General features: G+C 68.9%; 53 protein-coding genes. 31 read left to right on the forward strand and 22 right to left on the reverse strand.

The window, feature by feature from the left end:
- The first annotated feature begins 81 nt into the window (after positions 1 to 81).
- Positions 82 to 399, forward strand: a complete 318-nt coding sequence (locus BN948_RS16715) for a cache domain-containing protein (RefSeq protein WP_035622669.1) — start codon at positions 82 to 84, stop codon at positions 397 to 399.
- 15 nt (positions 400 to 414) lie between these two features.
- On the opposite strand, the gene rsxB is transcribed toward BN948_RS16715, so the two are convergent.
- Positions 415 to 1,074 (reverse strand): electron transport complex subunit RsxB, encoded by a 660-nt coding sequence (rsxB, locus tag BN948_RS16720; RefSeq protein ID WP_009515737.1) that lies wholly within the window; start codon positions 1,072 to 1,074, stop codon positions 415 to 417.
- Complete coding sequence (locus tag BN948_RS16725; RefSeq protein WP_009515736.1) at positions 1,071 to 2,393, reverse strand: polyhydroxyalkanoate depolymerase; 1,323 nt, start codon at positions 2,391 to 2,393, stop codon at positions 1,071 to 1,073. The genes rsxB and BN948_RS16725 overlap by 4 nt, the downstream gene beginning before the upstream one ends.
- A gap of 126 nt (positions 2,394 to 2,519) precedes the next feature.
- On the opposite strand from BN948_RS16725, the gene ygiD reads away from it, so the two are divergent.
- Entirely contained in the window at positions 2,520 to 3,332 is an 813-nt protein-coding gene (gene ygiD, locus BN948_RS16730) for a 4,5-DOPA-extradiol-dioxygenase (protein ID WP_009515735.1), read from the forward strand.
- A 42-nt stretch (positions 3,333 to 3,374) separates the two neighbouring features.
- Here the strand turns inward: ygiD and BN948_RS16735 are convergent, their stop codons facing one another.
- On the reverse strand, positions 3,375 to 4,571 hold the full coding sequence (locus BN948_RS16735) for an amino acid aminotransferase (protein WP_009515734.1): 1,197 nt from the start codon (positions 4,569 to 4,571) through the stop codon (positions 3,375 to 3,377).
- A gap of 261 nt (positions 4,572 to 4,832) precedes the next feature.
- Here BN948_RS16735 and BN948_RS16740 point away from each other — a divergent pair, with 261 nt between their 5' ends.
- From BN948_RS16740 to BN948_RS16815, 16 genes are all read left to right on the forward strand, one after another.
- Positions 4,833 to 5,456, forward strand: a complete 624-nt coding sequence (locus BN948_RS16740; RefSeq protein ID WP_009515733.1) for an XrtA/PEP-CTERM system exopolysaccharide export protein — start codon at positions 4,833 to 4,835, stop codon at positions 5,454 to 5,456.
- 70 nt (positions 5,457 to 5,526) lie between these two features.
- The gene (locus BN948_RS16745) at positions 5,527 to 7,095 is read left to right on the forward strand and encodes an XrtA system polysaccharide chain length determinant (RefSeq protein ID WP_009515732.1); all 1,569 of its coding nucleotides are present in this window, start codon (positions 5,527 to 5,529) and stop codon (positions 7,093 to 7,095) included.
- A gap of 15 nt (positions 7,096 to 7,110) precedes the next feature.
- Entirely contained in the window at positions 7,111 to 8,028 is a 918-nt protein-coding gene (locus tag BN948_RS16750; protein WP_009515731.1) for an XrtA-associated tyrosine autokinase, read from the forward strand.
- An 18-nt stretch (positions 8,029 to 8,046) separates the two neighbouring features.
- Complete coding sequence (locus BN948_RS16755; RefSeq protein WP_009515730.1) at positions 8,047 to 9,633, forward strand: TIGR03016 family PEP-CTERM system-associated outer membrane protein; 1,587 nt, start codon at positions 8,047 to 8,049, stop codon at positions 9,631 to 9,633.
- Positions 9,634 to 9,636: 3 nt separating this feature from the next.
- Positions 9,637 to 10,782 carry an XrtA/PEP-CTERM system-associated ATPase gene (locus tag BN948_RS16760; protein ID WP_009515729.1) on the forward strand — a complete coding sequence of 382 codons (1,146 nt, stop codon included), beginning with the start codon at positions 9,637 to 9,639 and terminating at the stop codon, positions 10,780 to 10,782.
- A gap of 22 nt (positions 10,783 to 10,804) precedes the next feature.
- The gene (locus tag BN948_RS16765) at positions 10,805 to 11,671 is read left to right on the forward strand and encodes an XrtA system polysaccharide deacetylase (RefSeq protein WP_009515728.1); all 867 of its coding nucleotides are present in this window, start codon (positions 10,805 to 10,807) and stop codon (positions 11,669 to 11,671) included.
- Entirely contained in the window at positions 11,664 to 12,719 is a 1,056-nt protein-coding gene (locus BN948_RS16770) for a FemAB family XrtA/PEP-CTERM system-associated protein (protein ID WP_009515727.1), read from the forward strand. Before BN948_RS16765 ends, BN948_RS16770 begins: the two co-directional genes overlap by 8 nt.
- A 10-nt stretch (positions 12,720 to 12,729) precedes the next feature.
- The gene (locus BN948_RS16775; protein WP_009515726.1) at positions 12,730 to 13,938 is read left to right on the forward strand and encodes a TIGR03087 family PEP-CTERM/XrtA system glycosyltransferase; all 1,209 of its coding nucleotides are present in this window, start codon (positions 12,730 to 12,732) and stop codon (positions 13,936 to 13,938) included.
- A 3-nt stretch (positions 13,939 to 13,941) separates the two neighbouring features.
- Positions 13,942 to 15,843, forward strand: coding sequence for an XrtA/PEP-CTERM system amidotransferase (locus BN948_RS16780; protein WP_009515725.1), 1,902 nt, complete (start codon positions 13,942 to 13,944; stop codon positions 15,841 to 15,843).
- Positions 15,840 to 16,985: a TIGR03088 family PEP-CTERM/XrtA system glycosyltransferase gene (locus tag BN948_RS16785; protein ID WP_009515724.1), complete on the forward strand. Its 1,146-nt coding sequence runs from the start codon at positions 15,840 to 15,842 to the stop codon at positions 16,983 to 16,985. Before BN948_RS16780 ends, BN948_RS16785 begins: the two co-directional genes overlap by 4 nt.
- Positions 16,986 to 16,999: 14 nt before the next feature.
- Positions 17,000 to 18,178: a glycosyltransferase family 4 protein gene (locus BN948_RS16790; protein ID WP_009515723.1), complete on the forward strand. Its 1,179-nt coding sequence runs from the start codon at positions 17,000 to 17,002 to the stop codon at positions 18,176 to 18,178.
- On the forward strand, positions 18,175 to 19,398 hold the full coding sequence (locus tag BN948_RS16795) for a glycosyltransferase family 4 protein (RefSeq protein ID WP_009515722.1): 1,224 nt from the start codon (positions 18,175 to 18,177) through the stop codon (positions 19,396 to 19,398). The genes BN948_RS16790 and BN948_RS16795 overlap by 4 nt, the downstream gene beginning before the upstream one ends.
- Entirely contained in the window at positions 19,385 to 20,980 is a 1,596-nt protein-coding gene (locus BN948_RS16800; RefSeq protein WP_009515721.1) for an ArnT family glycosyltransferase, read from the forward strand. The genes BN948_RS16795 and BN948_RS16800 overlap by 14 nt, the downstream gene beginning before the upstream one ends.
- 11 nt (positions 20,981 to 20,991) lie before the next feature.
- Positions 20,992 to 21,198 carry a hypothetical protein gene (locus BN948_RS16805; RefSeq protein ID WP_009515720.1) on the forward strand — a complete coding sequence of 69 codons (207 nt, stop codon included), beginning with the start codon at positions 20,992 to 20,994 and terminating at the stop codon, positions 21,196 to 21,198.
- Positions 21,191 to 22,537 carry a putative O-glycosylation ligase, exosortase A system-associated gene (locus BN948_RS16810; protein ID WP_009515719.1) on the forward strand — a complete coding sequence of 449 codons (1,347 nt, stop codon included), beginning with the start codon at positions 21,191 to 21,193 and terminating at the stop codon, positions 22,535 to 22,537. Before BN948_RS16805 ends, BN948_RS16810 begins: the two co-directional genes overlap by 8 nt.
- Positions 22,534 to 23,508, forward strand: a complete 975-nt coding sequence (locus BN948_RS16815; RefSeq protein WP_009515718.1) for a glycosyltransferase family 2 protein — start codon at positions 22,534 to 22,536, stop codon at positions 23,506 to 23,508. The genes BN948_RS16810 and BN948_RS16815 overlap by 4 nt, the downstream gene beginning before the upstream one ends.
- An 11-nt stretch (positions 23,509 to 23,519) precedes the next feature.
- Here the strand turns inward: BN948_RS16815 and BN948_RS16820 are convergent, their stop codons facing one another.
- Positions 23,520 to 24,959, reverse strand: a complete 1,440-nt coding sequence (locus BN948_RS16820; protein ID WP_035622674.1) for an oligosaccharide flippase family protein — start codon at positions 24,957 to 24,959, stop codon at positions 23,520 to 23,522.
- 176 nt (positions 24,960 to 25,135) lie between these two features.
- Here BN948_RS16820 and BN948_RS16825 point away from each other — a divergent pair, with 176 nt between their 5' ends.
- From BN948_RS16825 to uvrC, 3 genes are read left to right on the forward strand one after another with little or no spacing between them, the layout of a single operon-like run.
- Entirely contained in the window at positions 25,136 to 25,999 is an 864-nt protein-coding gene (locus BN948_RS16825) for a cupin-like domain-containing protein (protein WP_009515716.1), read from the forward strand.
- Between the two features lie 4 nt (positions 26,000 to 26,003).
- Positions 26,004 to 27,164: an acyltransferase family protein gene (locus BN948_RS16830; RefSeq protein ID WP_009515715.1), complete on the forward strand. Its 1,161-nt coding sequence runs from the start codon at positions 26,004 to 26,006 to the stop codon at positions 27,162 to 27,164.
- A 37-nt stretch (positions 27,165 to 27,201) separates the two neighbouring features.
- Positions 27,202 to 29,331 carry an excinuclease ABC subunit UvrC gene (gene uvrC / locus BN948_RS16835; RefSeq protein WP_009515714.1) on the forward strand — a complete coding sequence of 710 codons (2,130 nt, stop codon included), beginning with the start codon at positions 27,202 to 27,204 and terminating at the stop codon, positions 29,329 to 29,331.
- A gap of 21 nt (positions 29,332 to 29,352) precedes the next feature.
- On the opposite strand, the gene BN948_RS16840 is transcribed toward uvrC, so the two are convergent.
- Complete coding sequence (locus BN948_RS16840) at positions 29,353 to 29,952, reverse strand: YqhA family protein (RefSeq protein WP_009515713.1); 600 nt, start codon at positions 29,950 to 29,952, stop codon at positions 29,353 to 29,355.
- A gap of 152 nt (positions 29,953 to 30,104) precedes the next feature.
- On the opposite strand from BN948_RS16840, the gene acs reads away from it, so the two are divergent.
- Positions 30,105 to 32,099 (forward strand): acetate--CoA ligase, encoded by a 1,995-nt coding sequence (gene acs / locus BN948_RS16845; RefSeq protein WP_009515712.1) that lies wholly within the window; start codon positions 30,105 to 30,107, stop codon positions 32,097 to 32,099.
- Positions 32,100 to 32,111: 12 nt separating this feature from the next.
- On the opposite strand, the gene BN948_RS16850 is transcribed toward acs, so the two are convergent.
- The 6 genes from BN948_RS16850 to smpB all read right to left on the reverse strand — a co-directional run bounded on the left by BN948_RS16850 (position 32,112) and on the right by smpB (position 36,186).
- On the reverse strand, positions 32,112 to 32,942 hold the full coding sequence (locus tag BN948_RS16850) for an anti-sigma factor family protein (RefSeq protein WP_009515711.1): 831 nt from the start codon (positions 32,940 to 32,942) through the stop codon (positions 32,112 to 32,114).
- Between the two features lie 15 nt (positions 32,943 to 32,957).
- A complete protein-coding gene (locus BN948_RS16855) occupies positions 32,958 to 33,494 on the reverse strand; it encodes an RNA polymerase sigma factor (RefSeq protein ID WP_009515710.1) in 537 nt (178 codons plus the stop codon).
- A 23-nt stretch (positions 33,495 to 33,517) separates the two neighbouring features.
- Positions 33,518 to 33,898 carry a COG4315 family predicted lipoprotein gene (locus BN948_RS16860; protein WP_009515709.1) on the reverse strand — a complete coding sequence of 127 codons (381 nt, stop codon included), beginning with the start codon at positions 33,896 to 33,898 and terminating at the stop codon, positions 33,518 to 33,520.
- A 102-nt stretch (positions 33,899 to 34,000) separates the two neighbouring features.
- On the reverse strand, positions 34,001 to 34,450 hold the full coding sequence (locus tag BN948_RS16865) for a type III secretion system chaperone (protein ID WP_009515708.1): 450 nt from the start codon (positions 34,448 to 34,450) through the stop codon (positions 34,001 to 34,003).
- A 6-nt stretch (positions 34,451 to 34,456) separates the two neighbouring features.
- Positions 34,457 to 35,425 (reverse strand): hypothetical protein, encoded by a 969-nt coding sequence (locus tag BN948_RS16870; protein ID WP_009515707.1) that lies wholly within the window; start codon positions 35,423 to 35,425, stop codon positions 34,457 to 34,459.
- 278 nt (positions 35,426 to 35,703) lie between these two features.
- Complete coding sequence (gene smpB, locus BN948_RS16875; RefSeq protein WP_035622677.1) at positions 35,704 to 36,186, reverse strand: SsrA-binding protein SmpB; 483 nt, start codon at positions 36,184 to 36,186, stop codon at positions 35,704 to 35,706.
- A gap of 118 nt (positions 36,187 to 36,304) precedes the next feature.
- Between smpB and BN948_RS16880 the strand changes: the two genes are divergently transcribed.
- Together BN948_RS16880 and BN948_RS16885 are read left to right on the forward strand one after the other, a co-directional pair.
- Positions 36,305 to 36,751, forward strand: a complete 447-nt coding sequence (locus tag BN948_RS16880) for a type II toxin-antitoxin system RatA family toxin (RefSeq protein ID WP_009515705.1) — start codon at positions 36,305 to 36,307, stop codon at positions 36,749 to 36,751.
- Between the two features lie 3 nt (positions 36,752 to 36,754).
- Positions 36,755 to 37,090 (forward strand): RnfH family protein, encoded by a 336-nt coding sequence (locus BN948_RS16885; protein ID WP_009515704.1) that lies wholly within the window; start codon positions 36,755 to 36,757, stop codon positions 37,088 to 37,090.
- Positions 37,091 to 37,092: 2 nt separating this feature from the next.
- On the opposite strand, the gene BN948_RS16890 is transcribed toward BN948_RS16885, so the two are convergent.
- The gene (locus BN948_RS16890; RefSeq protein WP_009515703.1) at positions 37,093 to 37,620 is read right to left on the reverse strand and encodes a DUF4124 domain-containing protein; all 528 of its coding nucleotides are present in this window, start codon (positions 37,618 to 37,620) and stop codon (positions 37,093 to 37,095) included.
- A gap of 142 nt (positions 37,621 to 37,762) precedes the next feature.
- Here BN948_RS16890 and guaB point away from each other — a divergent pair, with 142 nt between their 5' ends.
- Positions 37,763 to 39,232 (forward strand): IMP dehydrogenase, encoded by a 1,470-nt coding sequence (guaB, locus tag BN948_RS16895; RefSeq protein ID WP_009515702.1) that lies wholly within the window; start codon positions 37,763 to 37,765, stop codon positions 39,230 to 39,232.
- Positions 39,233 to 39,305: 73 nt separating this feature from the next.
- On the opposite strand, the gene hpxZ is transcribed toward guaB, so the two are convergent.
- The 9 genes from hpxZ to BN948_RS16940 form a co-directional block, all read right to left on the reverse strand.
- Entirely contained in the window at positions 39,306 to 39,692 is a 387-nt protein-coding gene (hpxZ, locus tag BN948_RS16900; protein WP_009515701.1) for an oxalurate catabolism protein HpxZ, read from the reverse strand.
- 20 nt (positions 39,693 to 39,712) lie between these two features.
- Entirely contained in the window at positions 39,713 to 40,477 is a 765-nt protein-coding gene (locus BN948_RS16905) for an ABC transporter permease (protein ID WP_009515700.1), read from the reverse strand.
- Positions 40,474 to 41,295: an ABC transporter ATP-binding protein gene (locus BN948_RS16910; protein WP_035622680.1), complete on the reverse strand. Its 822-nt coding sequence runs from the start codon at positions 41,293 to 41,295 to the stop codon at positions 40,474 to 40,476. The genes BN948_RS16905 and BN948_RS16910 overlap by 4 nt, the downstream gene beginning before the upstream one ends.
- An 11-nt stretch (positions 41,296 to 41,306) precedes the next feature.
- Positions 41,307 to 42,293: an ABC transporter substrate-binding protein gene (locus BN948_RS16915; RefSeq protein WP_009515697.1), complete on the reverse strand. Its 987-nt coding sequence runs from the start codon at positions 42,291 to 42,293 to the stop codon at positions 41,307 to 41,309.
- Positions 42,280 to 42,846 carry a VOC family protein gene (locus BN948_RS16920; protein ID WP_009515695.1) on the reverse strand — a complete coding sequence of 189 codons (567 nt, stop codon included), beginning with the start codon at positions 42,844 to 42,846 and terminating at the stop codon, positions 42,280 to 42,282. The genes BN948_RS16915 and BN948_RS16920 overlap by 14 nt, the downstream gene beginning before the upstream one ends.
- Complete coding sequence (locus BN948_RS16925; RefSeq protein WP_009515693.1) at positions 42,843 to 44,066, reverse strand: Rossmann-fold NAD(P)-binding domain-containing protein; 1,224 nt, start codon at positions 44,064 to 44,066, stop codon at positions 42,843 to 42,845. Before BN948_RS16925 ends, BN948_RS16920 begins: the two co-directional genes overlap by 4 nt.
- Before the next feature lie 35 nt (positions 44,067 to 44,101).
- The gene (locus tag BN948_RS16930) at positions 44,102 to 45,541 is read right to left on the reverse strand and encodes an amidase (protein ID WP_009515692.1); all 1,440 of its coding nucleotides are present in this window, start codon (positions 45,539 to 45,541) and stop codon (positions 44,102 to 44,104) included.
- Positions 45,538 to 46,662, reverse strand: coding sequence for a cyanuric acid amidohydrolase (atzD, locus tag BN948_RS16935; RefSeq protein WP_009515690.1), 1,125 nt, complete (start codon positions 46,660 to 46,662; stop codon positions 45,538 to 45,540). Before atzD ends, BN948_RS16930 begins: the two co-directional genes overlap by 4 nt.
- A gap of 101 nt (positions 46,663 to 46,763) precedes the next feature.
- Positions 46,764 to 47,669: a LysR family transcriptional regulator gene (locus tag BN948_RS16940; protein WP_009515688.1), complete on the reverse strand. Its 906-nt coding sequence runs from the start codon at positions 47,667 to 47,669 to the stop codon at positions 46,764 to 46,766.
- Between the two features lie 148 nt (positions 47,670 to 47,817).
- Here BN948_RS16940 and BN948_RS25755 point away from each other — a divergent pair, with 148 nt between their 5' ends.
- From BN948_RS25755 to BN948_RS16970, 6 genes are all read left to right on the forward strand, one after another.
- Entirely contained in the window at positions 47,818 to 48,042 is a 225-nt protein-coding gene (locus tag BN948_RS25755) for a type II toxin-antitoxin system Phd/YefM family antitoxin (protein ID WP_009515686.1), read from the forward strand.
- The gene (locus tag BN948_RS16950) at positions 48,039 to 48,461 is read left to right on the forward strand and encodes a type II toxin-antitoxin system VapC family toxin (protein ID WP_051756167.1); all 423 of its coding nucleotides are present in this window, start codon (positions 48,039 to 48,041) and stop codon (positions 48,459 to 48,461) included. The genes BN948_RS25755 and BN948_RS16950 overlap by 4 nt, the downstream gene beginning before the upstream one ends.
- Before the next feature lie 286 nt (positions 48,462 to 48,747).
- Positions 48,748 to 50,364, forward strand: a complete 1,617-nt coding sequence (gene guaA, locus BN948_RS16955; RefSeq protein ID WP_009515682.1) for a glutamine-hydrolyzing GMP synthase — start codon at positions 48,748 to 48,750, stop codon at positions 50,362 to 50,364.
- Positions 50,365 to 50,457: 93 nt separating this feature from the next.
- Positions 50,458 to 50,790 carry a helix-turn-helix transcriptional regulator gene (locus BN948_RS16960; protein WP_035622689.1) on the forward strand — a complete coding sequence of 111 codons (333 nt, stop codon included), beginning with the start codon at positions 50,458 to 50,460 and terminating at the stop codon, positions 50,788 to 50,790.
- On the forward strand, positions 50,780 to 52,042 hold the full coding sequence (locus BN948_RS16965) for a type II toxin-antitoxin system HipA family toxin (protein ID WP_009515679.1): 1,263 nt from the start codon (positions 50,780 to 50,782) through the stop codon (positions 52,040 to 52,042). Before BN948_RS16960 ends, BN948_RS16965 begins: the two co-directional genes overlap by 11 nt.
- A gap of 102 nt (positions 52,043 to 52,144) precedes the next feature.
- Entirely contained in the window at positions 52,145 to 52,723 is a 579-nt protein-coding gene (locus tag BN948_RS16970; RefSeq protein WP_009515677.1) for a lipocalin family protein, read from the forward strand.
- A gap of 46 nt (positions 52,724 to 52,769) precedes the next feature.
- Here BN948_RS16970 and BN948_RS16975 read toward each other — a convergent pair whose 3' ends face one another.
- Complete coding sequence (locus BN948_RS16975) at positions 52,770 to 53,339, reverse strand: DUF2878 domain-containing protein (protein ID WP_009515675.1); 570 nt, start codon at positions 53,337 to 53,339, stop codon at positions 52,770 to 52,772.
- Between the last annotated feature and the right edge of the window lie 152 nt (positions 53,340 to 53,491).

The raw sequence follows: 53,491 nt of genomic DNA on the forward strand, positions 1-53,491 counted from the left end.
GATCTACCAACACCACCTCCGCGCCAGTGCTAGCTTTTCGTACCGTCACTTATTGCACTGAAAACGAGGAGACCCCTATTCGTGCGCGACCTGACGGAGCCCGCGCGGGGCTTTCACGACCGCGACATGTACGTCTTCGCGCTCGATGCCGCGGGCGTGTACCGGGCCTTTGGCGGCAAGCCCGAGAAGCTGGGCAGCCGCGTGCACGACATCGCCGGCGTGGACGGCGCGGCGCTGCTCGCTTCCATCGTGAGCCAGGCCGAGCAGGGGCCGGGTTGGGTGGAATACGACATCGTCAACCCCGCCAGCGGCGCGGTGCAGGCGAAGATGTCTTACGTGGTGAAGGTGGACGCGCTGTACCTGGGCTGCGGCGTGTACAAGACGGCGGCGGCGCGCTGAGGCCGCACCGCTGAATCAGGTCCCGGCCTGGCGCTTGGCCCGCGCGCGCGCCAGCGCGGCTTCGATGACGGCGCGTTTGCTGTCCAGCACCTGGGTGTCGGTGATGGACGATGCCGCCGCCAGATCGGCGAGCTTGGCTTCGGCCTTGGCCTCAAGCCGGGCGTCGTGTTCCACCGCTTCGCGCGCCAGGCGCTCGCGCCGCGCCGCATAGCGCGCCTTGCCCAGGGCCGCCTGCGCGGGCGACCAACCGGCCCAGCCCGTGCGCTCGCCGCTCACGTTTTCCAGCGAGATGCAATCGACCGGGCACACGGGGATGCACAGTTCGCAACCCGTGCAGTACGGCTCGATCACGGTGTGCATGCGCTTGTTGGCGCCAGCGATCGCGTCGGTGGGGCAGGCCTTGATGCACAGCGTGCAACCGATGCACCAGTCCTCGTCTATGACGGCCACGGTGACCGGGCCTTCGATGCCGTGCTCGCGGCTCAGCGGCAGGGCGGGGCGACCGGTGATGGCCGCGAGGCGGGCGATGCCTTCGGTGCCACCGGGCGGGCACTGGTGGATGCCGGCCTCGCCTTCGGCCACGGCTTGCGCGTAGCTGGCGCAGTCCGGGTAGCCGCAGCGCTGGCACTGCGTCTGCGGCAGGGCGTCGTCGATGCGGCGGGCGAGTTCGTTCATGCGCTCCTGGCGCGGGCCTTCGCCGCGGGCCGGGCGGAAGCCTTCGCCGCGGGTCGCACCTGGTGCTCCGCGATGAAGGCCTTGACCACCGGGTACACCATCTCGCGCCAGCGCCGGCCGCTGAAGATGCCGTAGTGGCCGGCGCCCTTGGCTTCGTAGTGCAGGCTGTGCGACTTGGGGATGCCGGTGCACAGGTCGTGCGCGGCAGCCGTCTGGCCGGCGCCCGAGATATCGTCCAGCTCGCCCTCGATGGTCAGCAGCCCACAGTCGCGGATGTCTTGCGGGCGCACGCGCTCAAGCTTGCCCTGTTCATTGCGCACGTCCCAGGTGCCCTTGACGAGCTCGAAGTCCTGGAAGACGGTCTTGATGGTGTCGAGGTAATAGTCCGCGTCCATGTCGAGCACCGCGTTGTACTCGTCGTAGAACTTGCGGTGCGCCTCGGCGCTGTCGTTGTCGCCCTTGACCAGGTCCTGGAAGTAGTCGTAGTGGCTGGAGGCGTGGCGGTCCGGGTTCATGGCCACGAAGCCGCTGTGCTGCAGGAAGCCGGGGTACACGCGCCGCCCGGCGCCAGGGAACTTGTCCGGCACGCGGTAGATGACGTTGTTCTCGAACCATTCGTGGCTGCGCTGCATGGCCAGGTTGTTCACCGCTGTGGGCGATTTGCGCGCATCGATCGGGCCGCCCATCATGGTCATGGACAGCGGCACCTTCTCGCCCCGGCTGGCCATCAGCGACACGGCCGCCAGCACTGGCACCGTGGGCTGGCACACGCTCATCACGTGGCAATTGCCGTAGATGCCCTGCACGTGGCCGATGAACTCCTGCACGTAGTTGATGTAGTCGTCAAGGTGGAACTCCCCCTCGGACAGCGGCACCAGGCGAGCGTTCTTCCAGTCGGTGATGTAGACCTTGTGGTCCTTGAGCAGGGTGCGCACCGTGTCGCGCAGCAGCGTGGCGTAGTGGCCTGACAGTGGCGCCACCACCAGCACCACGGGCTGGCCCTTGAGCTTCGTCAAGGTGTTCGGGTCATCGGTGAAGCGCTTGAAGCGGCGCAACTCGCAGAAAGGCTTGTCGATGTCCACCCGCTCGTGGATGGCGACGTTCACGCCGTCCACGTCCACGGTACGGATGCCGAACTCGGGCTTCTCGTAGTCCTTGCCCAGGCGGTGCAGCAGGTCGTAGCCGGCCGAGATGCGCTGCGCCATCGGCAATTGCGCAAAGGGCAACTGGGGGTTGCTGAACATGCGCGAGGCGACTTCGGCCAGGTCGGTGAAGGGCTCCATGAAGGAGCGTTGGGTTTCGTAGATCTGGTACAGCATGGTCACGGTTCCGTGAATGTTGCGGTGCAATGTAGCAGGATGCGGAAGACCCCGATGGGGGGAGAACACGCAGGGAAAGACCCCAGCTGTCGCCTTTGTGAACCGGGCTGACCGACAATTCCAATCATGAATACCCCCCATCGGCTTCCTGTGCTGTTCATCGGCCACGGCAGTCCCATGAACGCGATCGAGGACAACCACTGGCGCCGCACCTGGCAGGCGCTGGGGCCGCAGGTGCGCGAACGCGCGCCCGATGTGCGTCTGATCTTGTGTGTCTCGGCGCACTGGCTCACCCACGGCTGGTGGCTCACCGGCATGGACCGCCCGCGCACCATCCACGATTTCGGTGGCTTCCCGCAGGCGCTGTTCGACCAGCAGTACCCGGCGCCGGGCGCTCCCGGGCTGGCGCGCGAGATCGCGCAGTCGTTGGCATTGCCCGAGGGGCAGGGCGTTGCCGGCATCGACGAAGGCGAATGGGGCCTGGACCACGGGGCCTGGTCGGTGCTCAAGCCCATGTTCCCCGAGGCCGACATCCCCGTGGTGCAGCTCAGCATGGACTATGGGCGCCCGCCCGCCGAGCATCTGGCCCTGGGCCGCCAGCTCAAGGACTGGCGCTCGCGCGGCGTTCTGATCGTGGCCAGCGGCAACATCGTGCACAACCTGCGCGTCATGCGCCGCGACGTGCCCGACAACCAGGCCTATGACTGGGCGGTGGACTTCGACACCCACATCGCGGGGCTCATTCAGGCGGGCGACGCCGACGGCTTGGCGGATTTCCAGGCGCAGGGCGAGATGGCGAAGCTGTCGCAGCCCACCTGGGACCACTACCTGCCGCTGCTGTACGCGGCCGGCGCGACGGACCCGGACGAGCACGTCGAGTTCTTCAACGAGGGCTTCCAGGCCGCTGCGATATCCATGCGCTCAGTGATCTGGGGATGAAAAAAGCCACCCGAGGGTGGCTTTTTTGTGGGCAGTGGCGGCTTAGATCACCGCCGCGATGGACTTGCAGACGTGCCCGATGTTCTTGCCGTTCAGCGCGGCCACGCACATGCGGCCGGTGTCGGTGCCGTACACGCCGAACTCGTTGCGCAGGCGCACCATCTGGTCCTTGGTGAGGCCGGAGTAGCTGAACATGCCGATCTGGTCGGTGATGAAGCCCATGTCCTGCTTCACGCCCGCGGCTTTCAGGCCGTCCACCAGTTGCTGGCGCATGGCCTTGATGCGCACGCGCATCTCGCCCAATTCCTTCTCCCACAGGGCGCGCAGTTCGGGGTTGGTGAGCACGGCGGCCACCACCGCGCCGCCGTGGATGGGCGGGTTGGAGTAGTTGGTGCGGACCATGATCTTGAGTTGCGAGAGCACGCGATCGGCCTCGGCCTTGTCGGCGCACAGCACCGACAGCGCGCCCACGCGCTCGCCGTACAGGCTGAAGCTCTTGGAGAACGAGGTGGAGACGAAGAACACCAGGCCGGCTGCCACGAACTTGGCGATCACCGCGCCGTCCTCGGCGATGCCGTGGCCGAAGCCCTGGTAGGCCATGTCCAGGAAGGGCGTGAGGCGGCCCGCCTTCACGACCTCGATCACGCGGTCCCATTGGGCGGGCGTGATGTCGTAGCCGGTGGGGTTGTGGCAGCAGGCGTGCAGCACGGCGATGGTGCCGGGCGCGGCCGCCTTCAGGCTGGCGAGCATGCCGTCGAAGTCCACGCCGCGCTTGGCGGCGTCGTAGTAGGTGTACGTGCCGACCTCGAAACCGGCTTGCGTGAACAGCGCGCGGTGGTTCTCCCAGCTCGGGTCGCTGATCAGCACCTTCGCGGCCGGGTTCAGGCGTTTGAGGAAGTCGGCGCCAATCTTGAGGCCACCCGTGCCGCCGAGGGCCTGCACCGTGGCCACGCGGCCGCTCTTGACGGGCTCGCTGTCGGCACCGAACACCAGGCCCTTGACCGCGTTGTCGTAGGCGGCGATGCCGTCGATGGGCAGGTACCCGCGCGCGGCGGGCTTGTCCATCATGGCTTTTTCGGCGGCCTGTACGCATTGGAGCAGCGGCAGCTTGCCGTTCTCATCGAAATACACCCCTACCCCCAGGTTCACCTTGGCGGGGTTGCTGTCGGCGGCGAACTGTTCGTTCAAACCCAGGATCGGGTCGCGGGGGGCCATTTCAACGGCGGAGAAGAGGCTCATGAGGCAGTGGAGGGAGGAGGTGGAAGACCCGGAATTCTAGAGCGCGCGCCACCGCACGGCCGGGGGTGGCGGGGCTTCGTCAGGTGTCGACCTTTGACTTGCTTTCGGTCCTCATGATGTACTGCGCGTGCAGTACTGCATGGTGTCCCCCGATTGAATGACTTTCCCGAGGCGTGAAGGTGGTTCGCCATAGGGTGCTGGGGTATATTCGCCGACTGTTTACTTTTATTAACACTTGTCCCTTCTTTGGAGGCCGTGAGCATGCAAAAACATACGTCCATCCGCTTCCGCGTGGCCATGTTGGCGGCAGCGGCCATCCTGGCTGGCTGCGCCAGCGGCGGTTCGTATCCGCCCGCGCCCGCGGTGGCATCGAACGCGGCGGCGTACAACTACCTCATCGGCCCGGGCGACACGCTGTCCATCAGCGTCTGGCGCAACCCGGAGCTGTCGGCCGTGGTGCCGGTGCGCCCGGACGGCAAGGTCTCAGCCCCCTTGGTGGACGAGCTCGTGGCGCAGGGCAAGACCTCGCAGGAAATCGCCCGCGACGTCGAGAAGGCGCTGGGCAAGTACGTGCGCGACCCTGTGGTCACCGTGATCGTCACGAACTTTGTCGGTTCGCACAGCGAGCAGGTCCGTGTGGTGGGCGAGGCCGTCAAGCCCCAGGCCCTGCCGTTCCGTCACAAGATGACCGTGATGGACGTGCTCATCGCCTCCGGTGGCCTGACCGAATACGCCAATGGCAACAAGGCCACCATCGTGCGCGCTGCCGAGGGCAACAAGCGCTACAGCGTCCGCCTGGACGACCTCGTCAAGCGCGGCGACATCTCAGCCAACGTCGAGATGCTGCCGGGCGACGTGTTGATCATTCCCCAAGGCTGGTTCTGATTGAGCCAGCCCGGTTGGTCACCGTCGCCCCGGCGGTGACCGCGCTCGCTTCGATCGTCCCGGAATCCGCATGCACGAACTGATTCACCAACTCGCCAACGCGCTGCGCGGCATGTGGCTGTATCGCCGCACCGGCGTTGCCGTGGCCTGGGCCGTGGCCCTGCTGGGCGCCGCCGCCGTGATGTTCATCCCCGACCGCTTCGAGGCGTCGGCCCGGGTGTACGTCGACACGCAGTCGATCCTGCGCCCCCTCATGGCGGGCCTCACGATCCAGCCCGACGTTGATCAGCAGGTGGCCATGCTGGGCCGCACGCTGATCAGCCGTCCCACCATCGAGAAGCTGGTGCAGACCGAGGACCTCGGCGTGCCCCTGGCCGGCAAGCCCGAGCGCGACGCCATGGTCGGCCGCATCATGAGCAACATCCAGCTGCGCTCGACCGGCCGCGACAACCTCTACACCATCTCCTACCGCGACGAGAACCCGCAGCTCGCGCTGCACGTGGTCGATGCGCTGATGAAGACCTTCATCGCTTCGCGCGCGGGCGCCTACACCGCCGACGCCCAGAACGCGCGCAAGTTCATCGAAGAGCAGATCCGCAACTACGAGGCCAAACTCACCGAGGCCGAGACCCGCCTGAAGGACTTCCGCCTGCGCCACATCGAGATGCAGACCCAGGGTGGCATCGACATGGCTGGGCGCATGGCCGAGATCAGCACCACCCTCAGCCAGGCACGGCTCGAACTTCGCGAGGCCGAGAGTGCGCGCGAGGCGGCCCGTCTTCAACTGGAGCAAGCGCGCTCGGCGGCCCGCAACGCCGCCGCCACGGTACCCGCCCAGACGTTCGCGACTCCCGAGATCGACGCCCGCATCGACGTGCTGCGCCGCAGCCTGGACGGGCTGCTGCAGCGCTTCACCGAGCAACACCCGGACGTACAGAACACGCGCAAGCTGATCGCCGAGCTCGAGCAGCAGAAAGCGCGCGAGATCGAGGTCCTGCGCAAGCGCGCCCAGCAGGCCGAGGCCAGTGGGCGGCCCATGCCTGACATGAACCCGGCGATGCAGGAGATGTCGCGCACCCTCGCAGCCACCGAGGTGCAGGTGGCCTCGCTGCGCGCCCGCGTGGCCGAGTACGAAGGCCGCGCGGCCCGCATCCGCGAGCAGGCCAAGGTGGCACCCCAGGTCGAGGCCGAGCTGGCGCAGCTCAACCGCGACTACGACGTGCACCGCAAGAACTACGAAGACCTGGTGGCACGCCGCGAAACCGTGGCCCTGAGCGATGAACTGCAGAGCGACTCGAACGTGGCGCAGTTCCGTGTGGTGGAGCCGCCGCAGGTGTCGCGTCGCCCGGTGGCGCCCAATCGCGTGGTGTTGCTGCCCGGCGTGCTTCTGCTGGCGCTGGGTGCCGGCGCGGCGGTGGCGCTCATGGTGAGCAATCTGCGGCCGGTGTACTTCGATGCCGCCGGCCTGCGGACCTCGGTCGACCTGCCCTTGCTGGGTGTGGTCACTCAGGTGCGCAACGAGGTGATCCGTCACCGCCAGGGGCGCAGCATGCTGCGGCTGATCGTCTCGATCGTCGCGCTGGTGCTGCTGTTCGGGCTGGGCATGGTGGCCCTGTCCATTCACCAATCGTCCATGTGACCGGGGTGCGAGCAGATGGCAAGTCTGATTGAAAAAGCGGCGCAACGGCTGGAGCAACTGAGGCAGGCAGGCGCCGACGTGCCAGAGGCCGCGCCCCCATCGGCGGCGGGAGCCCTGCACGCGCCGGTGGCGGCACGCCCTCCCGCACCGCCGCAGCGTCTGCAGTCCAGTTCCAAGGTGGTCCAGCTCGACCTGGACGCGCTCACCGAGGCGGGCTTCGTGACGCCCAAGGCCCAGCGCTCGCTCACCGCCGAGCAGTTTCGTGTCATCAAGCGCCCGCTGCTGACCAACGCCATGGGCAAGGGCGCGGCGCCCGTGACCCACGGCAACCGGATCATGGTCACCAGTGCCGTGGCCGGCGAGGGCAAGACCTTCACCGCCATCAACCTGGCGATGAGCATTGCCATGGAGCTCGACCACACGGTGTTGCTGGTCGATGCGGACGTCTCGCGGCCGTCGATCATGAAGACCCTGGGCCTGCCGTCGGGCCCGGGCCTGCTCGACCTGCTGCTGGCCAACCAGACCGAAATGTCCGACGCGCTGCTGCGCACCAACATCGACAAGCTCACGCTGCTGCCCAGCGGCACGCCGCACCAGCGCGCCACCGAACTGCTGGCCAGTGACGCGATGAGCGCGCTGGTGGAAGAGATGGGCCGCCGCTACCCCGAGCGCATCATCATTTTCGATTCGCCACCGCTGCTGATGACCACCGAGTCGCGCGTGCTCGCCACGCACATGGGGCAGATCGTGATGGTGGTGCAGGCCGGCCAGACGCAGCGCGCCCAGGTGCGCCACGCGCTGGAGGCCATCGAGAACTGCCCGATCAAGCTCATGGTGCTCAACCAGGTCCGCGAGGAGGAGCGCAACTCCTACGGTTACGGATACGGCTACGGTTCCGCGGAAGCCGGGGCCGCGGCGGACACCGCCGCCTGACGCGAAACGAGGCAGACCATGCGCCCGACCACGAGCTCCTCGACCCCGCGCCGCCGGCCTCTGCGATTGAGTGCCGTGGCCCTGGCGGCCCTGGCATTGGTGGGCATGGCGCGCGCCCAAGTGCCTGTTGAGGTGCCGGCCGGCGCCGAAGGGCAGGAGTCCATCACGCCGCAAGGCCCGCCGCCGCGCGTGTGGATCGAGCCTCGCGTGTTCGCGCGCCAGTGGTACTCCGACAACTACCTCCTCACGCCCACTGACCGCCAGGCCGAGTGGACCACCGAACTCGGCGCGTCGGTGATGGCGGTGTTCAACCTGCCGCGCCTCACCGGAAGCGTCGATTACTCGCTCAGCGCCCTGTACCAGGCGCGCGGCGTGGGTGACGAAGACCACCTGCAGGGCCTCACCGCCGACCTGCTGCTCGACGCCTGGAACAACACCGCTTTCGTCGAGTTCAACGGCAACATCGGCCGCAGCCGCGTCTCCGCCTTCGACGTGCAGCCGGCCGGCGATTTCGAGCGCCCGAACCTGTCGGAGACCAAGCAGTTCCGCGTCTCGCCCTACCTGCGTGGCAGCTTCAACGACGCTGTCGACTACGAGTTGCGCTACAGCCGTTTCACCTCGCGCACCGAGGCCGACACCCGTTCAGACATCGACGAGAGTTCCGTGCTGGCTCGCGTGGGCAGCAGCGAGGGCCTGTCTCGGCTGGGCTGGTCGCTGGAGGCCTCGCGCAGCGACTTCGACTACAGCCTGGGCCGAGAGGTCCAGCTGCAACAGGTGATCGGTCAGCTGAACTACGCGCTGACGCCAAACTTGTTGATCTTTGCTCAGGGCGGTCGCGAATCCAACGACGTGCTCACCACCGACATGGAGTCCTACGCCACCTGGGGCGGCGGCTTCGACTGGCGGCCCACCCAGAACGCGCGCATCGCCATGGGGGCCAACAAGCGCTTTTTCGGCCACGACCACAACCTGCAGCTCGAATACCAGATGCGCCGCTCGGTCGTGCGCTTCACGGATTCGCGCGACATTTCCACCAGCCAGTTCGGCCTGGGTGACGAGAACACCACGTTGTCGGGCCTGCTCGACGCGCTGTATGGCGGCTCCATCCCCGATCCCGTGCAGCGCGCCCAGCGGGTGCAGTCCGAACTCGACCGCCTGGGCCTGCCCGGCGACCTCACCGATTTCCCGGGCTACCTCACCTCATTCGTCACCGAACAGCGCACGCAGGAGCTGTCCTTCGTGATGCTGCTCAGCCGCGGCGCCATCACGGCCGCCATCAACCGCACGCGCTCGAACCAGCTCAACACCGGCCTTGCCGCCAACGACGACTTCAGCCTCGCTGGCGAGATCCTGGAGAAGGGCTGGACGGTGGGATACGCGCACCGCCTCACGCCACGCACGGCGGCCAGCATCATCTACCAGCGCCAGGAAAACGAGGGCGTGGGCACCGACCTGCGCAACCGCCTCGATTCGATCACCCTGGGGCTGACCTCGCGCCTGAGCGCCCGCACCACCGGCGTGTTGCTGCTGCGCCGCTCGGCTTTCGACGCAACCTTTCCTTACCGGGAAACGGCCATCCAGGCCATGGTTTCCCATCGGTTCTGATTCATGTACGAAGCCTTCTACGGGCTCAAGAGCAAGCCATTCCAGCTCAACCCGGACCCGCGTTTCTATTTCTCGGGCAAGCCGCACCGGCGCGCGCGCTCGTACCTGGTGTACGGCGTCATGCGGGGCGAGGGCTTCATTGTCATCACCGGTGAGGTCGGCGCCGGCAAGACCACCATCGTGCGCGACCTGCTCGACAGCCTGGAGAACGGCTCGGTGGTGGCGGCGCAGCTGGTGAGCACGCAACTGGGCGCCGAGGACGCGCTCAAGCTCGTGTGTGGCGCCTTCGGCGTGTCGGTCAAGAGCAACGGCAAGGCCGACATGCTCATGGCCCTGGAGGCCTACTTCATCACCCAGGTTTCACAGGGCAAGCGCTGCCTGTTGATCGTCGACGAGGCGCAGAACTTGCAGCCCCAGGCGGTGGAAGAACTGCGCATGCTCTCCAACTTCCAGTTCGGCGACCAAGCACTGCTGCAGACCTTCCTGATCGGGCAGCCCGAGTTCCGCGACATCCTGCAGAGCCCGCGCATGCTGCAATTGCGCCAGCGTGTCACCGCGCGCTGCCACCTGGGCCCACTGGACGAAGAAGACACGCGTGGCTACGTGGAGCACCGCCTCAAATGCGCCGGCGCCACCGACAAGCCCAGCTTCGACGAGGCCATCTTCGCGCAGTTGCACCACGAGACCGGTGGCATCCCGCGCCGCATCAACCTGCTGATGGACCGACTGCTGCTGCAAGGCTTTCTGGCCGAGACGCCGCACCTCACCATCGAGGCCTTCAACGAGGTGGTCAACGAGGCCCAGGCCGAGGCCGCCGCCTCACCGACGCGCACCACGCTCGACGCCGAACGTTGGGGCCCGTTGGCCGAGCGGCCCGCTCGGGGCCTGCCCCCCACGCTCACCGACCAGGTCGAGCCGCTGGACCTTGACCTCGACCCGGGCACGGTCGAGGGCATGTCCGAGCAACTCACGCAGGTGGCGGCCGAGCAGCTCAGCGCGCGGCTGCTGCGCATCGAGCGCAGCGTGCTGCGTCAGGAACGCATCAGCCTGGAAATCCTCAGCTCGCTGCGACGCATCGTCGCGGGCGCGCGCAAAGGCCGCAACGGCAACGGCCCGTCGAGCGGCCCGTCGAACGACGCACCGGGCTGAGGCTACTTCAGGGAGCGCCCTCATGTTGATGAAGACCGATCGAAAGAACGCCCTCACCATCGACGTGGAAGACTACTTCCAGGTCTCTGCCATGGCGCCCTACATCCGCCGCAGTGACTGGGACAGTTGCGAGTGCCGCGTCGAGCGCAATGTGGACCGCATCCTGGCCATCCTGGCCGAGGAGGGCGCTCAGGCCACCTTCTTCACCCTGGGCTGGGTGGCCGAGCGTTACCCGGCCATGGTGCGGCGCATCGTCGAACAAGGCCACGAACTCGCCAGCCATGGCTACGGCCACGAGCGCGTGAGCGACCTTGACCAGACCGACTTCCGCGACGACGTGGTTCGCGCCAAGCGCGTGCTCGAAGACACCGGTGGCGTGGAGGTGCTGGGCTACCGCGCGCCCAGTTTTTCCATCGGCGACAGCAACCTCTGGGCACTGGACGTGTTGGCCGACACGGGCCACTGCTACAGCTCGAGCATCTACCCGGTGCGCCACGACCACTACGGCTCGCCCGACGCGCCGCGCTTCATGCACACGGTGCGCGAGGGCCTGATCGAGGTGCCGCCCACCACCTTGCGGCTGTTCAGCCGCAACCTGCCGTCCAGCGGCGGCGGCTACTTCCGGCTGCTGCCCTACAGCCTGTCGCGCTGGATGATCGAGTCCGTGAACCGGCGCGATGGCGAGTCCGCCATCTTCTACTTCCACCCCTGGGAGATCGACGCCGAGCAGCCCCGCGTGCCGGGCATCGACCTGAAGACGCGCTTTCGCCACTACGTGAACATCGAGCGCAACGAGGCCAAGCTGCGCCGGCTCCTGAAGGACCTTCCCTGGGGCCGCATGGACCAGATCTTCCTCGGGCGCCGGCAGGCAGAGGTGGCGCTTGCCTGATGCCACGACGCTGAGCCTGCACCGCCTCGACGGCAGCCGCGCCGACGAGGTGGCACGCTGGGACGCCTTCGTCACGGCCTGCCCCGAGGCCACCTTCTTTCACCGCGCGGGCTGGGAGCGCATCACCCGCGAGGTGCTGCGCCACGACACGCACTTCCTCTACGCCGAGTCGCGCGGCCAGATCCGCGGCGTGTTGCCGCTGGCCCGCGTGCAGAGTCGACTGTTCGGCCATTCGCTGAGCAGCCTGCCGTTCGCGGCTTACGGTGGCGTGGCCGCGCTGGACGACGAAGCCCGCACCGCCCTGGAGGCCGAAGCCCAGGCCATTGCCCAGCGCCTGGGCGTGGAGCACCTGGAGCTGCGCCACATCGAACGCCGCCACCCCGACTGGCCCGCGCAGGACCAGCTCTACGTCACCTTTCGCAAGCCCATCGAGCCCACGGAAGAGGCCAACATGCAGGCCATTCCGCGCAAGCAGCGCGCCATGGTGCGCAAGGGCATCAAGCTGGGCCTGGTCTCGCACATCGACCCTGGCGTGGACCGCTTCTTCGCGCTCTACGCCAGCAACGTACACCGCCACGGCACGCCCGCGCTCTCGCGCCGCTACTTCCAGGCCCTGCGCGACACTTTCGGCAACGACTGCGAAGTGCTCACCGTCACGGACGCCGAGGGCAAGCCCTTGACCAGCGTGCTCAGCTTCTACTTTCGCGACGAGGTGCTGCCCACCTTCGCGGGTGACGACCCGGCCGCGCGCGACCTCGCCGCCAACGACTTCAAGTACTGGGAACTCATGCGCCGCGCCTGCGAGCGCGGCCTCAAGGTGTTCGACTACGGGCGCAGCAAGGTCGGCACCGGCCCCTACGCGTTCAAGCGCAACTGGGGCTTCGAGCCCACGCCGCTGAACTACGAATACCGCCTCTACAAACGCGACGGCATCCCGCAGAACAACCCGGCCAACCCCAAGTACAAGCTGATGATCGAGACGTGGCGGCGCCTGCCGCTGCCGGTGGCCAACTGGCTGGGCCCTCACATCGTCCGGAATCTTGGATGAGGGCAGGGCGATGACACCGCTGCTGTACCTCGTCCACCGCATGCCGTACCCGCCCGACAAGGGCGACAAGGTGCGCTCGTACCACCTGCTGCGCCACCTGCAGCAGAAGCACCGCGTCTTCCTGGCCACCTTCATCGACGACCCCGCCGACGAAGCACACCTGGACGCCTTGCGTGCCCTGTGCCCCGACCTGTACGTGGCGCGCCTGAACCCGCGCTGGCGCAAGCTGGCCAGCGCGCGCGCGTTGCTCACGGGCGAGGCCCAGTCACTGGCCTACTACCGCCACGCCGGGCTGCGCCGCTGGGTGCGGCAGGTGGCGGCCGAGCACCGGCCCGCCGCCAGCGTGGTGTTCTCCTCCACCATGGCGCCGTACGCGCACGAGCTGCTGCCGCAGGTGCCCATGCTGGTCGACCTGGTGGACGTGGACTCGGCCAAGTGGACGCAGTACGCGCCTGCGCACCACTGGCCCATGTCCTGGCTGTACCGCCGCGAAGGCCGCCGCCTGCTGGCGCACGAGCGCGACATGGCCCTGGCCGCGCGCCGCAGCTTTCTGGTCACGCAGCAGGAGGTCGATCTCTTCGACTCGCTTGCGCCCGACTGCCGTGGCCGCGTGGAAGCCGCCGGCAACGGCGTGGACGCCGAGCGCTTCCGCCCCAACCCGGCGCTGCCGTCGCCCTTCGCCGCGGACGAGCGCGCCATCGTCTTCACTGGTGCCATGGACTACTGGCCCAACGTGGACGCGGTGCAGTGGTTCGCCACCGAGGTGCTGCCGCGCATCCGCGAGCGCGAGCCGCGCGCCAGCTTCTGGATCGTGGGCCGCAACCCCACGCCGGCCGTGCAGGCGCTGGCCAACGACGCGGTGCACGTCACCGGCACCGTGCCGCAGGTGGAGCCCTACCTGCAGCACGCCGCCGCCGTGGCCGCACCGCTGCGCGTGGCGCGTGGCATCCAGAACAAGATCCTGGAGGCCATGGCCATGGGGCAACCCGTGATCACGGTCTCCTCCTGCGCCGAGCCCATCGGCGCCACGGCCGAGCAGGGCCTGTGGCGCTGCGACGAGGCCGACTGCTTCGTGCAGGGCGTGCTCGCCTGGCTGGCCGATCCCGCGCGGCGCGAGCGCCTGGGCGCGGCGGCGCGCGAACACGTTGTCCAGAACTTCAGCTGGCAGGCCAATCTCGATCGTCTCGCGGCCTGGCTGCCCACCACGGAAAGCACCTGAACCATGTGCGGTATCGCCGGTCTGTTCGACCCCGTGGGACTGCGGCCCTTCGACCCCGCGCTGATGCGCCGCATCAACGACGTGCAGTCGCACCGTGGCCCAGACGGTGACGGCCTGCACCTGGAACCCGGCCTGGCCTTCGGCCACCGGCGCTTGGCGGTGATCGACCTGTCCACTGGGGACCAGCCGCTGTTCAGCGAGGACGGCAGCGTCGCCATCGTCTTCAACGGCGAGATCTACAACTACCAGCAACTGGTGCCCGAGCTGCGCTCGCTCGGCCTGAAGTTCCGCACCCGCAGCGACACCGAGGTCATTGTCAACGCCTGGCGCGCCTGGGGCCCCGCCTGCGTGCAGCGCTTGCGCGGCATGTTCGCCTTCGCGCTGTGGGACCGCCACCAGCAGACGCTCTTCCTCGCGCGCGACCGCCTGGGCGTCAAGCCCCTGCACTACGCCTGGCTGCCCGATGGCAGCTTCGTCTTCGGCTCCGAACTCAAGGTCATCACCTCCCACCCCGCTTTCCAGCGCCGCATCGACCCGCTCGCGGTGGAGGAGTACTTCTCGCTCGGCTACGTCGCCGATCCGCGCTGCATCTACGAAGGCGTGCACAAGCTGCCCTCCGCCCACACGGTCACGCTGCGTCGCGGCGGGCCGCAACGCCCCGATCCCCAGGCTTACTGGGACGTGCGCTTCACGACCGACAACCCCATCAGCGAAGCCGACGCTCAGGCCGAGCTGCGCGAACGCCTGAAGGAATCGGTGCGCCTTCGCATGATCGCCGACGTGCCGCTGGGCGCCTTCCTCTCGGGTGGGGTGGACTCCAGCGCCGTGGTGGCCAGCATGGCCGGCCTGTCCGACTCTCCGGTGCACACCTGCGCCATCGGCTTTGACGACCCGCGCTTCAACGAATCGGACTTCGCGAAGATGGTGGCCGATCGCTACCGCACCGACCACACGCTCGACGTGGTGGGCAGCGAGGACTTCGACCTCATCGACACCCTGGCCTGGCTGTACGACGAACCCTTCGCCGACAGCTCGGCCATTCCCACCTACCGCGTGTGCCAGATGGCCCGCAAGCACGTGACCGTGGCCCTGTCGGGCGACGGTGGCGACGAGAGCTTCGGTGGTTACCGCCGCTACCGCCTGCACCTGGGCGAAGAGGCCCTGCGCCGTCGCCTGCCGCTGGGCCTGCGCCGCCCGGTCTTCGGTCCGCTCGGCCAGATCTACCCCAAGGCCGACTGGGCGCCGCGCCCCCTGCGCGCCAAGACCACCTTCCAGGCCCTGGCCATGGACAGCGTGGAGGCCTACCACCACAGCATGTCGCACCTGCGCGCCGACCAGCGCAGCGCGCTCTTCAACGCGGGCTTCAAGCGCCAGCTCAACGGCTACAGCGCGCTCGACGTCTTCACGCACCATGCCGAGCACGCGCAGACCGACGACCCGCTGGCGCTCATCCAGTACCTGGACTACAAGACCTGGCTGGTCGGCGACATCAACACCAAGGTGGACCGCGCGAGCATGGCGCATTCGCTGGAGGTGCGCGAACCGCTGATGGACCACGAACTGATCGAGTGGCTGGCCACGCTGCCCAGCCACCTCAAGATCGACGGCAGCGAGGGCAAGGCCCTGCTCAAGCGCGCCATGGAGCCCATGTTGCCGCACGACGTGCTGTACCGCCCCAAGATGGGCTTCTCGGTGCCGTTGGCCGACTGGCTGCGCGGCCCGCTGGCCGGCCGAGTGAAAGACGCCGTGCTGGGCGATCGGCTGCGCGACTCGGGCTACTTCGAGGCAGGCCGCCTGCAACGCCTGGTGGACGAGCACCAGCGCGGCACCAGCGACCATGCCACGCCGCTGTGGATGCTGATGATGTTCGAGGCCTTTCTGCGCCGGCATGAGGTGAGCGCGTGAAACGGCTGCGCGTGCTGCACGTGGTCTACCGCTTCGACATCGGCGGGCTGGAAAACGTCATCGTGCAGCTCATCAACCGCCTGCCGGCCGACCGCTTCGAGCACGTGGTGCTCTCGCTCACCACGGTGAGCGATTTCCGCCAGCGCGTGGAGCGCGAAGGCGTGCGCTTCATCGCACTCGACAAGCCGCCCGGCCACGCGCTCAAGCAGTACCCGGCCATCTGGCGCCTGCTGCGCGAGATCCGCCCCGACGTGCTGCACACCTGCAACCTCGCGCCGCTGGAGGTGGTGCCCGTGGCGTGGGCCGCGGGCGTGCCCTGGCGCATCCACGTCGAACACGGCTGGGACGCGCACGACCCGCAGGGCAGGAATCCCAAATACCGCTGGCTGCGACGCGCCTACGCGCCCTTCGTGAGCCGCTTCGTCTCGGTCTCGGCCGACCTGGACCGCTACCTGGGCGAGGCCGTGGGCGTACCGGCGGCCAAGCGCCTGCTCATCGGCAACGGGGTGGACACGCGGCGCTTTTCGCCCGGCCCCGCACCGGCCATCGACGGCTGCCCCTTCGAGCCCGGCCGCCACTGGCTGGTGGGCACCGTGGGCCGCCTCATGACCGTGAAAAACCAGCCGCTGCTGGCGAGAGCCTTCGTGCGCTGGCTGCGCGAGCGGCCAGAGCTCGCCGAACGTGCGCGGCTGGTGATCGTGGGAGAAGGCGCCCTGCGCGCCGAGGTCGAGCGTGTGCTCGATGAGGCCAACATGCGCCACCTGGCCTGGTTGCCCGGCGCACGCAGCGACGTGGCCGACATCCTGCGCGCGTTCGATGTGTTCGTGCTGCCGTCGCAGGCCGAAGGCACCTCCTGCACCTTGCAGGAAGCCATGGCCAGCGGCAAACCCGTGCTCGCCACCGCCGTGGGCGGCACGCCCGACGTGTTTGCGGACGGCGTGAGCGGCCTGCTCGTGCCCTCCGACGACGAGGGCGCCATGGTCAGCGCGCTGAACCGCCTGCACGACGACAACGCGTTCGCCCAGGGCCTGGCCCGCGCCGCTCGCGAGCGCGCCGAGCAACACTATTCCATCGACCGCATGGTCGACGCCTACGCCGCGCTGTTCGCGCGCGATGCGGCGCCGCGCCTGCAGATCGCCTGATCGCCCGACGCCCCATGCGCATCCTCTACCACCACCGCACCGCCAGCAAGGACGGCCAGGCCGTGCACATCGAGGAAATGATCGAGGCCCTGCGCGGCCTGGGCCACGAGGTGCGCATCGTCGCGCCCGCGGTGGGCGGCGACGAAGGCCGCATGGGCGACGACGTGGGCTGGGTGCACCGCCTCAAGGCCGTGCTGCCGCGCGCGCTCTACGAACTCATGGAACTGGGCTACAGCCTGGTGGCCTACCGCAAGCTCGTGGCCGCCGCGCGCGAGTTCCAGCCCGACGTCATCTATGAGCGCTACAACCTGTTCCTGCTGGCCGGCCTCATGGCCAAGCGCAAACTGGGCCTGCCGCTGCTGCTGGAGGTGAACGCCCCTCTGGTGCTCGAGCGCGAACAGCACAGCGGCGGCCTGTCGCTCAAGCGCCTGGCGCGCTGGGCCGAGGGCACCGCCTGGCGCGGGGCCGACGCCGTGTTGCCGGTGACGGCCGTGCTCGCGAATCACGTGAAGGCCTATGGCGTGCCGGCCGAACGCATCCACGTGGTACCCAACGGCATCAACCGGGCCCACTTCGACGAAGCGCCCGCGCGCGACGAGGCCAAGCGCCGCCTGAACCTGCAGGGCCGCCTGGTGCTGGGCTTCACCGGCTTCGTGCGCGAATGGCACGGCGTGGACCGCATCATCGACTGGATGGCCACACCCGACGCGCCGCCCGAGTCCCATCTGTTGATGGTGGGTGACGGCCCGGTGCGCGGCGCGCTGGAGGCGCAGGCCGCGCGCCTCGGGTTGTCCGACCGCGTCACCTTTACCGGCGTGGTGCACCGCGACGCCGTGCCCGCGCACGTGGCTGCTTTCGACATCGCGCTGCAGCCCGCCGTCACGTCCTACGCCTCACCGCTCAAGCTGATGGAGTACCTGGCCCTGGGCAAGGCCGTGGTGGCGCCGGCCACGCCCAACCTCATGGAAGTGCTGACGCACGAACTCAACGCGCTGCTGTTCGAAGAGCAAGGCCGCGGCGCGCTGGAGGCCGCGCTCACCCGCGTGTGCCGCGACGCCGCGCTGCGCGAGCGCCTGGGCGAGGGCTCGGCCCACACCATCGAGCGCCTGCAGCTCACGTGGGTGGGCAACGCGCGCCGCGCGGTGGCGCTGGCGCAGGCAGCGCAAACGGCACAGGGCAGGGCGGCCGCATGAAGCCCATCAAGGTCCTGCTCTTCTCCTCGCTGTTTCCCAGCAGCGTGCGTTCCATCCACGGCATCTTCGTCGAGACGCGGCTGCGCGAACTGGTGAAGAGCGGGGGGGTCGAGGCCAAGGTCGTCGCGCCCGTGCCGTGGTTCCCATCCACCGCGAAACGCTTCGGCGAATACGCCCAGTTCGCCGCCACCCCCCGATACGAGCAGCGCAACGGTCTGGAGGTGTTCCACCCGCGCTACCTGCTGCTGCCCAAGGTGGGCATGAACCTGGCGCCCTGGGCCATGGCGCTCGCGGCGCTGCCGCTGCTCAAGCGCATCCAGCGCGAGGGCTTCGATTTCGACCTCATCGACGCCCACTACTACTACCCCGACGGCGTGGCGGCCGGCCTGCTGGCCAAGTGGCTCGGCAAGCCCTTCGTGGTGACGGCGCGCGGCACCGACCTCAACCTCATCCCGCAATACGCCTACCCGCGCCGCCTCATCCTGGAGACGGCCGCGCGCGCCAGCGGCTCCATCGGCGTGTGCCAGGCGCTCATGGATTCGCTGCGCGATCTGGGCGGCGATCCGTCCAAGCTGCACGTGCTGCGCAACGGCGTCGACCTGGAGCGCTTCGTGCCCGAACCGCGCGAGCTTGCGCGCGAGCGCCTGGGCCTGCCCGTGGACGGGCGCTACCTGCTGTCCGTGGGCCTGCTGATCGAGCGCAAGGGCCACCACATCGCCATCGAAGCGCTTACGCAACTGCCCGGCGTCACCCTGCTGATCGCCGGCTCCGGCCCCGACCGGGCGAAGCTGGAGGCCCTGGCCGCGCGCCTGGGCGTGGCCGATCGCGTGCGCTTCGCGGGCGTGGTGCCGCAGACCGAGCTGAAGTGGTGGTACGCCGCGGCCGACGTGCTCACCTTGTGCAGCAGCCGAGAAGGCTGGGCCAACGTCTTGCTTGAAGCCATGGCCTGCGGTACACCCGTGATCGCCACCAACATCTGGGGCACGCCCGAGGTGGTGAGCACGCCGGACGCGGGCCGCCTGATGCGCGATCGCGACGCGGCCTCACTGGCCGACGCCTGGCGCGAGCTCATGGCGGCACTGCCGGCGCGTGAGGCCGTGCGCCGGCACGCGGAACGTTTCTCGTGGGAGGAGACGACCCAGGGACAGCTCGACCTGTTCCGGTCGGTGATCAGGCCCGAACCTCCCGTGGCGCGAGGACAAGGACATGAAATCGCGTAGTTCCTGGGTGCTTGCCAGCGCTGTGCTGGTCGCGGTGCTCGCCTTGCTCTGGTGGCAGTCGCCGCGCGGCGGCGCTTTCTGGTGGAGCGACGCCCCGCGCCACGCGCTCAACGCCGCCTTCGTCACCGACCTGCTGCGCGACCTGCCCTGGCACGACCCGGCGGGCTACGCCTACCGCTACTACGCGCAATACCCGGCGCTGACCATCCTCTTCTACCCGCCGCTGCTGTACTTCGTCACCGCGCCGTTCTACGCGCTGTTCGGTGTCTCGCATGAGGTGGCCCTGCTGGTGGTTTTCCTGCACTACTTCGCCTTTGGCCTGGGCTGCTGGCGCCTGGCGCGCTGCTGGCTCGATCCGCTGCCCGCGCTGACCTTCGCGCTGCTCATGGTGCTGCTGCCCGAGATCGCGCTGTGGGGCCGCCAGGTGATGACCGAGGTGCCGGCCTACGCCTTCCTGGTGTGGAGCGCGGTGGCCTTCGTCGAGCACCGGCGCGGCGGGCGCATCGGCCTGCTGTACCTGGCCGCGGCCCTGCTGGTGCTGGCCATGTACACCAAGATCACGGTGGGTTTCGTTGGCCTGGTCTACCTCGCGGTGCTGGCGCGGGAGCAGGGTGCGGCCCTGTTGCGCCGCCCGCACCACTGGGCCGTGGCCGCGCTGGCGCTCCTCGGCCTCGTGCCCCTGATCGTCATGACCCTGAAATTCGGACAGGCCAACGTGCAGTCGGTGGCCGGCGTGGCGGATGCGGCTGCCTCTCGCGCGAGCCTGCAGGGTTGGCTGTGGTACCTGCGGCAGATGCCCTCGCAGATGGGCTGGCCGCTGCTGGTCGTGGCCGTGCTGGGTGTCTGGCGCGCCTGGCGCCAGCGCGCGGCGTTGCCCTGGTGGGGCCTGTGGCTAAGCTGGTTCGTGGTGGGCTACCTGTTCTTCTCGCTGATCGATCTCAAGGAAGCGCGCCACAGCGTGTTCCTGCTGCTGCCCGTGGCCTTCGTGGCGGTCTGGGCCGTGCAGGACCTGCTGCCGCACGCGATGGGCCACGCGGCGCTGCTGGCCCTGGTGCTGTCCACCGGCGCCGTCACCCTGTGGTGGCGCCCGGTCCCCTACGTGGACGGCTACGCGCGCGTGGTGGACCAGATCGCCCGCCGCGCGCCTCGAGACAGCGTGGTGCTGTTCTCGGGCTACCGCGACGGCTCCTTCATCTTCAACCTGCGCGCGCGCGAGGACCGGCGTGACCTGAGCGTGCTGCGCGCCGACAAGCTCCTGCTGCGCGTGGCCGTGCGGCGCGAGCTGGGTGTCGAGGAAAAACCCGTGAGCGAAGCGGAACTCGGCCAACTGCTCAACGATCAAGGCGTGCACTACGTGGTGATGCAACCCGGCTTCTGGACCGACCTGGAGGCCATGCGCCGATTCGAGCGCCTCATGGCCGGCCCGCAGTTCGAAGAGGTGGCGCGCATTCCCACGCCCGCCAACCACCGCGCGCACGAGACCGAGCTCGTGATCCTGCGCAACAAGGGACCCGTGAACCCACACCACAAGCCGCTGGAGATCGAGCTCAAGATGATCGACCGCACGATCACCGTCAACTGAAGAAAGACCGCATGGAAGCCCTCATCTTCATGTTCGACGTGGCCTGCATGACCTACCTCTGCTGGCGCGTCTACAAGCTCGACCCGAAACGCCCGCGGCCCGACGACCTGGGCTACTTCCAGTACCGCGTGCACGACGCCCACGCCCCGGCCGAGCCGCCGCCGGGCAAGGCCAATGGCAAAGCCAATGGTCGGCGCAAGGAGCGTGCCGGTGCGTGACCTGTTCTTCGCCCTGGCCATGCTGGCCCTGGTGCCGCTGGCCTTCCTGCGCCCCTTCAACGCCTACATGCTCTGGGGCTGGACGTCCGCGATGATCCCCACGGGCTTCCTCTTCGGCTTCATGGCCAGTGCGCGGGTGAACTTCATCTTCGCCGGCATCACCTTGCTGCTGGTGGTGCTGCGCCGCGTGGACTGGAGCCAGTACCGCTTCAACTGGGCGGTCGCGCTGTATCTGGTCTTCCTGCTGCACGCGACCATCTCCTGGCTCACGGGCTACGGGGGCAACGGCAACAACGCCAAGTACTACGACATCCTCATGAAGGGCCTGATCTTCAGCATGCTCATGCCGATGTTCGTGCAGTCGCGCATGCACATCCACCTGATGCTGCTGGTGGTGGTCTTCGGCCTGGGCCTGCACGGCATGATCGAAGGACTCAAGACCGTGGTCTCGGGCGGCTCGCACAACATGTACGGCCCGGCCGGCAGCATGCTCTACGACCGCAACCACCTGTCCACTGCGTTGGCCATGGTGCTGCCCATTGCCTACTACCTCTACCTGCACTCCGTGCACCGCTTCGCGCGCTGGGGCTTCCTGGCCCTGTTCGTGATCATCGTGCTGGCCATCATGGGCGGCGGTTCGCGCGGCGGCTTCGTCGCGCTGGCGGTGGTGGCCTTCTGGCTCATCCTCACCTCGCGCCACCGCTGGCGCACGCTGTTCATCGTGCTCGCGCTGGGCCTGCTGCTGTGGCAGTTCGTGCCCGATTCCGTGGTGAACCGGCTGGAGACCATCGGCGACGCCAACGAGGACGACTCCTTCATGGGCCGCGTGCACGCCTGGAAAATCAGCTCGGCACTGGCGCTGGAACACCCCTTCTTCGGCGGCGGTTTCCATGCGGTGCAGGTGCAGTACGTGTGGGAGCAGTTCAAGACCGCCCCCAGCCTGCTGGACTTCCTCAACATGCCCGAGCCCGAGTTCGTGCTCGCCAAGGCCGCGCACAGCGTGTACTTCGAGGTGATGGGCGACCTGGGCTTTCTGGGCCTGTTCCTCTATCTGCTGATCTTCTCCATGCCGCTGCTGGCGCGCTTCTCCGTCAAGCGCATGGCCACGCGCCTGGGCCCCGACTACGTCTGGGCGCGCGACCTGGGCGACATGCTGATGCTGGCCGTCATGGCGTACATGGTGGGTGGCGCGGCCGTGAGCGTGGCCTACCTCGAGGTGGCCTACCTCATGGTCATGCTGATGGCGGTGCTGCAGGTGCACCTGCGCCAGCGCCTGAGCGAGCACGAGCGCGCGCAGGCCCGCGCCGGGCGCGCCACGCTGGCGGGGAGCGCGGCGTGAATACGGTGGAGCCGACGGTCTCGGTGATCATGCCGGCGTGGAATGCCATGCGCTACATCCACGCCGCCATCGACAGCGTGCTGTCGCAGTCGTACGAAGACCTCGAGCTCATCGTCATCAACGACGGCTCCAGCGATGGCGACTACGCTGCGCTGGAGCGCATCGACCCGCGCGTGCGCGTGATCGACGGCGCGCGCGGTGGCGTCTCGCGCGCGCGCAACCTCGGCATGGCCCAGGCGCGCGGACACTACTTTGCCTTCATCGACGCGGATGACCTGTGGGTGCCCGGCAAGCTGCGCATGCAGGTGGACTACCTGGAGTCGCACCCGGACCTCGGCATTGTGTTCGGCGAGATCTATCGCTGGCGCCCCGACCCCGATGGCACCTGGCCCGATCCGTCCGCGCACTTTCCCGATGCGCAGACCCTGGCGCAACCCAATCCCGACTGGCACGGCTGGATGTACACGCGCATCCTCATGGGTTGCACCCTGGGCATGATCACGCCGCTGATGCGCCGTGAGGTCTACCGCGCGGCCGGCGGCTTCGACGAAAGCATGGAGCGCGGCGAGGACTACGATTTCTGGCTGCGCTGCTCGCGCCACGCGCGTATCCAGGGCTTCTCGGCGGTGATGGCCATCTACCGCATCCACCCCGCCAGCGCGATGCACAAGATGATCGAGCGCAACCACCTGGCCGAACTGCTGGAGCGCGCCCGCGAGCGCTGGGGCCTGAGCGACCCCGACGGGCGCCGCTTGCCCCGGCTGCACTACCGCTACCGCCTGGGCCGCGCGCATTTCGACCACGGCTACACGCACTACTGGTCGGGCGACCCCGCCGTCGCGGCGCGTGAGTTCGCGCAGTCCTTTCGCCGCGGCTGCCTGATGGGTCGCTCGGCCGCGTTCTGGGCCTTGAGCCAGCTCAAGCGCCTGCGCGCCGCCACCATTGCACCCGGCCCCATCGAACGAAGCTGAGCGCCAATGGCTCAGGCGCGGCTCTTGCGCCAGCGCACGAACAGCGTGCGCAACTCCCCATACACCGGCAGGCCGAACAGCCGCAGCAGCAGCGCCCAGCCAATCGCCGCCGGCAGGCCCAGCGCCAGCAACATGGCCCAGGCGGGCAGAGCGGGCAGTACCCATTTGAGCGCGAGCATGCTGACCAACAGCGTCAGCGTCAGGCCCACCACCGGCGCCGCCATGGCCAGCCAGCGCAGGGGCGCGATGCCCAGGTAGCGGTACTGGATCCACAGCCCCATGGGCACCGTGAGCACCTGCGCCACCACCATGGCCTCGGCAAAGCTCTGCAGCGTGCCGTCGAACAGCAGGCCGATGAACACGGCCTTGAGGCCCAGCAGCATCAACATGGGCAGGCCCGCCACGTACGGCTTGCCGATGCCCATGAGCGCCGCCGGTACGAACGAGAACAGCACGCCCAGGCCGGCCGAGATGCAGAGCCAGGGAACGGCCACGGCGCTGGGCAGCCACTTGGCGCCATAGAGCAGGAAGATCACCTCATTGGCCAGAAGCGCCGTCATGGCCATGGCCGGCAGCAGCAGCGTGGCCAGGTACGAGGTGACGCGGCAGACCTCGGCCGCCACGTCGCCCTGGCCATGGTGCAGGCGCGCCATGTAGGGCAGGGCGAAGTAGTTCACCGCCGGCATCACGCCGCTGCTGGCGATATTGATGGTGGAATTGGCCTTGCTGAAAAAGCCCACGTTGGCGGGCGTGCTGAGGCGGCCCAGCGCGATGTCGGGAATCGCGTTGTCGATGGCCGTCATGGCCGAGGTGATCATGGCGCCTACGCCGAAGTTGGCCACGCGGGCCCAGTTCTTGAAGCCCGGGATCCAGGGTGTCTTGGTGGTGGAGAGCAAGCGCACCGCCGTGATGTGGGTGGCGATGTTGATCACGCTGGCCCAGGCCATGGTCATGTGCTCGAAACCCTTGAGCGCCAGCACGACGGACACCGTGAAGTAGACGCTGAGCGCGATCATGCCGGCCTTGGCGGTGCGCACCACCTCCATGTTGCGCACCAGGATGGCGCCGGGCAGGGCGCCGAAGGGAATGAGCACGAAGCCCATGGCCAGCACCTTCACCACGTTCTCCACGCGCGGTTCGTGGAAGAAGCCCGACCACAGTGGCGCACTCAGGAACATGACCAGGGCCATCGTCCAAGAGGTGCACATCACCACGCCCAGGGCGGAGCGCAGGGTCTCTTCGCTCAGTTCCTTTTGCCGTTTGATGAAGGCGGTGACGCCGAAGTCGCGAAACAGGTGGGCCACGGCCACCAGCACCGCGCTCATGGAGTAGACGCCGATGTCGTCCGGGTCCAGCAGGCGGGCCAGCACCATGCTCAACACCAGGTGCCCGGCGACTTCCGCGTTGCTGAAGATGAGCTGAAAACCGAATTTCTTGCGGGTGGAGTTCACGCGCTGCCTTGGATGTGTGCGAAACCTGGCATTCTGCGGGAACCCGGGGTGGTACCCCTTGGCAGCATCGGGGGTGGCGAGCAGAATGCCGCAAAACACGCGCCGACAGAGGCGCGGATGCGACGGGGGCAGGGCTTGGAAGGGAATGTGGCCATGGGGCTGCAGGAGGATTCGGCATGCTGCGCTGTTTCGATGACAGTGTCGACGCTTCACTCGTCGACCGTGGATCGTTTGTCTGCGGCCACAAGCTGATGGGGCATCCGGCCCTGTCGCTGGAGAGCCTGTGCCGGGTGCTGCCCCGGCTGCCGCCGGGGCAGGTGATGTACGCCACGCGGCGCCTGGCCACCGAAGACAACTTCGAGAAGACCTTCAAGCAGCGGCCGCTGGACCGCTCGGTCGCGGAAACGATCGAGACCATCCGCGAGTCCGACAGCTACATCATGGTGAACTCGCCGCAGGTGGACGAGAGCTTCGCCGACATCTACCAGGACCTGATCCATGATGTTCAGGCCCTCATGTGGGAGCGCGGCGTGGGCGACAAGGCCATCTCGCCCAAGCTCTACCTGTTCATCGCCTCGCCCAACAGCGTCACGCCGTTCCACATCGACCGCTACTCCACCTTCCTGATGCAGTTCCGCGGGAGCAAGTGGGTCACCGTGTCCGACCCCTGGGATGAGCGCGTGGTGACCTCGCCCGACCGCGAGAACTACGTCTCCTACGTGAGCACCCAACTGCCCTGGACACCCGAGAAGGACGGCGTCAGCACCCGTTACTGGTTCGAGCCCGGGCAGGCCTTGCACATCCCCTTCGTGGCCGGGCACCACGTGCACAACGGGCCCGACGACGTGTCGATCTCCATGTCCATCATCTTCAACACGCCCCAGACCGTGGACTGGCGCGATGCGCTCAACTTCAACCAGCGCGCGCGCAAGGTGCTGCGCCGCGTGGGCCTGGGGCCCGGGCCGGTGGGTGTGAACCCCGAGCGCGACGCAACGAAGGCCAAGTTGTGGCGCACCTGGGCCGGCTGGCGTGGATACTGAGCGGATGTCCGCCGCGAGCCCACCCGCCACCGCCACCACACTCTCTCCCTCGCTGTCGATCTGGCTCGACCTGTGCCGCGTGCTGGCCGCGCTCGCGGTCTACGTGGGGCATTCGGTGGTGCTCGGCCTGGCGCCCGAGGCGCTGTCGTTCACCTGGCACCGCTCGGCCGACGATGCGGTGATCGCCTTCTTCGTCATCTCGGGCTTCGTCATCGCGTACAGCACGCGCTCGCGCCACGGCAGCGCGGGGCACTACGCGCTGGCGCGGGTCTCGCGCATCTATTCGGTGGCCATTCCCGCCGTGCTGCTGGCGCTGCTGCTCGACACCATCGGCCTGCGCATCGGCCCCGAGGCCTACGCGGGTTATGCCTGGCAGTACCCCCATGCCGTGCTGGTGCCGCCGTACCACTGGCTGTTCCTGGGCGAGGGCTGGTTCGGCTCCTGGCAGCCCTTCAGCATGGAGCCGTACTGGTCCCTGGCCTACGAGGTCTGGTACTACGCGCTGTTTGGTGTGTTCGTGTACGCGCGCGGCTGGTGGCGCTGGCCACTGCTCTTGCTGGTGCTGGGTGCCATGGGGCCGGCCGTGCTGATGCTGCTGCCGGTGTGGTGCCTGGGGGTGTGGCTGTGCCGCCACCTGGATGCGCTGCGGCTGGGCCGCTGGCCGACACGAGCCCTGATGCTGCTGTGCGCGCTGGCCTATGCAGCATTCTTCCTGTCGGGCGCGCGCACGGCCACCGACGAGGCTTCGCGCGTCCTGTACGCGGCCATCGCGCAATGGGCGCCGTTCCCCTTCGAGCCCGGCTCCACCGTGCACGTGCTGTCCGACTACGTCACGGCCCTGCTGTTCGCCGGATTCGTCATCGGCTGCGCCGGAGCCGACTGGGGCTTCTCCGAACGCGCCGGGCGGCTCATCCGCTGGCTGGCGGACCGCACGTTCAGCTTCTACCTCATCCACTTCAGCCTGCTGGTGCTGGCGCGCGCGGCGGGTGTCACCGCGGCGGGCTGGGCCGGCTACGCGACGCTGCTGGCCGGCGTGCTGCTGGCCACCTGGGCGCTGGGGCAGGTCGGAGAGCAGCGCCGCGACGCGTACCGCGCGGTGTTCCGCCGCCTGGGGCAGATCGCCCGGCGGGGGATGGGGGCCGTTGTGCCGCGCCTGCGGTCCTGAGACCGGGTTCTGAAAGCGGGGCGCCACAATACGCCCCATGTCAGAGGCGCATTCCGACCAATTGCTCAGCGAAGTGGCCGCATTGCCGGCACTGCCGGGCGTGTACCGCTATTTCGACGCCCAGGGCCAACTGCTCTACGTGGGCAAGGCGCGCCACCTCAAGAAGCGCGTCTCCAGCTACTTCCAGAAGAACCACGACGGCACGCGCATCGGCCACATGGTCAGCCGCATCGCGCGGCTGGAAACCACGGTGGTGCGCAGCGAGGCCGAGGCCCTGCTGCTCGAGAACAACCTCATCAAGACGCTCAACCCGCGGTTCAACATCCTCTTCCGCGACGACAAGAGCTACCCCTACCTCAAGATCACCGGCACGCGCGAGGCCCAGCGCCCGCTGGCCGGCCGCGCGCCCAGCGCTTCCACGCTGTTCCCGCGCATGGCGTACTACCGCGGCGCGGTGGACAAGCGCCACAGCTACTACGGGCCGTACCCCAGCGCCTGGGCGGTGAAGGAATCCATCCAGTTGCTGCAGAAGGTCTTCAAGCTGCGCACCTGTGAGGACACCGTCTTCGCCAACCGCACGCGGCCCTGCCTGCTCTACCAGATCAAGCGCTGCAGCGGGCCCTGCGTCGACCTGATCGACCAGGCCGACTACCTGAACGACGTGGCCAACGCCGAGCGCTTCCTGCGCGGTGAAACGCAGCAGGTGCTGCAGATGCTGGAGCAGCGCATGCTGGCCCACAGCGAGAAGCTGGAGTTCGAACAGGCGGCCGAGATCCGCAACCAGATGAGCGCGCTGTCGCGCGTGCTGCACCAGCAGAGCATGGAGGTCGGCACCGACCAGGACGTGGACGTGTTGGCCGTGAAGGTGCAGGGCGGGCGCGCCTGCGTGAACCTGGCCATGGTGCGCGGCGGCCGCCACCTGGGCGACCGGCCGTACTTTCCCGCGCACGTGGAAGACGCCAGCGCCATCGAGGAGCAACTGGCCAACACCGCCGACGCCGTCGACGGCCCCGAGGGCGCGCCATCGGACGTGGCCGAGCGCGGCGCCGTGGATGAGTCCGAACGCACGGCGGTGCGCGTGCTGGAGGCCTTCATCGCCCAGCACTACCTGGGCGCGCCCATGCCACCGGTGCTGGTCACCAGCCATGTGGTGGGCAAGGCGCTGCTGGAGGCGCTGTCGGAGCAGACCGGGCAGAAGGTGCATGCCGTGCACAACCCGCGCGAGCACCGCCGCCGCTGGCTGGAGATGGCGCAGAAGAACGCCGGCATCGCGCTGACGCGGCTGCTGTCGGAAGAGGGCAGCCAGCAGGCCCGCACGCGCGCACTGGCCGAGGCGCTGCAATTGCCCGACGACGAGCTGGAGGCGCTGCGCATCGAGTGTTTCGACATCTCCCACACCGCGGGCGAGTCCACGCAGGCGTCCTGCGTGGTGTTCGAAGGGCACAAGCTGCAGAACAGCCAGTACCGGCGCTACAACATCGACGGCATCACGCCCGGTGACGACTACGCCGCCATGCGCCAGGTGCTGACGCGGCGCTACGGGCGCATCGCGGAGGCACTGAAGGCCGAGTCGGGCGAGGCCGCGCTGCCGGCAGGCGCGGACGTGGCGGTGGCCGTCGAGGCCGAGGGCGCCGACCCGAACGAGCTGTTGCGCGGACCCGAGGAGTCGGCCATCGCCGAGGCTCGCTCAGGCGGGGAAATGCCCGCCGCCGGGCCGCGGATGCCCGACATCGTGCTCATCGACGGTGGCAAGGGCCAGGTGGGCGTGGCGCGCGAGGTGTTCCAGTCGCTGGGGCTGGACCTGGCCTGCATCGTCGGTGTGGAAAAAGGCGAGGGCCGCCGCGTGGGCCTGGAGGAACTGGTGTTCGCCGACGGGCGCGGCAAGGTCTATCTGGGCAGCGACTCGGCGGCGCTGATGCTGATCGCCCAGATTCGCGACGAGGCGCACCGCTTCGCCATCACCGGCATGCGCGCGCAGCGCGCCAAGGTGCGGGTGGGTGCGAGCCAACTGGAAGACATCCCGGGCGTGGGCCCGAAGAAGCGCGCGCGGTTGCTGCAGCGCTTCGGCGGCGTGCGGGGGGTGGCATCGGCCAGCGTGGAAGACCTGGCCACGGTCGAGGGCATCTCGGACGAACTGGCCGACGCGATCTACCGGGCCTTGCACTGAGGCCGCAGCCTCCGCTGGCCGTCAGTGGCTGCGGCTACCCGGCCCCGACATCAGCCTGTCCGCCAGCGCGATGGCCAGCGCACTGAACAGGAAGGCCACGTGGATCAGCGTCTGCCACATCAGCACCTTCACCTCGTAGTTGCCCGCGTTGATGAAGGTCTTGAGCAGGTGAATGGAGCTGATGCCGATGATGGCTGTGGCCAGTTTCACCTTCAGCACGCTGGCGTTCACGTGGCTCAGCCACTCGGGCTGGTCGGGGTGGTCCTCCAGGTGCATGCGGCTCACGAAGGTCTCGTAGCCGCCCACGATCACCATGATCAGCAGGTTGGAGATCATCACCACGTCGATCAGCGCCAGCACCACCAGCATGATGATGGTCTCGTTCAGTGCGGTCGGCGCCACGTCGCTCCTGTAGCCGATGCTGTTGACCAGCTTGCTCAGTGCCACCTCGCTGCCGAAGGCGGCCTCGATCAGGTGCACCAGCTCCACCCAGAAGTGGAAGACATAGATGGCCTGCGCCGCGATCAATCCGATGTACAGCGGTAGCTGCAGCCACCGGCTGGCGAAGATCAGGTTGGGCAGGGGGCGGATCGGGCGGGCGGCCTTGAGGGGGTCGGTCATGGTGGGGCGCAATCAAAAAAGCGGCGCCGACAAGGGCACCGCGAGCGTCGGTTATTGTAGGAGCCTTGCCCCCGTGTCAGTTGGCCGTAAGTGCCCTTGCGCACAGTGCCGCCGGCCCGCTTTTCCTGCACAACAGCCGAGGAGACATCCGAATGTCATCGCCTTCGTCGTCGATCGAGTCCGTCCTGGTCGAAAACCGCGTGTTCGAACCCAGCGCCGCCACCGTGGCCGCCGCCCGCATTTCGGGCATGAAGGCCTATGACGCCCTGTGCGCCGAGGCCGACAAGGACCCCGAGGCCTTCTGGGCGCGCCTGGCCAGGGAGCACCTGGTCTGGCAGAAGCCCTTCACGCAGACGCTGGACGCCAGCGACAAGCCCTTCTACAAGTGGTTCCAGGACGGCCAGCTCAACGCCTCGGCCAACTGCCTTGACCGCCACATGGGCACGCCGGTGGAGAACAAGACGGCGATCGTCTTCGAAGCCGATGACGGCGCGGTGACGACGGTCACCTACAAGGAGCTGCTCGCCAAGGTCTCGCAGTTCGCCAATGCGCTCAAGGCCCGTGGCGTCAAGCAGGGCGACCGCGTGGTCATCTACATGCCCATGACGATCGAAGGCGTGGTGGCCATGCAGGCCTGCGCGCGCATCGGCGCCACGCACAGCGTGGTGTTCGGCGGCTTCTCGGCCAAGGCCCTGCAGGAACGCATCCAGGACGCCGGCGCCGTGGCGGTCATCACCGCCAACTACCAGATGCGCGGCGGCAAGGAACTGCCGCTCAAAGCCATCGTCGACGAAGGCATCGCCATGGGCGGCTGCGAGTCGATCAAGACCGTCATCGTGCTGCAGCGCACCGCCACGGCCTGCAACATGGTGGACGGGCGCGACATCACCTGGACGGACGCCATCGCCGGCCAGAGCACCGAGTGCCCGCCGGCCATGGTCGGCGCAGAACACCCGCTCTTCGTGCTCTACACCTCCGGCTCCACCGGCAAGCCCAAGGGCGTGCAGCACAGCACCGGGGGCTTCCTGCTGTGGGCGCGGCTCACCATGCTCTGGACCTTCGACCTCAAGCCCGAGGACCTGTTCTGGTGCACGGCCGACATCGGCTGGATCACCGGCCACACCTACGTGGCCTACGGCCCGCTGGCCGCGGGCGCCACGCAGGTGGTGTTCGAAGGCGTGCCCACCTTCCCGCACGCCGGGCGCTTCTGGCAGATGATCGAGAAGCACAAGGTCAGCATCTTCTACACCGCGCCCACGGCGATCCGCTCGCTCATCAAGGCGGCCGAGGGCGACGAGAAGGTGCACCCGAAGAACTGGAACCTGGACAGCCTGCGCCTGCTGGGCTCGGTGGGTGAGCCCATCAACCCCGAGGCCTGGATGTGGTACCACCGGAACGTTGGCCACGAGCGCTGCCCCATCGTGGACACCTTCTGGCAGACCGAGACCGGCGGCCACGTCATCACCCCGCTGCCGGGCGCCACGCCGCTGGTGCCGGGCTCGTGCACGCTGCCGCTGCCGGGCATCGACGCCGCCATCGTCGACGAGGCGGGCAACGACGTGCCCAACGGCGCGGGCGGCATCCTGGTCATCAAGAAGCCCTGGCCGTCCATGATCCGCACCATCTGGGGCGACCCGGAGCGTTTCAAGAAGAGCTATTTCCCGCCCGAGCTCAAGGGCTACTACCTGGCCGGCGACGGCGCGGTGCGCAGCGCCGACCGGGGCTACTTCCGCATCACCGGGCGCATCGACGACGTGCTCAACGTCTCGGGCCACCGCATGGGCACGATGGAGATCGAATCCGCCCTGGTGGCCAAGACCGACCTGGTGGCGGAAGCCGCCGTGGTGGGCCGCCCCGACGACCTCACGGGCGAGGCCATCGTGGCCTTCGTGGTGCTCAAGCGCTCGCGCCCCACGGGCGAAGAGGCCAAGGCCATCGCCAAGCAGCTTCGCGACTGGGTGGGCAAGGAGATCGGCCCGATCGCCAAGCCCAAGGACATCCGCTTCGGCGACAACCTGCCCAAGACCCGCAGCGGCAAGATCATGCGCCGCCTGCTGCGCGCCATCGCCAAGGGCGAGGCCATCACGCAGGACGTTTCCACGCTGGAGAACCCGGCGATCCTCGACCAACTGGCCGAAAACAATTGAAGCGGCGCTGTCCTAGATCTGCCGGTACACGGCCTCCGCCAGCACCATCAGCGCCTCGCGCGACAGCGGGCCGCTGAGCGCGTAGCCGAAGCCCTGGTCCACCCAGTAAAAGGCGGGCACGGGGCCTTCGGGCGCGAAGCGGAAGGCGGTTTCGCGGCTGGCGCCGGGGGCGTTGGGCAAGCCTGCATCCACCGCGCCCAGGTACAGCGTCAGGCGCTGCCCATCGGCGTTCTGGAACATGAACTGCGCGCGCGCGCCGGCCTCACCAGGCAGCAGCCGCCCGCCCACCAGCGCATAGCCCTGGGCCTGCAGGTCGGGCACCTTCAATGCCCGGCCCGTGCGGCGAGAGAGCCACTGCACCAGGTGCTCCTGATCTGCCGCGGCCACTTCCACGGGGTGGCGCTTCTCCGGTGAATAGACGGCATGCGCCAGCGCCGCGTCGCGCGCGAAAGCGGGCAGGGCGGTTGCTGGTCCGCGCGCGGTCAGCCGGGCTTCATCCGGCACCGCCCACTGGCCGTGCGCGAGCCAACCCGCGCCGAAGGCCAGCAGCACGCCCGCGGCCAGGCCGCCCCAGCGCCATCCGCGCTCGCCGCGCTGGCGGGCGCCGCCCAGGCGGTGGGCGGCGTCCAGCAGCAACGGGGGCAGGGGTTCATCGAGCAGTTCGTGGTGCAGGCCTCGAAGGGCTTCGCGCTGGGTCTGCCAGGTGGCCAGGCGCGTGCGCGCGGCGTCGTCGTGGGCCAGTCGCGCTTCAAGGGCGTCGCGTTCGGTGCCGCTGACCTGACCATCGACCAGGGCGTTGATCTCGGCGTCGCTCAGCGGTTGAAAGGAGGGGGACTTGTCCATGGCGGCGGGGCGGCGCTATTTCAGCCGCTTCAGGTGCGGGGCGGGCGGGGAGGCGGCGTCCGCCCGGGCACCGGTGGCCGGGGCGTCCATCAGCGCCTGCAGTCGCGTGCGGGCACGGGACAGGCGCGACATGACCGTGCCGATGGGCGTGCCGGTGATGCGGGCGACCTGCTCATAGCTCATGTCCCCGAGGCTCACCAGCAGCAGCACGGCGCGCTGCTCTTCTGGCAGGCGCAGCAGGCAACGCTGCAGGTCCAGTCCCAGGTCCTGCGCGGCGTCGGGCGCTGCGGGTTCGGCGGCATCGTCGATGTCCACCAGCGGGAGCGCGGCCGAGCGTCTCAGGGCCTGACGCACGCCGCTGACGTGCAGGTTGTGCATGAGGGTGAACAACCAGGCCCGCAGGTCGGTGCCCACGGCCCACAGCCGCCATTTGCCGCAAGCGCGCTCCAGCGTGTCCTGCACCAGGTCGTCGGCGGCCCAGGCGTCGCCGCACAGGGCGCGCGCGTAGCGGCGCAGCGCGGGAATCTGGGCAATCAGATCGGGTGGGCTCATCGGCTGGGGCGGCCGTGGACGGCTCAGGGCTTGACGACGCGCCAGGCGTTGTTGAATCCGTCGCCGGTCTTGTCGCCGGGCTTGGAATCACGCACCCAGTAGTACAGCGGCTTGCCTTTAAAGGCCCATTGTTTCGCGCCGTCGTCGCGCGTGACGATGCTGTAGTCACCCATGGCCTTGTCGCTGGCGCCGGCCATGAAGGGCGGCCAGTTGGTCGCGCAGGGGCCGTTGCAGACCGACTTGCCGCTGCCAGCCGTGTCGCGGTCGAAGGTGTACAGCGTCATCTGGTTGGGGCCGACAAGCATGCCGTCGGCGACCTTGGCGGGCGAGTGGTGCTGGGCGTGCATCGAGGCACAGCCGCCGAGCAGGGCGGCGACCAGGGCGATGGGCATCAGGGATTTCATGGCGCGTTCTCCGGGTGGGTATCGAGGCAGAGCGGTTGCTTTGCTTCGACATGAACGCCTGGCGCGACCGGATTATTCCCGGCGGATGCGATCGCGCGCCCATCACCCACGCAGGATCGACGCTGGCGAGGGGTTGCGAACCGTGCCGGCGTCGCGGATCAGGCGCGGCAGGTGCTCTCGCCAATGGGCGAACTCGTTGGCAAACGCTTCCAGGACCGGCGCCAGGCCGTCGTGCCCGAGTTCGTCCATCCGCACGGTACGGCCCAGCACCACCGCGTCGCTCACGTGGTCCAGACCCAAGGACGCGTCGCCCGTGCCCTGGCCATTGAAGTTGGCCTGCAGCAGCAGGCGCAGGGCCTCGGGTTCGTGGGGGTCTGGCAGATGCCCCACCGCGCCATTGACGCGCAGCGACGTGCCGTGCGGATCACCTTCGAGCGTGATCGACGCGTCGCCGTCGATGATGAGTTCACAGACGCCGTCACCATTGAAGGACAGGGTGATGCCCAGGTACCGGGCCAGGCGTTCGACGGCGGCGGCGTTGTCGTGCGGCATCTTGCCTCAGTCGGTCCCGGCGTGCAGCTTGTCCTGCATTTCCGTGGCGATGGTGAGGCGTGCGCGGCCGATCGCCGCCTGCAAGGCCTCGGGCATCTCGTCGAAGCCCTCCACTTCCAGACCAAACACCAGTTTCTGCAGCACCATGTTGCAGAAGCTGATGTACGCCTTCAGGTGCGGAGCGACCTCCATTGCCGCGGCCTGGATGTCGTTGAACGGGGCCAGCAGCGGGCGCCAGATGAGGGCGCCGTCGAGCCGCCGCGAGTTGTTTTCGGTCTGATCGGGAAAGCGCGCCTCCACGAGCGGCAGGGTCCCTGACCGGATCCGGGCCATGCCATCGGGCATGCTGCGAATGAAGCGCGCGGCCAGCAGCGCGTAGTTGTCGATGGTGGTGCACAAGGCGCCGAGCTGGTCCGGCCAGGCGTCCAGGGTCTTCGTGTCGAGCTTGGTGGCGTTGTCCGTGGCCATGGGCCACGCCAGGCTTGTGTCGATCGCCGTGAGGGCCTGGCTATTCAGGTGCCGCTCGACGCAAGGCTGAAGGTAGGCTGAGAGTGCCCGGGTGGCGCCGTTTTCGCCGCGCAGCATGCCGGAGGCCTCTTTCACCAGGTACCGGTCTTCCTTGTCACACGCATAAAGGTCTTCGGCACCGATCAGGCCGACGATTTGCTCTTCGGTTCGAACCTTCTTCGGAAGACGATCGGCCTTGTCGGCGATCAGTTGAGCGCTGCGTTCGGCCAGTGCGTCGCGGTACTTCCGGGCCTTCGTGCCGGAGATGACGGGCACGGACCTCACGGGTTCTCCGCTCGCGGCCGGTTCCTTGTGCTTCAGGCGCTGTTGAAGGGTGCGAGATGTCCGGGCGCTCGGGAAGCGATTCGACGGCGTCCGTCGCACGGCGTCATCGCGGCCGGGCTCGAACGTGGTGCCGGGTTTCTCGGGCGAGGATGGATCGCGCGGCGCCAGCGGCACCAGCGGCATTCGGCGAACCACGCTCTGTCGATTCAGGGTACTCGTCTGCAGCGCCGAATTGGGCGGGGTGGGCGTCTCGGGACGAGGAGGCGGTGCGTCCTGTCTTGGGCTGTTCCGGGAGGACGAGGGGGGTGAGATTCGCTGGCCGATGGTGAGTCTATTGGTCATGGAAGGCGCGGTGTGAAATTTGGCCGCCTTCTGTGCCCACCACCCTTGGGCCGTTCCCATGCCGCAACCGGCCACAGAGACGAGCCGCGCGCCCCGATGCGCCGGCGCGCACCGCCAGCTCAACGCTGCCGGTCCTTCATCGCCCGCTCCACCTCGCGCTTGCCCTCGCGGTCCTTGATGGTGTTGCGCTTGTCGTGCTCGCCCTTGCCCTTGCCCAGGGCGATCTCGCACTTCACGCGGCCGCCCTTCCAGTGCAGGTTCAACGGCACCAGGGCGAAGCCGCGCTGTTCCACCTTGCCGACGAGGCGGTCGATCTGCGCCCTGTGCAGCAGCAGCTTCTTGGTGCGCGCGGCCTCGGCGCTCACGTGCGTGCTGGTGGTTCGCAGCGGGTTGATCTGGCAGCCGATGAGGAAAAGCTCGCCATCGCGGATGACGACGTAGCCGTCGGTGAGCTGCACCTTGCCTTCGCGCAGGGCCTTCACTTCCCAGCCCTGCAGCACCATGCCCGCCTCGTAGCGTTCCTCGATGGCGTAGTTGAACAGCGCCTTCTTGTTCTCGGCGATGCGGCTGTCGCCGGGTTGGTGTTTGCTGGAGGTGGACATAAAGGGGAAGGTGGGGGCGATCAGCCCGGGCGACAAGGGCCTCGGGGACACGCCCTAGAATCGTCGAAGCCCTGTCGCGGCGCCCGTGGGCGTGCTCGCCGCGCGGGACCGGCATTGTATGAAAACCATTCACAAGTCCGTGCTGTTGTGGCACAGCGCCCACGAGATGTTCGCGCTGGTCACCGACGTGCAGCACTACCCCCAGTTTCTGCCCTGGTGCGACCGCGCCGACGTGTTGGAGCGCACGGCCGACGGCATGGTGGCCCGCGTGGGCATGTCCATCGGCGGCCTGCAGCAGGGCTTCACCACCCGCAACACCCACGTGGAGGACCGCGAAGTCCACATGGAGTTGGTCGATGGGCCGTTCTCGCAGCTCGATGGCGTGTGGAAATTCCTGCCGCTGGGTGACGGCTCCCAGCGCGCCTGCAAGGTGGAGTTCACCTTGCGCTACGGTTTTTCCAGCGGGGCGCTGGCCGCGGTGGTGGGCCCGGTGTTCGACCGCATTGCGGGCAACCTGGTGGACGCCTTCGTCAAGCGCGCCGACCAGGTCTATGGCACGGCCTGAGTCATGCGTGTGACCCTGCTGTACGCCAGCGCGCCGCGCACGGTACACGAGCTGGAACTGGACTTGCCCGAGGGCACCAACGCCCGGGACGCCGTGCGCGCCACGGGTTGGCTGGAGCGGTTTCCCGAAACCGCTGCGCTGAACGAGACCGTGAGCCTGGCGGTCTGGGGCCGCCGTTGCGAGCCCGATCAGGTCCTTCGCGATGGCGACCGGCTGGAGTTGCTGCGCGACCTGCGCGTGGACCCCAAGGTGGCGCGGCGCGAGCGCTTCGCGGGGCAGGGCGCGCGCAGCACCGGGCTGTTTTCGAAACGCCGACCCAACAGCAAAGCCGGCTACTGAGCTCAGCAGTCGCTGCGCATGATGTCCTGCAGGCGCTGCGCTTCGCTGGCGCGGCGCGCGTCGTCCATGATTTCGCGCTCGCCCTTGGCGTTGGTGGTGGCCAGGCGCTGGCCGGAATCGAGCGTGGCCTTGGCGCGTTTGGCGCGTTCGCAGTTGTCGGCGCGCGCACGGGCCAAGCGCTCGGCCTCCTGCTTCTTCTTCGCTTCTTCGGCGGCCTCGGCCTCCTTCTTGCGGGCTTCGAGGTCCTTGTCGACGCCAGGGGCCTGGGGGGCGGCCGGCGCGGCGGCGCCTTCTGAGGCCGCGGGCGTGGCCGGGGTCGTGGGCACGGCGGCCATCGGCGCGGGGGCGCCTGGCCGTTTGAGGATGTTCTTTTCCGGGACGCTGGCCGGCGGCGCGGTGTCGCTGAAGACCTTGCGGCCGGTGTTGTCGATCCATTGCCACTGGGCCAGGGCCGAGGAGGCCATTGCGGCCGTGACCGCGAGCGCGGCCAGTGAGCGCAGGGCGAGGGGGGCGAGGGATGTTTTCGGCATCCGGCCAGTGTATGTCTGCCCCCGCCGGCCAGGGCCGCCGGCGCCGCCGAAGCGATGCCCCCAGGCAACGGACGGCAGCGTTCCCGGCCTCAGGGTTCACCCTTGGGGCCACGTTTACAATCCGCTTTTTGGAGACCCCTTCATGCGCCTCCTCGGCAACGCGCTCACCTTCGACGACGTTTTGCTGGTGCCCGCGTACTCCCAGGTCCTGCCCAAGGACACCTCGCTGGCCACCCGTTTCTCCCGCAACATCCAGCTCAATTTGCCCCTCGTGTCCGCCGCCATGGACACGGTCACGGAGGCCCGCCTGGCGATCGCCATCGCCCAGGAAGGCGGCATGGGCATCATCCACAAGAACCTCACGGCCGCCGAGCAGGCCGCCCAGGTGGCCAAGGTCAAGCGCTACGAAAGCGGCGTGCTGCGCGACCCGGTGGTGATCTCCTCCGACACCACGGTGCGCCAGGTGATGAAGCTGTCGGACGAGCTGGGCGTCTCCGGCTTCCCCGTGGTGGACGCGGGCAAGGTGGTGGGCATCGTCACCGGGCGCGACCTGCGCTTCGAGACCCGTTACGACCTGCCGGTGCGTGAGATCATGACCCCGCGCGAGCGCCTGATCACCGTGCCCGATGGCACCACGCCGGGCGAAGCCAAGGTCCTGCTCAACAAGCACAAGCTCGAGCGGCTGCTGCTGGTCAATGACGCCTTCGAGCTCAAGGGCCTGATCACGGTGAAGGACATCACCAAGCAACTCAACTTCCCCAACGCCGCGCGCGACGGCGCCGGCCGCCTGCGCGTGGGCGCGGCGGTGGGCGTGGGCGAAGGCACCGAGGAGCGCGTCGAGGCGCTGGTGAAGGCCGGCGTGGACGCCATCGTGGTGGACACCGCGCACGGCCACAGCCGGGGCGTGATCGAGCGCGTGCGCTGGGTCAAGCAGAACTACCCGCAGGTGGACGTGGTGGGCGGCAACATCGCCACCGGCGCGGCCGCGCTGGCGCTGGCCGAGGCCGGCGCCGACGCGGTGAAGGTCGGCATCGGCCCGGGCTCCATCTGCACCACCCGCATCGTGGCGGGCGTGGGCGTGCCGCAGATCATGGCGGTGGACAGCGTGGCCACCGCGCTGCAAGGCAGCGGCATCCCCCTCATCGCCGATGGCGGCATCCGCTACAGCGGCGACATCGCCAAGGCCATCGCGGCTGGGGCCAGCACGGTGATGATGGGCGGCATGTTCGCCGGCACCGAGGAAGCGCCCGGCGAGGTCATCCTCTACCAGGGCCGCAGCTACAAGAGCTACCGCGGCATGGGCTCCATCGGCGCCATGCAGCAGGGCAGCGCCGACCGCTATTTCCAGGAAAGCAGCACCGGCAACCCCAATGCCGACAAGCTCGTGCCCGAGGGCATCGAAGGCCGCGTGCCCTACAAGGGCTCGGTCGTGTCCATCCTGTTCCAGCTCGCGGGTGGCGTGCGCGCCAGCATGGGCTACTGCGGCTGCGCCACCATCCAGGACATGAAGGACCGCGCCGAGTTCGTGCAGATCACGGCCGCCGGCATGCGCGAAAGCCACGTGCACGACGTGCAGATCACGAAAGAAGCCCCGAACTACCGCGCCGATTGAACCGCGCCGAGGCCCACGAAAGACGCCCCTTCGCAGGGGCGTTTTTCATGGCGCGGTGGCGGCCAGCGGGTCTTCAGGCCATCAGGCTCACGTGCGCCGACACCACCCGCCAGCCCTCGGGCATGCGCACCCAGGTCTGGCTCTGGCGGCCGATGCGATCGCTGCCCTCGCGGCGGAACTCGATGTTGGCGACGGCCATGTCCGCGCCGAAGGTAGTGACCTGCCGTGCTGTGACGGTGCGAGCCAGGCCCGCGCTGGGGCGCGCCTGGCGGAAGGCCTGGATGGCCTCGTAGCCGTAGAGGTTTTCCCCCGCGCCATAGCGCAGGGTCAGGGGCGATTGCCAGAACAGCTCGTCGAGCACGGCGACGTCGTTGCCAACCAGGGCCTGTTCGTAGGCGTCGAAGGCGGCGTTGACCTCGGCGAGGACGTCGGGGCGGTTGATGTCGGTGATGTCGGTCATGGATGCGCGGTTCGAAGGGTTCACTTGCCGCCCCAGTGCACGAAGCGGCGCTCGGCGAGCAGGAAGACCAGGTTCATGACATAGCCCAGGGCGCCCGCGGCGAAGATGGCAGCGTACATCTCGGGCATGTCGAAGACCATCTGCGCGTTCATCACGCGCTGACCCAGGCCGTCGGTGGAGCCGATGAACATCTCGGCGACGATGACGATGACCAGCGCCAGCGACACGCCCGAGCGCATGCCCACGAAGACCTGCGGCATGGATTCGAGCAGGGTCACGTCGGTCAGCACGCGCCAGCGTGGCGCTCGCATCACCCGCGCGGCCAACTGGCGCTGCTTGCGGGCGCCCATGACGCCGTAGGCCACGTTGAAGAGGATCACCAGCGCGGCGCCGAAGGCGGCCACGGCGATCTTGGTCTTCTCGCCCGCGCCAAAGATGACCAGGAACAGCGGGAACATGGCCGAGGCCGGCGTGGACCGGAAGAAGTCGATGGCGAACTCGATCGACTCGTACAAACGCTGCGAGGCGCCGAGCACGATGCCCAGCGGCACCGCCACCACCAGGGCAATGGCGAAGGAGCTGAGCGTGCGCACGATGGTCTTGCCGAAGTCGGCGCCCAGCGTGCCCTGGGTCATGCCGCTCCAGAAGGCCTGCGCCGCTTCCATCGGCGAAGGCAGCAGCACGGGGTCGATCAGCTGGACCGCGTGGATGGCGCCCCAACCAGCGATCAACAGAACCGCCCCCAGCAGCGGGCGCAGGCGCCTGAGCCATGTCCTCGCGTTCATGCCCGCACCTCGCGCTGAAAGACCTCCAGGGCCCGGGTCTTCGTCTGCACGAAGCCGGGGGTGATCGTGGTGTCCACGCTGCGCGGGCGCGGGGCGTCGAACACCAGCCGCTCGGCCACGCGCGTGGGGCGCTTGGTGAGCAGCAGCACCTCGTCGGCCAGCAGCACGGCTTCGTCCAGGTCGTGCGAGACCAGCAGGGTCGTGACCTCGCGCTCCTTGAGCACCTTTTGCAGGATGCCGCGCAGGAACATGACCATCTCGTAGTCCAGGGCGGAGAAGGGCTCGTCGAGGAACAGCACCTCGGGCTCCACCACCAGGGCCCGCATGATGGAGACCAACTGTTGCTGGCCGCCGGACATCTGGTACGGATAGCGGTTGAGGTCGAAGGACACGTCGAAGCTGTCCACCACGCGGTCCAGCAGGGCCTGGCGCTCGGCCTTGGTGAGGTCCAGGAACTGCAGCGGGTAGCGGATGTTGTCGATGGCGCGCATCCAGGGGAACACCGCCTCGCGGTAGTTCTGGAAGACGTAGCCGATGCGCGTTTCGTGCGCCTCCTTGCCTTCGAACAGGATCTGCCCGCCGTCGAACGGCAGGATGCCCGAGATCATGTTGATCAGCGTGCTCTTGCCGCAACCGTTGGGCCCGAAGACCGAGGTGATGCGCCCTTTGGCGATGTCCAGGTCGAAGTTCTCGTAAACGGTCACGCCATCGAAGCGCTTGGTGAGCCCGCGCACGGTGATGTGCGTGCCGACGGGGTACCAGCGGTGGTCGGCGCCGGGCGGGGCCGAGGGTGAAAGGGGGGCGTCCATCGAAGGCATGACTCTCATGTTCAGAACGCCTTGACCAGGGCCTTGCCGTCGACCTTGTCCTTGATGACGCCGAGTTCGACGCCCAGGTCCAGGAATTTCTGGAAGTCACCCACGTCAGCGGGGGAGAGGTCGCGCGCCATGACGATGCGCGGCAGCGGCACGGTGGCGGCCAGCTCTGGCGGCACCTTCATGCCGGCGATGAGGTAGCCGCGCGTGCTGGTGTCGCTCTGCGCTTCCTTCACGCCGCGGGCCCAGGCCTCGGCAAAGCGGCGCGCCACGTCGGGGCGCTCGCTGACGAACTTGTCGGCCAGCACGGCGCCGGCGGCGAAGGCGCTGGCGTTTTTGTTGCCCAGCAAATGGGTGGCGATGACACCGGCCTCCACGCGCTGGCCGATCTTCTGGCCCACCATGATGGTGGCGGCGGGCTCCAGGGTGTAGCCACCGTCGAAGGTGCCGGCCTGCAGCACGCTGGCGTGCATGTTGACGGGCTGTTCCTGGATGGTGAAGTCGCTGCCCTCCTTGAGGCCCACCGACTTGAGCACGGCGCGCGCGGCGCCGATGTTGGCCGGGCCGGGCGCGGAGAACAGCTTCACGCCGCCCTTGAAGTCGCGCAGCGACTTGGCCGGGTGACCGGCCTTCACCACGAACTGCTCGATGACGTGCGCGCTGTTCTGGCCGTTGAGCGAGAGGTACTTGAGCGTGTTGGGGCGGCGCGATTCCATGTTGGCGCCTTCGAGCGTGACCAGGTTGGCCGCGCCGTCGATGTTGCCGGCCACGATGGCCTGCACGGTGAGCGGGTGGCTGGTCATGGGGATCTCCTCCACCTCCAGCCCCGCGGCCTTGAAGTAGCCCCGGTTCTGCGCGATGTAGAAGGGCAGCGCCGCGCTGGAGGGAAACACCCCCAGGCGCACCTTGTCGGCGGCGTGCGCCAGCGGCAGCAGGGCGGTGGACAGGGCCAGGGCGGCGAGGCCTTTGGTGGCGAGGGAAAGGAAGTCAGCGCGTTGCATGGCGGGTTTCTCCGTGGGATGACAAAAGGGTCTGCCGGGGGTAGGCCGGCGCGTGAAAGAAGGCCTGGCCCGCGCGGTAGACGCGGTGTTCGGACATGTCCGGCGCAGCGCCGGCTTCGCTGGCGCCTTCGAAGGTGAGTTCGAGCTGCACGCCGCTGGGGTCGTAGACGAAGAGCTGCCACAGCGTGGTGCCGGGCACCAGGAATTCGCGCCAGTCCAGGCCGGCGGCGTGGAAGCGGGCGCGGTAGGCGTGGTAGCCCGCGCAGGCCAGGGAGACGTGGTCGATGGCGGCGCTGCCGGCGGGCACCTGGTCCAGCCCACCCAGGGCGGGGCCCCCGGCGTACACGTGCACGATGGCCTGGCCGCCCGGCTGCGGGCAGGCCAGCCAGGCACCGGGGTAGCCGAAGTCGGGCCGGGGCACCTCGCGCAGGCCGATCACGCCGCACCAGAAGGCGCGCGTCAGCGCCAGGTCGGCGGTCTTGATGGCCAGGTGGAACAGGCCCAGGGTCATGGCGCCGTCGCCCGGGCGCGGTGGGACAGGCGTCGCGTTCATGCGCCTTGCCCAGGTTCGGTGGGACAGGCGACGTCGCGGAACAGGCGCGAGAGGTCGTCGATGAAGGGCGCCTCGGTCTTCCAGCGCGCGCCGGCCACGGGATCGGCGCCTTGCAGCAGGGTGTCGCTGGCGCGCAGGGAGAAGTCCATGGCGAAGCGGATGCGCTCGCCGCGCGCGGCGCCGATGGCGTCGATCCAGCCGCGCGCGTCGGTCTGCCCGGCGCGCACGGCGGCCTCGATCAGCAGGGCCGCGCAGCTCGCGTCCTCCATGGCCTGGGTGGCGCCCTGGCCCAGGGTGGGGGCCATGCCGTGCGCGCTGTCGCCCAGGTAGAGCACCTGGCGCACCGGCTCGGCAAAGCGCAGGTCGGACTCCTGCATGCGGGCCCAGTGCGCGTCGCCGGCATGGCCGCACAGCGCCTCCACGAGCCAGCGCACGGCGGGCGCGGGCTCGCGGCCCTCGGGCAGGAAGGCGTGGCGCATGGCGGCGGGCGTTTTCCAGTCGTCCGGAATGGGCGCGCCGGCCGCGAGCGGGTAGGTGCCGGCGATGTAGATGTGGCCGGGTGGCACGCGAAAGGCCAGCAGGCGGTGGTGGCGGTTGAACCACTGCTCGTAGTCGTCCACCAGGCCGCCGCTGGTGTCGGGCACCAGGGCCCGAAGGATGGCCACGCCCACGTGCCGAGGCTCGGGCAGGCCGGAGAAGGCGGCGCGCGTGGCGGAGTAGCGCCCGTCGGTGCCGATCAGCAGGTCGATGCCGTCGAGTTCGTGCGCGCTGCCGTTCTCCGTCCAGCGCACACGGGTGCGGTGCGGGTCGCCGGGGCTGGGGCCGATCTCGCTCACCTGGCAGCCGTAGCGGATGGCCGGGCCCGCGCCGCCGCGCAGGATGCGGTACAGCTCGGACCAGCGGATGCGGATGCCGGCGTTGTCGGCCACGCGTTCCAGCGGCAGGTCGAACAGCGGCGTGCCGTCGGCCAGCGAGGTGCGCCAGCGCCGCCAGGGCAGGCTCTGCTCGAGCACGGCGTCGGCCAGTTCGGGGTCGCAGGCGCGCAAGGCCTTGATGGCGTTGGGGCCCACGTTCAGGCCGGTGCCGGCCTCGCTGTGGTCGTCGGGCGCCACGCGCTCCAGGCAGGTGACGTCCAGCCCCGGCAGGCGGGACAGACGCCGGGCCAGGATGGCACCGGCGACGCCGGCGCCCAGGTTGAGGACTTTTCGGGTGGTGGACATGGGGGTTCGCAGGGCTCGGGATCGGTTAAGCAGGTTCAGGGCCAGATCGGCCAGAGTGGCGGCGTCAACTCCACGGCTCCGGTGCCGACCGCAGCGACAGCGCGTTCCCACGACTGCCCCAGCGCCAGCAGGGCGGCGTCGCTGCCGGGCGGGCCCGCCAGTTGCACGCCCACGGGCAGATGGCCCACGCGCCCGGCGGGCAGGGCCAGCGCCGGCAGGCCTGTGGCGTTGGCGAAGGCGGTGAACACGGCGTGACCACGGCCGTCGACCGGCTGGTCCGCGATGCGCGGCGGGTGGCTGTCGGCGGCTGGCCAGGGCAGGGCCGCGGAGCAGGGGCTGAGCACGAGGTCGTGCGCGCGAAACACGTCGGCCATGGCGCGGCGCAACTGGCGCACCACGGCCTGGGCGTCGCACAGCTCGGTGGCGCGCCAGGCCTGGCCGCGCGCGAGCATTTCGGCCAGGGCCGGGCCCACTCTCGCGGCGGCGTCGGGGTACTGGCGCAGCACGCGCGCCAGGCCGGTGGTGCTGATGACGGGCCAGGCGTGCTGGTTGAAGGCCTGCACCGCCAGGGGCGCGTCCACCACGTCCACGGTGTGGCCCAGGGCGCGCCAGCGCTCGGCGGCGGCGTCGCAGGCGGCCAGAACGCCGGGGTCCACCGGGCTGCCGGCGATGTGGCGCCAGCAGGCAATGCGCTGCGGCGGCACCGGTGGTGGCGCGTCGGGCCAGGCGCCCGCGCGCGCGCCGCCGATGACGCCCATGGCCAGTTGCAGGTCGCGCGCGCTGCGTGCGATGGGGCCGATGACCTCCATGCGCGGCAGCATCTCGGGCAGGCCGTGCTCGCGCGGCACCGTGTCCCAGCCGGGCTTGAAGCCATACAGGCCGGTGTGGCCGGCCGGGCGGCGGATGGAGCCGCCGCCGTCGGTGGCCAGGGCCAGTGCGCCCACGCCCGCGGCCAGTGCGGCCACCGCGCCGCCGCTGGAGCCGCCCGGGGTGAGCAACGGGTCCCAGGGGTTGCGGGTGACGCCGGTGACGGGGCTGTCGGTGTAGCCCTGCAGGGTGAACTCCGGCACGGCCGTCTTGCCCAGGATCACCGCGCCGGCCGCGCGCAGACGCGCCACGGGCGACTCGTCGCGCTCGGGCACGTGGTCCTGGTAGAGGCGGCTGCCCCAGCGGCAGGGCAGGCCGGCCACGGGGATGTTGTCCTTGACGGTCACGGGCACGCCGTCCAGCGCCGACAGCGGCTGGCCGCGCAGCCAGCGTGCGGCACTGGCCTCGGCGGCGCGCCGCGCGCCCTCGGCATCGACCCAGGCCATGGCGTTGACGACCGCTTGCACCTCGGCCAGGCGCTCCAACTGGGCCTGCAGGGCCTGCACGGGTGTGAGGCGCCCGGCCCGGTAGGCCTCGCCCAGTTCGTGCACGCCGAGTTGCCAGGCGGGCGCCTCGGTGACGGCAGGGGTGTGAACCACAGCGTTCATGCGGCGTGCGCGATCACCGCGATCAGGCCGCCACCGTCCGGGCCCTGGTGCTCGGCGCCGCCCGAAACGAACAGGCGTCCGTCGCCCAGCGTGCCGGCCACCAGGCCGCCCACGGCCGCGCGGATGTGGCGCTGGGCGTTGATGTCGGTGTCGTCGAGCATGGTGTGGCGCGCGCCGCGCACCTGGCCACGCCGGTCGGGTTCGCACTTCACCAGAGCGGCGGCCACGCGTGCGCTGTCGTCCGCGCTCAGTTGGGGCGCCGCCCGCAGGCCCAGCCGCGCCAGGGCGCGGGCCACGGCCGGCAAGTCCATGGCGTCGGCCATGGGCTCGCAGGCCATGCGCAGCGGGCCACGCCACTGGGCGCTGTGGCCCAGCAGCACCACCTCGTTGGCCTCCACCTCCACGCCGGTGGACACGCTGGCGCGCCCGCACCAGAGGTCGAAACGCGTGAGCAGGGCCGACTCCAGCGCCGGGTCATCGGCCATCTCGCCCAGCGCCAGGGCCACGCCAAAGGCGCCCGCCGCGCGCGACAGCGCCATCGAGCGGTTGGGGTCGGCGCTGGCCACGCTCTGGCCGGCGGCCAGGGCGGCGGCGGCGCGGGCGCCCGTCACGCACGGGCCCTTCACCTGCACGAAGCGCACCTCGGCGGGGTCGGCGATGCCGGCGTCGGCCATGGCCGCGCGCACCGCGCCCGCCACGGCGCGCACCTGGGCCCAGCGGCCGATGTCGGCGGCCGGGGTCGGCGCACTGAAAGCGCGGCCGATGGCCAGCGCGGGGCCGGGCGGGGCGTCGGCGGCGGCCTCGGCCCGCGAGAACACGCTGTAGTGGGGCGAGAGCACGCCCTCGGTGCCGCCAGAAAGCACACAAGGCAGCTCGCGCTGCAGCTCGGCCGGCGCACGGCCCAGGCGCGCGCCCAGCAGGTGCATCAGGCTCTGGGTGAAGTAGCCCCGGGTGAAGTCGTTCACGCCGCCGTTGCCCTCGGTCTTGCCGATCACCGCCACCACGTCCTCCGCGCGCACGCGGCCTTCGTCCAGCAGGTCGGCCAGGGCCGACAGGTCCCCCGGGTGGGCCATGGGCAGGCGGTGCACCTGGAGCTGGCGGGGTGGGTTCGCTGGGTTCATGGCGCCAGTATCTGGAGCGCCAGTGCATCCGGGAAGCTCAATGTTTCGCTCGGGGCGAGCGAAAAATGTGTGCACTCGATCCCGCCGGGGCGGTCACCGCGTCAGGGCGTGATCTCGGCCAGCCGGCTCACCAGCAGTTCCAGGAAGGACAGGGTGGCGATCGGCAGGCGGCGGCTGTCGCGCACGGCCAGCACCAGCTCGCTGCCGCTGAGGGCCGGGTCCACCAGCGGGATGGACACCAGCTCGCCGCGCCGCGCGTCCTGCAGGGTGCCGATCTGGAACTGGAAGCTGATCGCGCCGGTCTGGCGCGTGAATTCCTTGAGCAGTTGCACCGTGCTGGCCTCGATCAGCGGGCGCATGGGCAGTCGCGCGCGGGCCAGCACCGCGTCCAGCAGGCGGCGGCTGCCAAACGATCGGTCGCCCAGGGCCACGGGGTAGGGCTGGCAGTCGGCCAGGCGCAGGCTTGCGCGCCCGGCCAGGGGGTGGTCGGGCCGCAGCATGGCGCACAGGGGCTGGTGCAGGCGGCTGATCACGCGCAGCTCGTCGCTGGGGGCGGGGTCGTGCACGAGCACCAGCTCCACCTCGTCCTGCAGCAGGCGGTTCACCAACTCGTTCGTCACGCCCGAGATCACCTGGAACTGCACGCCCGGGTGCTGGCCCTGGTACTGGGCCACGGCGCTGGGCACCAGGTCGGTGGCCACCGATTCGGCGCAGCCCAGGCGCACCGTGCCGCGCACCAGGCCCTGCAACTGCCCGATCTGCGACTGCGCCGAGCGCAGATCGGCCAGCGAGCGGCGCACGGTGTGCACCAGCACCTCGCCCGCGGCGGTGAGCCGAACGCCGCGCGGCAAGCGCTCGAACAGCGGCGTGCCGGCCTGCTCCTCCAGCTCCAGGATCATGCGATTGAGCGCCGTGGAGGCCACGTGCAACTGCTCCGCCGCCTTGCGGATGGAGCCGGCGCGGGCGACGGCGTCGAGGTACAGGTAGGCGCGGGGCGGGTGGAGCATGGCTGCGCCGGGAGTATGCAAGACGCCCGCCAAGCCTCTGCGCATCGCGTTCGGCGAGTCCGTGGGTGCAAATTCTGGTCCATAAATCTTTGGTCCATAAGCGCCGGCTTCTGGCACAATGCCGGGTTTTCCAGCCGCCGCACCCGCCATGCTGTCTGTCCCCATCCACCAGGCCAAAGGCCAGCTGTCCGAGTTGATCCGGGCGGCCGAGCAGGGCGAGCAGGTGGTGCTGACGCGCCACGGCAAGCCGGTGGTGCGCCTGGTGGCCGAGGTCGCGGGCGTCGACGACACCGAGCGCGAGCGGATATCGGCCCAGGCCCTGGCCGACCTGCGCGCCTTTCGCGCGGCCTGGTCCGCAGGGGACGCGCCATGAAGCCCTGGGTGATCGATGCCAGCGTGGCCGTGGCCTGGCTGATTCCCGAGCACCAGCACCCGCGCTGCGACGAGCACTACGGCCGTGCGCGTGGACAGGCCGGCCTGTACCACGCCCCCGCGCTGTGGCACTGGCAGGTGGGCCAGGCCCTGCTGCTGGCCTGCCGCAGCGGGCGCCTGCCGCGCGCCCACTACGAACGCGGCCTGGAGCTGGTGGCCCAGGCCCAGGTCGAGATCGACCCACCGCCCAACCTGCACCGGCGCAGTCAGGTGCTGCGCCTGGCCGAAGCCCACCAGATCAGCTACCTCGACGCCGCCTACCTCGAACTGGTGGTGCGCCTCAACGGCACCCTGCTGTCACGCGAGGCGGCGCTGCTGGCGGCCGCGCGCGCCTGCGGCATCGCCGTCGAACCGTTCTAGGGCCTGTTCACACTATTTTTCCAAGATGCGTTGCGGAGCAAAAAGGCCAAGCGCAAGGCGCGAAACGCAGACGGGCCGGGTGGCCCGGCGAGGCTTCGCAACGCGGCGCATGGCCTTTTTGACCGCAACCCGAAGGGAATGGGTTGAAAACAGCGCCACTCGTCGTTGCGCTCCTAGGCCAGGCGTCCAGCCTGGCCGTCGTCGCGCGCCTAGATTGGCGCTGTTTTCAACCCATTCGCACTTGGAAAAATAGTGTGAACAGGCCCTAGTTCCTCCGAAAGCCCCCATGCAACACGACAAGATCCTCATCCTCGATTTCGGCTCCCAGGTCACCCAGCTCATCGCGCGCCGCATCCGCGAGGCGCACGTGTACTGCGAGGTGCACCCCTGCGACGTCAGCAGCGACTGGGTGCGCGAATTCGCCGCCGACGGCCACCTCAAGGGCATCGTGCTCTCCGGCAGCCACGCCAGCGTGTACGAGGTGGACGACAAGGCACCCGACGCCGTCTATGAGCTGGGCATCCCCGTGCTGGGCATCTGCTACGGCATGCAGACCATGGCCCAGCAACTCGGCGGCAAGGTGGAGGGCAGCCACACCCGTGAGTTCGGCTACGCCGAGGTGCGCGCGCGCGGCCACACCGCGCTGCTGAAAGACATTGCCGACTTCACCACCCCCGAAGGCCACGGCATGCTCAAGGTGTGGATGAGCCACGGCGACAAGGTGACCGAGCTGCCGCCGGGCTTCAAGCTCATGGCCAGCACCGACAGCTGCCCCATCGCCGGCATGGCCGACGAGGCGCGCCGCTTCTACGCCGTGCAGTTCCACCCCGAGGTCACGCACACCGTGCAGGGCCGCGCGCTGCTCGATCGCTTCGTGCTCGAGATCTGCGGCACCAGCCCCGACTGGGTGATGCGCGACCACATCGCCGAGGCGGTCGAGAAGATCCGCGAGCAGGTGGGCGACGAGGAGGTGATCCTGGGCCTGTCGGGCGGGGTCGACTCGTCGGTGGCCGCCGCGCTCATCCACCGCGCCATTGGCGAGCAGCTCACCTGCGTCTTCGTCGACCACGGCCTGCTGCGCCTGAACGAGGGCGACATGGTGATGGAGATGTTCGCCGGCAAGCTGCACGCGAAAGTGGTGCGGGTGGACGCGGCCGAGTTGTTCCTGGGCGAACTGGCCGGCGTGAGCGACCCGGAGCAGAAGCGCAAGATCATCGGCCGCCTGTTCGTGGACGTGTTCAAGGCCGAGGCCGCCAAACTGACTTCAAGTGGTGCTTCAACAAAAGGCGCCAAGTGGTTGGCACAAGGCACTATTTACCCGGACGTGATCGAGTCTGGTGGCGCCAAGAGCAAGAAGGCCGTCACCATCAAGAGCCACCACAACGTGGGCGGCCTGCCCGAACAACTGGGCCTGAAGCTGCTGGAGCCGCTGCGCGACCTGTTCAAGGACGAGGTGCGCGAACTCGGCGTGGCCCTGGGCCTGCCGCACGACATGGTCTACCGCCACCCCTTCCCGGGCCCGGGCCTGGGCGTGCGCATCCTGGGCGAGGTGAAGAAGGACTACGCCGACCTGCTGCGCCGCGCCGACGCCATCTTCATCGAGGAACTGCGCTCCACCATCGAGCCGCATTCCGGCAAGAGCTGGTACGACCTGACCAGCCAGGCCTTCACCGTGTTCCTGCCGGTGAAAAGCGTGGGCGTGATGGGCGACGGCCGCACCTACGACTACGTGGTGGCCCTGCGCGCCGTGCAGACCAGCGACTTCATGACCGCCGACTGGGCCGAGCTGCCGTACAGCCTGCTCAAGCGGGTCTCCAGCCGCATCATCAACGAGGTGCGCGGGATCAACCGCGTGACGTACGACGTGAGCTCGAAGCCGCCGGCGACGATCGAGTGGGAGTGAGCTGCCGCTGCCCGGAGGTGGCGTTCGCAAATTTGCCGAGGCGGCGAAAATCGCCTAATATTTCAGGCGTTTAATGAGTAAACGCCTGAAATAATGAGCAAGTTTTCGATGCCATTGCAAGCGTCCCAGCGGGTGGTCCAACTGGGGCAACGCATCCGTGTGGCAAGGATTCGGCGCGGCTGGTCGGTTGCCGATCTCGCCGACAAGGCGGGCATCAACCGAAACACGCTCACGGCACTTGAACTCGGCAAGCCTGGTACGGCGGTCGGTGTGTGCTTCACGGTGCTGTGGGCACTCGGCCTGGACCAGTCGCTGGACGCCGTCGCGGACCCCGACAGCGACCGCCACGGCAAGGCGCTCGAAGCGTCGCGCCGCCCGACGCGGGCTGGCAAGGCCCGCAAGGCGAGCGACGACTATGACTTCTGAGCGCGAGGCCTACATCTACATTCAGATGCCCGGCACCTTGGAAACGGTGCCGGCAGCGCTGCTCAGGGTGCAGACACTGTCCGATGGCACGCAGATAGGGCGGTTCCGCTACGGCGATCGTTACCTTCAGCGCCCGGAGGCCGTTGCGCTCGATCCGTTCCACCTGCCCCTTGCCAGAGAAGTCTTCGAGTTCACGCAACTCAAGGGGATTCCGGGTGCGGTTCGAGACGCTGGTCCCGACGCCTGGGGACGACGCGTGATCGAGCACAAGCTCGAGCGCAGCGCGGCCGACCTCCAGGAGATCGACTATCTGCTGCACGGGCCGCAAGACGGCGCAGGCTACCTGAGCTTCGGGCTGACGGCCGAGCCGCCCGCGCCCAAGCGCCGATACAACCGCACGCACCAACTCGACGAACTGATCGCGGCCACCCAGGCGATCGAAGCGGGCCGCCCGGTGGCGGCCCATCTCCTGGAACAGATCGATCCCGGCACCAGCATGGGCGGCGCGCGGCCCAAGGCCACGATCGAGGACGCGCACAGCCTCTGGCTCGGCAAGTTTCCCGCCAGAGACGACCGCTTCAATCTGCAGCGCGTCGAATTTGCGACGCTCGATCTGGCGCGCAGATGCGGTCTGAACGTCGCGCAGGCGCGGCTCCAGTCCGTCGGCGAGTGTGATGTGCTGATGTTGCAGCGCTTCGATCGCGACTACACCGACCAGGGCTACCTTCGCTTCGGCCTCGTCAGCGGCCTGACCGTGCTCGACTGCGGCGACAGCCACCTGGACCGGGAACGATGGTCCTACCTGTTGATGGCCGACAACTTGCGCCGCTGGTCCGACAAGCCACAAGCCGACTGCGCCGAACTGTTCAAGCGGATGGTCTTCAACGCCGCGGTGACGAACAACGATGATCATCCGCGCAACCACGCGCTGCTGCGCAGGCAAAAGGGATGGCGGCTGGCTCCGGCCTACGACCTCGTGCCCGCACCGGTCGTCAGCCTGGAGAGGCGCGACCTGGCCCTGACCGTGGGCGACTACGGCCGCACGGCCAGCATCTACAACCTGCTGTCGCAGGCGGGGCGTTTCGGTTTGTCGGCGCAAGAGGCGCGCGGGGAAATCGATCGACTCGTCGATGTCGTCCGCCACTGGCGCGAAAGCTTCTTCGCCTGCGGCGTGCCGGCCAAAGACATCGAGTACATCGCGCCGGCCATCCTGCCGGATTGTTTTTTCTTCGAAAGCAATCCCCACGCGTAAGCGATTCGAGCTTGCCCCATTCGGTGAGCCGTGCCAGGGCAGCCTGCAGTGATCCGCGCAGCGGCGGCTTGCGTAAACCAGGTATTTGCGAGGTGATCCGTCATGTCGAAGACCTTCAGCGACCGGCGGTGGCGCCTTGTGGCGCTCATTGCCTGTGCAGGCGCTGCCCTGGCCGCGTGTGCCAACCGGGGCAGCGTGACCACCGAGTCTCGCGCCCCCGCCATTCCCACCGCGGGCCAGATCGACCTGTCCCGTTTCATGGGCGATTGGTACGTCATCGCGCACGTGCCCACCTGGCCCGAGCGGGCGGCCTTCAACGCGGTGGAGTCGTATTCGCTGCGCGAGGACGGGCGCATCGCCACCCGGTTCCGCTACCGCCACGGCGGCTTCAACGCGCCGGTGAACACCATGCACCCCGTGGGCACGGTGCGGCCCGGCACGGGCAACGCGGTGTGGGACATGCAGTTCCTGTGGCCCTTTCAGGCCGAGTACGTGATCGCCGAATTGTCGGCCGATGGGCAGCGCACCATCGTCGCGCGCTCCGACCGCGACTACGCCTGGCTGATGGCGCGCACGCCGCAGATCAGCGATCAGGCCTACGAAGAGGCCATGGCGAGCCTGCGCGCGCTGGGCTACGACATGGACAAGGTGCGGCGCGTGCCGCAGCGCTGGCCGGAATAGGGCGCGCGCGGCGTACCCAGCACGCAGGCGTCCGCGCGGCCGTGGTTCACCGGGAGAGGGCCGCCGGCCCGGGCGTGCCCACGCCGTCGAGCGCCCGGGCGCACAGACACACGACTGGTAGCGCGATGGCCCACGCCAGCGACAGGCAGGCCAGGGCAGGCACCGGCTCCAGCAGCGTGGCGGCCCCCAGTCGGGTGCCGGAGTAAAAGGCCAGCGGGCCGGCCACTGCGCCGATCAGCGCGGCCAGCAGCGGCCTGCCGTGCAGCCAGCGCAAGGTGACGTTGAGCGAGGTGGCGAAGACGGCCCACAGGGCGGTCATCCACAAGGGCGGCGCGGCGGCGCTCCACTGCCCACTCGTGTAAGCCAGCACGCCTTGCCCCAGCACCAGCGTGTCAGCCACCATCCCCAGCGCGGCCACGGCGGCGATCAACAAGGCCTCCGGGCCTGGCCGCGGAGCCAGGTGCAGGTGCCATAGCACCACCGCCAGAGCGGGCACGGCCCCCCAGGCGGGCAGGCCGTGGGCCGCTCCCAGCACCGCGGCGAACCAGGCGATCTGCGTGAACAGGACGTTGCCGAATTGCCAGCGGCGGCTGGGTGATGGGTCGTTGGCGTGCATCACCTTTGTACGGGGTGGACGGCGAACCGGATGAGTCCTGCGCCATTGACCCCGGGCGCGCCGCTTGCTCCGGACTTCTGGTCCTACACTTTGGCCCGCCGCACCCGCGGCAGCGGCCCCCGCTCCCCTGACCCTCCCGCCCCTCGGCCACC

This window comes from Hydrogenophaga intermedia (assembly GCF_000723405.1).
GTDB lineage: Bacteria > Pseudomonadota > Gammaproteobacteria > Burkholderiales > Burkholderiaceae_C > Hydrogenophaga > Hydrogenophaga intermedia.

What these genes read in the sequence shown, in the direction of transcription:
- BN948_RS16885 (WP_009515704.1), top strand. Translation starts at nt 36,755, where the DNA reads ATGCGTGTGACCCTGCTGTACGCCAGCGCGCCGCGCACGGTACACGAG.
- BN948_RS16750 (WP_009515731.1), top strand. Translation starts at nt 7,111, where the DNA reads ATGGCAAGTCTGATTGAAAAAGCGGCGCAACGGCTGGAGCAACTGAGG.
- BN948_RS16800 (WP_009515721.1), top strand. Translation starts at nt 19,385, where the DNA reads ATGAAATCGCGTAGTTCCTGGGTGCTTGCCAGCGCTGTGCTGGTCGCG.
- BN948_RS16920 (WP_009515695.1), bottom strand. Translation starts at nt 42,846, where the DNA reads ATGAACGCGACGCCTGTCCCACCGCGCCCGGGCGACGGCGCCATGACC.
- guaB (WP_009515702.1), top strand. Translation starts at nt 37,763, where the DNA reads ATGCGCCTCCTCGGCAACGCGCTCACCTTCGACGACGTTTTGCTGGTG.
- BN948_RS16775 (WP_009515726.1), top strand. Translation starts at nt 12,730, where the DNA reads ATGACACCGCTGCTGTACCTCGTCCACCGCATGCCGTACCCGCCCGAC.
- acs (WP_009515712.1), top strand. Translation starts at nt 30,105, where the DNA reads ATGTCATCGCCTTCGTCGTCGATCGAGTCCGTCCTGGTCGAAAACCGC.
- BN948_RS16870 (WP_009515707.1), bottom strand. Translation starts at nt 35,425, where the DNA reads ATGCCGCTGGTGCCGCTGGCGCCGCGCGATCCATCCTCGCCCGAGAAA.
- BN948_RS16905 (WP_009515700.1), bottom strand. Translation starts at nt 40,477, where the DNA reads ATGAACGCGAGGACATGGCTCAGGCGCCTGCGCCCGCTGCTGGGGGCG.
- BN948_RS16865 (WP_009515708.1), bottom strand. Translation starts at nt 34,450, where the DNA reads ATGCCGCACGACAACGCCGCCGCCGTCGAACGCCTGGCCCGGTACCTG.
- BN948_RS16795 (WP_009515722.1), top strand. Translation starts at nt 18,175, where the DNA reads ATGAAGCCCATCAAGGTCCTGCTCTTCTCCTCGCTGTTTCCCAGCAGC.
- guaA (WP_009515682.1), top strand. Translation starts at nt 48,748, where the DNA reads ATGCAACACGACAAGATCCTCATCCTCGATTTCGGCTCCCAGGTCACC.
- BN948_RS16880 (WP_009515705.1), top strand. Translation starts at nt 36,305, where the DNA reads ATGAAAACCATTCACAAGTCCGTGCTGTTGTGGCACAGCGCCCACGAG.
- rsxB (WP_009515737.1), bottom strand. Translation starts at nt 1,074, where the DNA reads ATGAACGAACTCGCCCGCCGCATCGACGACGCCCTGCCGCAGACGCAG.
- BN948_RS16965 (WP_009515679.1), top strand. Translation starts at nt 50,780, where the DNA reads ATGACTTCTGAGCGCGAGGCCTACATCTACATTCAGATGCCCGGCACC.
- BN948_RS16960 (WP_035622689.1), top strand. Translation starts at nt 50,458, where the DNA reads ATGAGCAAGTTTTCGATGCCATTGCAAGCGTCCCAGCGGGTGGTCCAA.
- BN948_RS16825 (WP_009515716.1), top strand. Translation starts at nt 25,136, where the DNA reads ATGCTGCGCTGTTTCGATGACAGTGTCGACGCTTCACTCGTCGACCGT.
- BN948_RS16890 (WP_009515703.1), bottom strand. Translation starts at nt 37,620, where the DNA reads ATGCCGAAAACATCCCTCGCCCCCCTCGCCCTGCGCTCACTGGCCGCG.
- BN948_RS16940 (WP_009515688.1), bottom strand. Translation starts at nt 47,669, where the DNA reads ATGCTCCACCCGCCCCGCGCCTACCTGTACCTCGACGCCGTCGCCCGC.
- BN948_RS25755 (WP_009515686.1), top strand. Translation starts at nt 47,818, where the DNA reads ATGCTGTCTGTCCCCATCCACCAGGCCAAAGGCCAGCTGTCCGAGTTG.
- BN948_RS16745 (WP_009515732.1), top strand. Translation starts at nt 5,527, where the DNA reads ATGCACGAACTGATTCACCAACTCGCCAACGCGCTGCGCGGCATGTGG.
- BN948_RS16925 (WP_009515693.1), bottom strand. Translation starts at nt 44,066, where the DNA reads ATGTCCACCACCCGAAAAGTCCTCAACCTGGGCGCCGGCGTCGCCGGT.
- BN948_RS16755 (WP_009515730.1), top strand. Translation starts at nt 8,047, where the DNA reads ATGCGCCCGACCACGAGCTCCTCGACCCCGCGCCGCCGGCCTCTGCGA.
- BN948_RS16970 (WP_009515677.1), top strand. Translation starts at nt 52,145, where the DNA reads ATGTCGAAGACCTTCAGCGACCGGCGGTGGCGCCTTGTGGCGCTCATT.
- BN948_RS16760 (WP_009515729.1), top strand. Translation starts at nt 9,637, where the DNA reads ATGTACGAAGCCTTCTACGGGCTCAAGAGCAAGCCATTCCAGCTCAAC.
- atzD (WP_009515690.1), bottom strand. Translation starts at nt 46,662, where the DNA reads ATGAACCCAGCGAACCCACCCCGCCAGCTCCAGGTGCACCGCCTGCCC.
- BN948_RS16975 (WP_009515675.1), bottom strand. Translation starts at nt 53,339, where the DNA reads ATGCACGCCAACGACCCATCACCCAGCCGCCGCTGGCAATTCGGCAAC.
- hpxZ (WP_009515701.1), bottom strand. Translation starts at nt 39,692, where the DNA reads ATGACCGACATCACCGACATCAACCGCCCCGACGTCCTCGCCGAGGTC.
- BN948_RS16860 (WP_009515709.1), bottom strand. Translation starts at nt 33,898, where the DNA reads ATGAAATCCCTGATGCCCATCGCCCTGGTCGCCGCCCTGCTCGGCGGC.
- BN948_RS16850 (WP_009515711.1), bottom strand. Translation starts at nt 32,942, where the DNA reads ATGGACAAGTCCCCCTCCTTTCAACCGCTGAGCGACGCCGAGATCAAC.
- BN948_RS16725 (WP_009515736.1), bottom strand. Translation starts at nt 2,393, where the DNA reads ATGCTGTACCAGATCTACGAAACCCAACGCTCCTTCATGGAGCCCTTC.
- BN948_RS16740 (WP_009515733.1), top strand. Translation starts at nt 4,833, where the DNA reads ATGCAAAAACATACGTCCATCCGCTTCCGCGTGGCCATGTTGGCGGCA.
- BN948_RS16780 (WP_009515725.1), top strand. Translation starts at nt 13,942, where the DNA reads ATGTGCGGTATCGCCGGTCTGTTCGACCCCGTGGGACTGCGGCCCTTC.
- BN948_RS16735 (WP_009515734.1), bottom strand. Translation starts at nt 4,571, where the DNA reads ATGAGCCTCTTCTCCGCCGTTGAAATGGCCCCCCGCGACCCGATCCTG.
- BN948_RS16805 (WP_009515720.1), top strand. Translation starts at nt 20,992, where the DNA reads ATGGAAGCCCTCATCTTCATGTTCGACGTGGCCTGCATGACCTACCTC.
- BN948_RS16915 (WP_009515697.1), bottom strand. Translation starts at nt 42,293, where the DNA reads ATGCAACGCGCTGACTTCCTTTCCCTCGCCACCAAAGGCCTCGCCGCC.
- BN948_RS16855 (WP_009515710.1), bottom strand. Translation starts at nt 33,494, where the DNA reads ATGAGCCCACCCGATCTGATTGCCCAGATTCCCGCGCTGCGCCGCTAC.
- BN948_RS16830 (WP_009515715.1), top strand. Translation starts at nt 26,004, where the DNA reads ATGTCCGCCGCGAGCCCACCCGCCACCGCCACCACACTCTCTCCCTCG.
- BN948_RS16790 (WP_009515723.1), top strand. Translation starts at nt 17,000, where the DNA reads ATGCGCATCCTCTACCACCACCGCACCGCCAGCAAGGACGGCCAGGCC.
- ygiD (WP_009515735.1), top strand. Translation starts at nt 2,520, where the DNA reads ATGAATACCCCCCATCGGCTTCCTGTGCTGTTCATCGGCCACGGCAGT.
- BN948_RS16765 (WP_009515728.1), top strand. Translation starts at nt 10,805, where the DNA reads ATGTTGATGAAGACCGATCGAAAGAACGCCCTCACCATCGACGTGGAA.
- BN948_RS16840 (WP_009515713.1), bottom strand. Translation starts at nt 29,952, where the DNA reads ATGACCGACCCCCTCAAGGCCGCCCGCCCGATCCGCCCCCTGCCCAAC.
- smpB (WP_035622677.1), bottom strand. Translation starts at nt 36,186, where the DNA reads ATGTCCACCTCCAGCAAACACCAACCCGGCGACAGCCGCATCGCCGAG.
- BN948_RS16930 (WP_009515692.1), bottom strand. Translation starts at nt 45,541, where the DNA reads ATGAACGCTGTGGTTCACACCCCTGCCGTCACCGAGGCGCCCGCCTGG.
- uvrC (WP_009515714.1), top strand. Translation starts at nt 27,202, where the DNA reads ATGTCAGAGGCGCATTCCGACCAATTGCTCAGCGAAGTGGCCGCATTG.
- BN948_RS16950 (WP_051756167.1), top strand. Translation starts at nt 48,039, where the DNA reads ATGAAGCCCTGGGTGATCGATGCCAGCGTGGCCGTGGCCTGGCTGATT.
- BN948_RS16910 (WP_035622680.1), bottom strand. Translation starts at nt 41,295, where the DNA reads ATGCCTTCGATGGACGCCCCCCTTTCACCCTCGGCCCCGCCCGGCGCC.